51 protein-coding genes and 2 riboswitches (2 of these 53 only partly in view) are annotated in these 57153 nt (G+C 72.9%); of the genes, 17 read left to right on the forward strand and 34 right to left on the reverse strand.

Features of this window, described 5'->3' with window-relative positions:
• Positions 1–235 carry the start of a putative quinol monooxygenase gene (locus D5H75_RS35510; RefSeq protein ID WP_147425389.1) on the reverse strand. 1325 nt of this gene lie to the left of the window's left edge, so 235 of the gene's 1560 nt are visible here — the first part of the coding sequence; it begins with the start codon at positions 233–235; the stop codon falls past the left edge of the window.
• Between the two features lie 300 nt (positions 236–535).
• Between D5H75_RS35510 and D5H75_RS35515 the strand changes: the two genes are divergently transcribed.
• The 3 genes from D5H75_RS35515 (at position 536) to D5H75_RS35525 (ending at position 3002) form a co-directional block, all read left to right on the forward strand.
• Positions 536–1063, forward strand: a complete 528-nt coding sequence (locus D5H75_RS35515; protein WP_242454705.1) for a sigma-70 family RNA polymerase sigma factor — start codon at positions 536–538, stop codon at positions 1061–1063.
• Between the two features lie 329 nt (positions 1064–1392).
• On the forward strand, positions 1393–2043 hold the full coding sequence (locus D5H75_RS35520; RefSeq protein ID WP_147425390.1) for a DUF5667 domain-containing protein: 651 nt from the start codon (positions 1393–1395) through the stop codon (positions 2041–2043).
• An 83-nt stretch (positions 2044–2126) separates the two neighbouring features.
• On the forward strand, positions 2127–3002 hold the full coding sequence (locus D5H75_RS35525) for an HAD family hydrolase (protein ID WP_119930987.1): 876 nt from the start codon (positions 2127–2129) through the stop codon (positions 3000–3002).
• Positions 3003–3004: 2 nt separating this feature from the next.
• Here the strand turns inward: D5H75_RS35525 and D5H75_RS35530 are convergent, their stop codons facing one another.
• The 9 genes from D5H75_RS35530 to D5H75_RS35570 all read right to left on the reverse strand — a co-directional run bounded on the left by D5H75_RS35530 (position 3005) and on the right by D5H75_RS35570 (position 11463).
• Positions 3005–4183 (reverse strand): alpha/beta fold hydrolase, encoded by a 1179-nt coding sequence (locus D5H75_RS35530; protein WP_202638818.1) that lies wholly within the window; start codon positions 4181–4183, stop codon positions 3005–3007.
• Positions 4184–4399: 216 nt separating this feature from the next.
• Entirely contained in the window at positions 4400–4657 is a 258-nt protein-coding gene (locus tag D5H75_RS35535) for a hypothetical protein (RefSeq protein ID WP_119930988.1), read from the reverse strand.
• A 241-nt stretch (positions 4658–4898) separates the two neighbouring features.
• Entirely contained in the window at positions 4899–5834 is a 936-nt protein-coding gene (locus D5H75_RS35540) for a lysophospholipid acyltransferase family protein (protein ID WP_119930989.1), read from the reverse strand.
• Positions 5831–6811 (reverse strand): NAD-dependent epimerase/dehydratase family protein, encoded by a 981-nt coding sequence (locus D5H75_RS35545; RefSeq protein WP_422674078.1) that lies wholly within the window; start codon positions 6809–6811, stop codon positions 5831–5833. The genes D5H75_RS35540 and D5H75_RS35545 overlap by 4 nt, the downstream gene beginning before the upstream one ends.
• Before the next feature lie 76 nt (positions 6812–6887).
• On the reverse strand, positions 6888–6986 hold the full coding sequence (locus tag D5H75_RS35550) for a 30S ribosomal protein bS22 (protein ID WP_018654693.1): 99 nt from the start codon (positions 6984–6986) through the stop codon (positions 6888–6890).
• 197 nt (positions 6987–7183) lie between these two features.
• A complete protein-coding gene (locus D5H75_RS35555; RefSeq protein WP_012887307.1) occupies positions 7184–7387 on the reverse strand; it encodes a helix-turn-helix domain-containing protein in 204 nt (67 codons plus the stop codon).
• A gap of 265 nt (positions 7388–7652) precedes the next feature.
• Positions 7653–8447 (reverse strand): phosphatase, encoded by a 795-nt coding sequence (locus tag D5H75_RS35560; protein WP_119930991.1) that lies wholly within the window; start codon positions 8445–8447, stop codon positions 7653–7655.
• 70 nt (positions 8448–8517) lie between these two features.
• Positions 8518–9687, reverse strand: coding sequence for an acetoin utilization protein AcuC (locus D5H75_RS35565; protein WP_119930992.1), 1170 nt, complete (start codon positions 9685–9687; stop codon positions 8518–8520).
• 165 nt (positions 9688–9852) lie between these two features.
• Positions 9853–11463 (reverse strand): alpha/beta hydrolase, encoded by a 1611-nt coding sequence (locus D5H75_RS35570; RefSeq protein WP_202638819.1) that lies wholly within the window; start codon positions 11461–11463, stop codon positions 9853–9855.
• A 244-nt stretch (positions 11464–11707) separates the two neighbouring features.
• On the opposite strand from D5H75_RS35570, the gene D5H75_RS35575 reads away from it, so the two are divergent.
• Positions 11708–12658 carry a proline dehydrogenase family protein gene (locus D5H75_RS35575; protein WP_119930994.1) on the forward strand — a complete coding sequence of 317 codons (951 nt, stop codon included), beginning with the start codon at positions 11708–11710 and terminating at the stop codon, positions 12656–12658.
• Between the two features lie 275 nt (positions 12659–12933).
• Positions 12934–13728, forward strand: coding sequence for a pyrroline-5-carboxylate reductase (proC, locus tag D5H75_RS35580; RefSeq protein WP_119930995.1), 795 nt, complete (start codon positions 12934–12936; stop codon positions 13726–13728).
• A gap of 132 nt (positions 13729–13860) precedes the next feature.
• Here the strand turns inward: proC and D5H75_RS35585 are convergent, their stop codons facing one another.
• Both D5H75_RS35585 and D5H75_RS35590 read right to left on the reverse strand, forming a co-directional pair.
• Complete coding sequence (locus D5H75_RS35585) at positions 13861–14451, reverse strand: TetR/AcrR family transcriptional regulator (RefSeq protein WP_119930996.1); 591 nt, start codon at positions 14449–14451, stop codon at positions 13861–13863.
• Positions 14448–15266 (reverse strand): sugar phosphate isomerase/epimerase family protein, encoded by an 819-nt coding sequence (locus tag D5H75_RS35590; protein WP_119930997.1) that lies wholly within the window; start codon positions 15264–15266, stop codon positions 14448–14450. The genes D5H75_RS35585 and D5H75_RS35590 overlap by 4 nt, the downstream gene beginning before the upstream one ends.
• A gap of 80 nt (positions 15267–15346) precedes the next feature.
• Between D5H75_RS35590 and D5H75_RS35595 the strand changes: the two genes are divergently transcribed.
• The 4 genes from D5H75_RS35595 to disA all read left to right on the forward strand — a co-directional run bounded on the left by D5H75_RS35595 (position 15347) and on the right by disA (position 21289).
• A complete protein-coding gene (locus tag D5H75_RS35595; protein WP_119930998.1) occupies positions 15347–16045 on the forward strand; it encodes a class I SAM-dependent methyltransferase in 699 nt (232 codons plus the stop codon).
• A 402-nt stretch (positions 16046–16447) separates the two neighbouring features.
• Positions 16448–18076: a TlrC/CarA/OleB/SrmB family ABC-F type ribosomal protection protein gene (locus tag D5H75_RS35600; RefSeq protein WP_119930999.1), complete on the forward strand. Its 1629-nt coding sequence runs from the start codon at positions 16448–16450 to the stop codon at positions 18074–18076.
• A 274-nt stretch (positions 18077–18350) separates the two neighbouring features.
• Positions 18351–19736, forward strand: a complete 1386-nt coding sequence (radA, locus tag D5H75_RS35605) for a DNA repair protein RadA (protein ID WP_119931000.1) — start codon at positions 18351–18353, stop codon at positions 19734–19736.
• Positions 19737–20200: 464 nt separating this feature from the next.
• Positions 20201–21289 (forward strand): DNA integrity scanning diadenylate cyclase DisA, encoded by a 1089-nt coding sequence (gene disA, locus D5H75_RS35610; protein ID WP_202638820.1) that lies wholly within the window; start codon positions 20201–20203, stop codon positions 21287–21289.
• 193 nt (positions 21290–21482) lie between these two features.
• Here the strand turns inward: disA and D5H75_RS42265 are convergent, their stop codons facing one another.
• On the reverse strand, positions 21483–22148 hold the full coding sequence (locus D5H75_RS42265) for a hypothetical protein (protein ID WP_202638821.1): 666 nt from the start codon (positions 22146–22148) through the stop codon (positions 21483–21485).
• Between the two features lie 65 nt (positions 22149–22213).
• Between D5H75_RS42265 and D5H75_RS35625 the strand changes: the two genes are divergently transcribed.
• Entirely contained in the window at positions 22214–23116 is a 903-nt protein-coding gene (locus D5H75_RS35625) for an HhH-GPD family protein (RefSeq protein ID WP_119931004.1), read from the forward strand.
• Here the strand turns inward: D5H75_RS35625 and D5H75_RS35630 are convergent.
• The gene (locus tag D5H75_RS35630) at positions 23086–24183 is read right to left on the reverse strand and encodes an alkene reductase (RefSeq protein WP_119931005.1); all 1098 of its coding nucleotides are present in this window, start codon (positions 24181–24183) and stop codon (positions 23086–23088) included. The genes D5H75_RS35625 and D5H75_RS35630 overlap by 31 nt on opposite strands.
• Before the next feature lie 84 nt (positions 24184–24267).
• Between D5H75_RS35630 and D5H75_RS35635 the strand changes: the two genes are divergently transcribed.
• Complete coding sequence (locus tag D5H75_RS35635; protein ID WP_119931006.1) at positions 24268–24897, forward strand: TetR/AcrR family transcriptional regulator; 630 nt, start codon at positions 24268–24270, stop codon at positions 24895–24897.
• Positions 24898–25245: 348 nt separating this feature from the next.
• On the opposite strand, the gene D5H75_RS35640 is transcribed toward D5H75_RS35635, so the two are convergent.
• From D5H75_RS35640 to D5H75_RS35670, 6 genes are all read right to left on the reverse strand, one after another.
• Positions 25246–25869, reverse strand: a complete 624-nt coding sequence (locus D5H75_RS35640; RefSeq protein WP_242454706.1) for a DUF5987 family protein — start codon at positions 25867–25869, stop codon at positions 25246–25248.
• Positions 25870–26549: 680 nt separating this feature from the next.
• Positions 26550–27629 carry a sugar phosphate isomerase/epimerase family protein gene (locus D5H75_RS35645; protein ID WP_119931007.1) on the reverse strand — a complete coding sequence of 360 codons (1080 nt, stop codon included), beginning with the start codon at positions 27627–27629 and terminating at the stop codon, positions 26550–26552.
• 1010 nt (positions 27630–28639) lie between these two features.
• Positions 28640–31147: an ATP-dependent Clp protease ATP-binding subunit gene (locus tag D5H75_RS35650; RefSeq protein ID WP_119931008.1), complete on the reverse strand. Its 2508-nt coding sequence runs from the start codon at positions 31145–31147 to the stop codon at positions 28640–28642.
• 456 nt (positions 31148–31603) lie between these two features.
• Entirely contained in the window at positions 31604–31945 is a 342-nt protein-coding gene (locus D5H75_RS35655) for a histone-like nucleoid-structuring protein Lsr2 (RefSeq protein WP_119931009.1), read from the reverse strand.
• A gap of 1402 nt (positions 31946–33347) precedes the next feature.
• Positions 33348–35411 (reverse strand): RDD family protein, encoded by a 2064-nt coding sequence (locus D5H75_RS44395; RefSeq protein ID WP_119931010.1) that lies wholly within the window; start codon positions 35409–35411, stop codon positions 33348–33350.
• Between the two features lie 168 nt (positions 35412–35579).
• Positions 35580–36113 carry an amino-acid N-acetyltransferase gene (locus D5H75_RS35670; protein ID WP_119931011.1) on the reverse strand — a complete coding sequence of 178 codons (534 nt, stop codon included), beginning with the start codon at positions 36111–36113 and terminating at the stop codon, positions 35580–35582.
• 325 nt (positions 36114–36438) lie between these two features.
• Positions 36439–36602: riboswitch (cyclic di-AMP (ydaO/yuaA leader) on the forward strand.
• A gap of 5 nt (positions 36603–36607) precedes the next feature.
• Between D5H75_RS35670 and D5H75_RS35675 the strand changes: the two genes are divergently transcribed.
• Complete coding sequence (locus tag D5H75_RS35675) at positions 36608–37651, forward strand: C40 family peptidase (protein ID WP_242454707.1); 1044 nt, start codon at positions 36608–36610, stop codon at positions 37649–37651.
• A 100-nt stretch (positions 37652–37751) separates the two neighbouring features.
• Positions 37752–38060 (forward strand): LuxR C-terminal-related transcriptional regulator, encoded by a 309-nt coding sequence (locus D5H75_RS35680; RefSeq protein WP_242454708.1) that lies wholly within the window; start codon positions 37752–37754, stop codon positions 38058–38060.
• A gap of 65 nt (positions 38061–38125) precedes the next feature.
• Here the strand turns inward: D5H75_RS35680 and D5H75_RS42270 are convergent, their stop codons facing one another.
• Positions 38126–38302, reverse strand: a complete 177-nt coding sequence (locus tag D5H75_RS42270; protein ID WP_202638822.1) for a hypothetical protein — start codon at positions 38300–38302, stop codon at positions 38126–38128.
• Between the two features lie 340 nt (positions 38303–38642).
• On the opposite strand from D5H75_RS42270, the gene D5H75_RS42275 reads away from it, so the two are divergent.
• Complete coding sequence (locus tag D5H75_RS42275; RefSeq protein WP_202638823.1) at positions 38643–40250, forward strand: hypothetical protein; 1608 nt, start codon at positions 38643–38645, stop codon at positions 40248–40250.
• A 209-nt stretch (positions 40251–40459) separates the two neighbouring features.
• On the opposite strand, the gene lysX is transcribed toward D5H75_RS42275, so the two are convergent.
• The 7 genes from lysX to D5H75_RS35720 form a co-directional block, all read right to left on the reverse strand.
• Positions 40460–41959, reverse strand: a complete 1500-nt coding sequence (lysX, locus tag D5H75_RS35690; protein ID WP_119931013.1) for a bifunctional lysylphosphatidylglycerol synthetase/lysine--tRNA ligase LysX — start codon at positions 41957–41959, stop codon at positions 40460–40462.
• A gap of 94 nt (positions 41960–42053) precedes the next feature.
• Complete coding sequence (locus D5H75_RS35695) at positions 42054–42836, reverse strand: type III pantothenate kinase (protein WP_119931014.1); 783 nt, start codon at positions 42834–42836, stop codon at positions 42054–42056.
• Positions 42836–45298, reverse strand: a complete 2463-nt coding sequence (locus D5H75_RS35700) for an L-aspartate oxidase (protein WP_119931015.1) — start codon at positions 45296–45298, stop codon at positions 42836–42838. The genes D5H75_RS35695 and D5H75_RS35700 overlap by 1 nt, the downstream gene beginning before the upstream one ends.
• A complete protein-coding gene (panD, locus tag D5H75_RS35705; RefSeq protein WP_119931016.1) occupies positions 45295–45738 on the reverse strand; it encodes an aspartate 1-decarboxylase in 444 nt (147 codons plus the stop codon). Before panD ends, D5H75_RS35700 begins: the two co-directional genes overlap by 4 nt.
• A 77-nt stretch (positions 45739–45815) precedes the next feature.
• Entirely contained in the window at positions 45816–46688 is an 873-nt protein-coding gene (gene panC / locus D5H75_RS35710) for a pantoate--beta-alanine ligase (RefSeq protein ID WP_119931017.1), read from the reverse strand.
• A 105-nt stretch (positions 46689–46793) separates the two neighbouring features.
• Complete coding sequence (locus D5H75_RS35715) at positions 46794–47705, reverse strand: Rossmann-like and DUF2520 domain-containing protein (protein ID WP_119931018.1); 912 nt, start codon at positions 47703–47705, stop codon at positions 46794–46796.
• A 270-nt stretch (positions 47706–47975) separates the two neighbouring features.
• Positions 47976–48209, reverse strand: a complete 234-nt coding sequence (locus D5H75_RS35720; protein ID WP_119931019.1) for a chaplin family protein — start codon at positions 48207–48209, stop codon at positions 47976–47978.
• A 235-nt stretch (positions 48210–48444) separates the two neighbouring features.
• Between D5H75_RS35720 and D5H75_RS35725 the strand changes: the two genes are divergently transcribed.
• Positions 48445–49422 (forward strand): SAM-dependent methyltransferase, encoded by a 978-nt coding sequence (locus D5H75_RS35725; protein ID WP_242454709.1) that lies wholly within the window; start codon positions 48445–48447, stop codon positions 49420–49422.
• Positions 49423–49443: 21 nt separating this feature from the next.
• Here D5H75_RS35725 and D5H75_RS35730 read toward each other — a convergent pair whose 3' ends face one another.
• Positions 49444–50607 (reverse strand): NADH-quinone oxidoreductase subunit D, encoded by a 1164-nt coding sequence (locus D5H75_RS35730; RefSeq protein ID WP_119931021.1) that lies wholly within the window; start codon positions 50605–50607, stop codon positions 49444–49446.
• Between the two features lie 226 nt (positions 50608–50833).
• On the opposite strand from D5H75_RS35730, the gene D5H75_RS35735 reads away from it, so the two are divergent.
• On the forward strand, positions 50834–51355 hold the full coding sequence (locus tag D5H75_RS35735; protein ID WP_119931022.1) for a DUF4240 domain-containing protein: 522 nt from the start codon (positions 50834–50836) through the stop codon (positions 51353–51355).
• Positions 51356–51544: 189 nt separating this feature from the next.
• Here the strand turns inward: D5H75_RS35735 and D5H75_RS35740 are convergent, their stop codons facing one another.
• A complete protein-coding gene (locus D5H75_RS35740; RefSeq protein ID WP_242454710.1) occupies positions 51545–52849 on the reverse strand; it encodes an aminotransferase class V-fold PLP-dependent enzyme in 1305 nt (434 codons plus the stop codon).
• Positions 52850–52903: 54 nt separating this feature from the next.
• A riboswitch (SAM riboswitch) is annotated at positions 52904–53019 on the reverse strand.
• A 32-nt stretch (positions 53020–53051) separates the two neighbouring features.
• Between D5H75_RS35740 and D5H75_RS35745 the strand changes: the two genes are divergently transcribed.
• The gene (locus tag D5H75_RS35745; RefSeq protein ID WP_119931023.1) at positions 53052–54260 is read left to right on the forward strand and encodes a cytochrome P450; all 1209 of its coding nucleotides are present in this window, start codon (positions 53052–53054) and stop codon (positions 54258–54260) included.
• A gap of 118 nt (positions 54261–54378) precedes the next feature.
• Here D5H75_RS35745 and D5H75_RS35750 read toward each other — a convergent pair whose 3' ends face one another.
• From D5H75_RS35750 to folK, 4 genes are all read right to left on the reverse strand, one after another.
• Complete coding sequence (locus tag D5H75_RS35750; RefSeq protein ID WP_147425391.1) at positions 54379–54969, reverse strand: hypothetical protein; 591 nt, start codon at positions 54967–54969, stop codon at positions 54379–54381.
• 634 nt (positions 54970–55603) lie between these two features.
• Entirely contained in the window at positions 55604–56224 is a 621-nt protein-coding gene (locus tag D5H75_RS35755; protein WP_119931025.1) for a pentapeptide repeat-containing protein, read from the reverse strand.
• Between the two features lie 56 nt (positions 56225–56280).
• Positions 56281–56766 (reverse strand): DUF3180 domain-containing protein, encoded by a 486-nt coding sequence (locus D5H75_RS35760; RefSeq protein ID WP_119931026.1) that lies wholly within the window; start codon positions 56764–56766, stop codon positions 56281–56283.
• A 51-nt stretch (positions 56767–56817) separates the two neighbouring features.
• On the reverse strand, positions 56818–57153 hold the 3' portion of the coding sequence (folK, locus tag D5H75_RS35765; protein ID WP_119931027.1) for a 2-amino-4-hydroxy-6-hydroxymethyldihydropteridine diphosphokinase. 177 nt of this gene lie beyond the right edge of the window; only the last 336 of its 513 coding nucleotides appear in the window; its start codon lies beyond the right edge, outside the window; its stop codon occupies positions 56818–56820.

Genomic DNA, 57153 nt, shown 5'->3' on the forward strand with positions numbered 1-57153 from the left:
AGACGGGGGCCAGGTAGCCGGCCGCGATCTGGAAGATCCGGAACGTGAGGACCCCGAAGCCGGTGAGATGCCCGATCGCGACCGCGCCGAGCCCCAGGCACAGGGCGGCGCTTGTCACGGTCCAGGCCATCAGCCACCCGCGGCGCTCGCCGCCGATACGGCTGACCAGCACCCCGGTGCCGATGGCGGCGACCAGAGCGCCGGCGAATGCGATGACAGCGACGACGACAACCATGGTGCCCTCCATGCTGCCGGACATCCGTACCGAATCGGTAGTCGGCGCGGCCCGGCTTTGCCCCCCGGACCTCACAAACCACGTCTATTACGGCGAAGTGGATTGTGAAATTACCGGTCGCTTCTTAGGCTGTTCGCGCACGCCGACCCCTTCCCCCAGGGATACCGGATGCCATCACCGGGGCCGCCGACCGGAATCTCCGCCGCTGTCCAACCACCCTCTTCCACCCTCGACGACCTGCGTGAACGCTCCGCGCAGAGCCCCCCGCGGGACGACCCCTCAGGCGACCTGAGGTGTCTCGTGCTGGCCGCGAAGGCGGGGGACGCCGAGGCCTTCGGCGCGCTCTACGACCGGTATGTGGATCTCGTCTACCGTTACGTGTACTTCCGGGTGGGCGCGCACGCACTCGCCGAGGATCTCACCAGTGAGACCTTCCTGCGTGCTCTGCGTCGAATGCCGGATTTCACCTGGCAGGGCAAGGATTTCGGCGCGTGGCTGGTGACGATCGCCCGGAACCTGGTCGCCGACCACTTCAAGTCCGGCCGCTACCGGCTGGAGGTCTCCACCGCCGAGGTCTTCGACACGATCCTGGACGAGGCCGACACCCCGGAGAACGCCGTCCTGTCCGCGATGACCAACCGGGACGTCCTCAAGGCCGTCCGGGGGCTCAACCCCGAGCAGCAGGAGTGCGTGGTCCTGCGCTTCGTCCACGGCCTCTCCCTCGCCGAGACCGCCCTGATCATGGGCAAGAACACCGGCGCCATCAAGGCCCTCCAGTTCCGCGCGGTCAAGGCGCTCGGCCGTCTCCTCCCGGCCGACCCCCGCTGATCCCCGCCGATCCGCGCCGATCCCCGTTGGTCCCCGCCGATCCCCGTTGGTCCGTGCCGATGCCCGCGCTTCCGCCGCGCCTTCCTCGCGCTTCCCCAGCGCCCTCCCAGCGCTCTCCCAGCGCTCCCCTGCGCGTCCCGGCGAGGGGGCGGGCCGCCGTACTCCGGAGGAGCGGGACGGGAGTCGTACAAGATGAGCGGGGGGCCGTTTTGGGGACGGGGTGTCGTAACCCCGGGCGGGCTCGATCGTTCTTGCTGATGGACACCGAACAAGGAGCGCCCATGAGGAGGTGGCGGCGGGACCGCCGGGCGGGGGCGTTGCCCGAGCGTGTGACCAGGCCTCTCGCGCGGCTGGCGGCGGCGCTCCGGGCGTCCCGGCACGGTCCCCGGCCGGAGTTCCGCGACCAGTTGCGCCGGGAGCTCCTCGTGGCCGCGGCGGCTCCGGAGGAGACCCCCTCGGCCCGGCCCGCGTGTGCGCGGCCGCGGCGGAGGCGGCGGACCTGGCGGCCACGAGTGCGGCACGCGGGCCTGATCTCGGCTGTGGGGGCCGTGCTCATCGCGTTCGTCCAGCTCACGGCGTCGGCGCTGCCGGGCGACACGCTGTACGGCGTGAAGCGGGCGGCCGAGGCGACGTGGCTGGACCTCAGCGGGGACGAGTTCCGGCGGGCGGAGCGCACGATCGACGCGGCGAGCACCCGGGCCAGGGAGGCGGAGGAACTGGCCCGCTCCCAGGCCGACGAGCAGCTCATCTCGCGCGCCCTCGACGACATGGAGCAGCAGACCAAGGCGGCGGTCGAGCTGCTGACCAAGGCCGAGTCCGGCGGGGACGGCGACTCGGCCAAGGTCCTCGACGAGTTCACCACCCACCAGCGGCGGCGGGTGGCCCCGCTCGTCCCGCGCCTGCGCGGCGACTCCCGCGAGCGCGCGGCCGGCTACCTGAAGATGATCGAGGGCGTCCGCGCCTCGGCGGGCGGCGGATGACCCTCGCCGCGGCCCCGATCCCCTGCGGCGGTACGGCGGGCACGGGGCGGAGGGCGGTCCGCGGCGACGGTTAAGCTCGTGGCATGAGACGGCTTTTCCGACGGCATGACGACGCGGCCCGGCTCGCCGGAGAGGCCTCGGCCGCCGCCGCCGTCATCCCGCCGATCGCCGAACCCGACCCGTCCGCCGCCGCGTTCTTCGACGTGGACAACACGATGATGCGCGGCGCGTCGATCTACCACTTCGCCCGCGGCCTGTCGGCCCGTGGCCTGTTCACCACCAAGGACCTGGTCAGGTTCGCGATCGGGCAGGCGGCGTTCCGCATCCGCGGGTCAGAGAATCCAGAGCACATCCAGATCGCCCGCGACTCCGCGCTGGGCTTCGTGGCCGGGCAGAAGGTCACCGACATCGTCGCCCTCGGCGAGGAGATCTTCGACGAGTCCATGGCCGACCGGATCTGGCCCGGCACGCGCGCCCTCGCGCAGGCCCACCTCGACGCCGGCCAGCGCGTCTGGCTGGTCACCGCGACCCCGGTGGAGCTGGCCAGGGTGATCGCGCAGCGCCTCGGCCTCACCGGCGCCCTGGGCACCGTCGCCGAGAGCGTGGACGGCGTCTACACCGGCCGCCTCGTGGGCGACATGCTGCACGGCCCCGCCAAGGCCGAGGCCATCCGCGCCCTGGCCCGCCGCGAGGGGCTGGACCTCGCCCGCTGCTCGGCCTACGGCGACTCCGAGAACGACCTGCACATGCTGCGGCTGGTCGGCCACCCGCACGCGATCAACCCCGACGCGGCCCTGCGCGAGGAGGCCAAGGAGAACAACTGGCCGATCCGCGACTTCCGCACCGGGCGCAAGGCCACGATGATCGGCCTGCCCGTCGCGGCCGGCGCGGGCGCGCTCGTGGGCGGCGTGGCGGCGGGCATCGCGCTGCGCCGCCACTACCGCTACCGTCCCGGCTGACCTCAGGCGCTCAGCGCCTCGCCGCCCACCGCCCCGGCCCGGGCCCCGGTCTCAGTCCCGGCCCCGGTCTCAGTCCCAGCCCCGGTCTCAGTCCCGGCCCCGGCCCCGGTCCCGGTCCTGGTCTCGCCCGGGGCCTGGCTGCCGGGGCCGGTGTTCGCGGCGGCCCGCTCGCGGACCCGGGCCATCAGGTCCCGCAGCACGCCGTTGACCAGCTCGGGCCGTTCGAGCCCGATCATGTGACCGGCGCGCGGGATCACGTGCAGGCGGGCGTTCGGCAGCGCCTCGGCGATCACGCGGCTGTGCCGGGGCGGGGTGAGCCGGTCGCGCTCGCCCACCACGATCGCCGTCTCCACCGTGTCGAACGCCTTCAGCGCGGCCCGCTTGTCGTGCGCCATCAGCGCGTGGAAGAACCCCACCATGACCTCGACGGGCGTGGTGGACACCATCTCGTTGACGAACCGCACGTGCCGCCGGTCCGCGCCGGGCCCGAACGAGGTGTACCGGGTCACCGGCAGGCTCGTACGGCTGCGCACGCGCGGCGTCCGCTCCACCAGCCGCGCCCGGGCCCGCATGAGCTCGAACATCCGCGGCGTCATCGCGGACACGCCCCGCCCGAGCACCCCGGGGAACCCGAACGTCGATCCCGCCAGTTCCCCGCACGATGTGCCCAGCAGCGCCACCCCGGCGACGCGCTCCCCGAACAGCTCCGGCCGGCTCGCCGCGAGCCCCATGATCGTCATGCCGCCCATGGAGTGCCCCACGAGGATGATGCGCTTCCCCTCGGGCACCGTCTCCTCGATCACCGCCGCCAGGTCGTCCCCCAGCCGCTCGATCGAGCAGTCCTCATAGGCCCCGGGCGCCGACCCCCCGTGCCCCCGATGGTCGTACAGCACCAGCTCGGCCTCGCCGCGCAGCGCCTCCCGCTGGAAATGCCAGCTATGCCGGTTGAGCACCCACCCGTGCGCGAAGACGATCGCCAGATCCGACTCGGGAGCGCCGTCCACGTCCACGGCGAGCTGCACGCCGTCGTCCGTGGTCACCGTGACCGGGCGTCCCGAGAGCCCGCCCAGCCGCGACTCCCCATCGGCGGCCCCGGCCCTCCGCGCCCGCCGCCGCGCCACCCCCAGCGCCACCCCGGCGGCCACCCCGGCCAGCGCCACGTGCCCGCGCCTCACCCGCATCGTCGCCCACCTCCCGAACCAGAACTTTCTTCCACGAAAGATAACCGGTTTGCCCCCATTTTGTTAGACGCGGCGACTAATAACTTCCGCACGTGAATCCCCCCGCCGTGAACCCCCTCGCCGTGATCCCGCGATCCGCCCCCGGGCGGGGCGGGATCGCGAGATCGCGGCGGCGGCGAGGGGCGCCTGCCGTACGGAAGGACGGCGACGACCCGGTCAGGACCGGGCGTCGAGCCAGTCCTCGAAGGCGGGACCGGGGAGCAGGGCGTGGGGGCCGGGGAGGAGGCCCCCGGCGGCGGCGAACTCGGCGCCGGGAAGGCCGGCGCCGTCGGTCGGGACCACCTTGATCCCGCGACGGGCCCCGGCGAGCCGGGCCGCCCCGGCCAGTGTCTCCTCGCGCGGACCGGCCACCTCGGGGATCGGCGTCCCGGGCACGGGCTTGGCGGGAGCGCCGGGGGCGAGGGCGAAGTCCACCAGCGCCTCCGCCGCCGCGCGGGCGGCGACGAGCCGGCTGGGCCAGTCCGGGACGTACGCGACCCCGGCCCCCGCCTGCCAGTCCAGGAAGCGGCCGACGAACTCGTGGAACTGCGCGGCGCGCGGGATGCGGACGGGGAGTCGTACGGACCGAGGGCCGCTGACGCCGTACGGCGACGGGGACCGCCGTCGCCGGAGACCGCGCGGATGGGCGGGTGGGGGGCGCGACGCCGCGGGACGGTCAGATGGGGAGGAAGGGGAAGGCGGGGCCGCGGCGGAGGCGGAGCTCGTTGAGGCGGTGCTGGATGTTCTCGCGGACCTGGTCGGTCAGGTTGAAGACGAGCATCGGGTCGTCGGCCGCGGACGGGTCCAGGTCGTCGGTGCGGATGGGCTCCCCGAACTCGATCAGCCACTTGGACGGGAGCGGGATCAGGCCCAGGGGGCCGAGCCATGGGAAGAGCGGCGTGATCGGGAAGTACGGGAAGCCCAGGAGACGGGCCAGCAGCCGCAGGTCGCCGATCTTGGGGTAGATCTCCTCGGCCCCGACGATCGCGCACGGGATGATCGGGACCCCGGCGCGGATGGCGGAGGCGACGAAGCCGCCGCGGCCGAACCGCTGGAGCCGGTAGCGCTCGGAGAAGGGCTTGCCCACGCCCTTGAAGCCCTCGGGGAAGACGCCCACGAGCTCACCCTTGCGCAGGAGGCGGTCGGCGTCCTCGGGGCATGCCAGCGTGTGGCCTGTCTTGCGGGCCAGGTGGCCGATGACCGGGAGCTGGTAGACCAGGTCGGCGCCGAGCAGCCGCACCGGCCGGCGCGCCGGGTGGTCGTCGTGCAGCGCGACCTGGAGCATCATGCCGTCCACCGGCAGCGTGCCGGAGTGGTTGGCCACGACCAGGGCGCCGCCCTCGGCCGGCACGTTCGGCATGCCGAGGGTGTCCACGCGGAACCAGTGGCGGTAGAGCGGCCGGATCAGCTCCAGCAGCACCTTGTCGTTGAGCTCGGGGTCGTAGCCGAACTCGTCCACCTCGTACTCGCCGGAGATCCGCCGCCGCAGGAACGCCAGCACCTCGGCGATCCGGCGGTCGAGGACGTCGTCGTCCCGCGGGGGCTCGGCGCGGTGGTCGCCCCGCCTGGCCGCGTCGATCGGGATGACCCGGGCGTCCGCCGTCTCGCTCATCGTCCGGCCCCCAGCAGTCCGGCGAGCCGATCGACCAGCCCCAGCGCCACGTTCCCGGTCATCCCCCGATTCCGGATGAAGTCGTCGAACGCGGCGGCGGTGCTGTACTTGGGCCGCCAGCCCAGCTCGGCCGACAGCGCCGAGGTGTCGACCGCCCGCCCGTAGCTGAGCAGCCGCAACTGCTCGGACGAGAAGTCGGCCAGGCCGGCCCGCCGCGCCGCCTCGCCCAGCAGGTTGAACGCCGGGGTCGGCAGGGGTACGGCGGCCCGCCCCGCCCTCCGGACGCACTGCGACAACAGCAGCACGCCGTCTCCGGCCACGTTGAACGTGCCGGGGTGCTCCTCCACCGCCATCCGCCGGAGCACCTCGACGGCGTCGTCCTCGTGCACGAACTGCAGGCGCGGGTCGAACCCGAGGACGGTCGGCAGCACGGGCTGGGTGAAGTACCGCGTGAGCGGCGAGTCGACCCCGGGCCCGATGAAGTTGGCGAACCGCAGCAACGACACGTCGACGTCGGCGCGGCGCCGCGCGAAGCCCCGGACGTACCCCTCGACCTCGAAGGCGTCCTTGGCGTAGCCGTGCGCCGGCACCTCGTGCGGCTCGATGGTCTCGGTGAACACGGCCGGGTCTCGCGGCGTGCAGCCGTAGACCGCGGTCGTGGACCGCACCACCACCTTGCGCACCGTCGCCGACCGCTGGCAGGCGGCCAGCAGTTGCATGGCGCCGATGACGTTGTGTTCCTTCATGTCCACCCGGCCGCCGCTCTTGCGGGGAGCGCTGACCAGGCTCATGTGGACGACCGTGTCGATGTCGGCCGAGGAGATGACCTGGGCGATGTCGGGACTTCGCAGGTCGACCCGGACGAACTCGGTACGGCCGAGAGGAACACCGTCGTCGGTGGCGACCGAAGGCGGCGCCACCGTGTCGACTCCGATGACCCGGTCGATCTCCGGGTCGGCCGCGAGAACTCCGGCCACCCGGGCCCCGATATGGCGTGAGACACCAGTAACGAGGACGGTGCGGGTCATCGGGGGCCTCGCAGGGGGTTGACGGTTACTTCTTGTTACGCCGCTGGATGCGCGTCTTCTTCAGAAGCTTGCGGTGCTTCTTCTTGGCCATACGCTTGCGGCGCTTCTTGATCACAGAGCCCATGGGACCCCCAGGTGAGGTAGGAATGCGGAACCGGCGTGCGTGCGCACACCGGGTCAACAGCCTACCGGCGTTCCTGGGGAGGACGTTCCCGGGGCCCGTCCACCCCTACCCAACCACGCCCGCGTTACGCGGAAACCTCGCGTTCCATCCCGGGATCTCGCGCGCCGGCTGGTAAGACCCTGTTGGAACGTTCTCGACTACCCCGCTTCGATGTACGCGTCCCTCAGGTAGTCGTGGACGGCTTGCTCGGGGACGCGGAACGAGCGGCCCACGCGGATGGCGGGCAGCTCGCCGGAGTGGACGAGCCGGTAGACCGTCATCTTGGACACCCGCATGACGGTGGCGACCTCGGCCACCGTCAGGAACTTCACCTCGCTGAGAGGTCTTTCGCCTGCACCCATCGGACGCCTCTTCCGCACGTGTATCCGGGTTATCCCCACAGGTGACATCGCTCACGCACGTGTACTGCTGTCAGCGTAAATCGCGACCGGGTTGGCGCAAACCCCCCATTTCACCAGCCCCGCTTACTCCGTGCCACCGGAACAGTAGAAATAGCAGGTCAGACGCTCTATAGAGAGGCTGTAAGAATCTCGTGGAACGGGCCAAACCTCGGAGAACAAGTTGGTCTGACTCAACTCCGTATAGTCTCCGGGGTCCCTTGCGCCCCTATTCGACCGGCAGCCCCATGCGGCCGAGCAGATAAGCCGTCAGCGGCGCGTAGTGCACCGGATACACGTTGTCGTCCAGCGGGACGGTCACCGTGACCTTGCCCTCCGCCTCGCCGACGAACAGCGCCGGGTCGTTGCAGTCGGCGAAGCCCACCACGGTCTCCACGCCCGCCTCGCCCGCCGCGCCGGCCCAGCCGTGGTCGGCCAGCACCAGGTCCGGGAGCTCGTCCAGGGACTCCAGCAGACCCCGCATCGGGCCGGGCTCGTGGGTGTGCAGGAACCCCGCCCCGTCGGACACCATCCCCACCCCGCCGAGGTACCGCAGGTGCAGCACCCGACCGAGCGCCATGCGGTACCGCGACCCCTCGGCCGGGGTCAGCAGCCGGGCGCCGTGCCGTACGGCGGCGCGCGCGATCGCCAGGTGGATCGTGAGCAGGCCCGTCGGGTGCCCGGTCGCGACCACGATCCGCGCCCCGCGGCGTACGGCGTCGCCCAGGCGGTCGGCCATCGCGTCCAGGGCGTCGATCGTCAGGTCGGGGTCGATGGTGTCGGCGCCCTCGCGGTGGGCCGGGTCGGCGATCACCCCGCAGCGCTTGGCCATCAGGTCGAGGATCTGCGGATAGGTCCACTCACCGGAGAAGGTCAGGCCGAACGTGTAGCGCGGGTCGCGGTTGGCCAGGGATCGGAAGTTGTCGAGGTTGTTCTCGCGTGTGGTGGCGATGTCCCCGGCGACGCGCGTGCGGACCAGATGCTCCCGCAGCTCGTCCCGGCTCGGAACCCGTGACCCCTCCATGGACCTCTCCCCTTGTCGTCGCGACCGGCGTTGCCCGGCCTCCGGCGTGCGATCCTTCCGGCGTACGGCCTCAGCCCAGGACGCCAGGGTCCAGCCCGTGCCCAGGGAACACCGCGTGCCGGGTGGCCATGATCGCCCGGTCCACCGGGTCCGCCGGGTCGTAGCCGTCGTCGAAGTCCCGGTGGTCCGCCTCCCGGCCGTCGGTCATCGTCAGCGGGGCCGTCTCACCGGTGCGCTCCTTGACGTACGCCCGCCACGGCTCCGGGGTGCGCGTGCCCGGGTCCAGCGGGTGCCCCGACGCCTCGGCGATCAGGTGGGTCCAGGCGCGCGGGACGACCTGCACCAGTTCGTACCCGCCGCCGCCGGTCGCCACCCAGCGCCCTCCGGCGGTCTCGTGGGCCAGTTCGTGCAGCGCGCGGTAGGCGGCGCGCTGCCCGTCCACGCTGAGCATCAGGTGGGCGAGCGGGTCGAGCGCGTGGCTGTCGCAGCCGTGCTGCGTGACCAGCACCTCGGGCCGGAACTCCCGCAGCAGCGGCGGCACGATCGCGTGGAAGGCGCGCAGCCAGCCCGCGTCGCCGGTGCCCGCGGGGAGCGCGACGTTGACCGCGCTGAAGTCCGCGCCGGTCTCGGTCGGCAGGCCGGTGCCGGGGAAGAGCGTGCGCGGGTGCTCGTGCAGGCTGATCGTGAGCACCCGGGGGTCGTCGTAGAAGATCGCCTGCACGCCGTCGCCGTGGTGGACGTCCACGTCCACGTACGCGACGCGCCCGGCGCCGTTCTCCAGCAGCCAGGCGATCGCGATGGCCGGGTCGTTGTAGACGCAGAACCCGCTCGCGGTCCCGGGCATCGCGTGGTGCAGCCCGCCCGCGACGTTCACCGCGTGCTCGGCGTCCCCGCCCCACACCAGCCGCGCCGCCTCCAGGGTCGCCCCCGCCACCAGCGCCGAGGCCTCGTGCATGCCGGAGAAGACCGGATTGTCGGCGGTCCCCAGCCCCCACGAGAGATCGCCCTCACCGGTCTCGGAGACCCGCTTGACCGCCTCGATGTAGTCCCGGTGGTGGACGGTCGCCAGCCGCTCGTCGCCGGCCGCCGCGCACCCGCCCAGCGTCACCCGGTCGAGCACCCCCAGCTCCCGGCTGAGCGCCATGGTGAGCTCCACCCGCACCGGAGCCAGCGGATGCCCCCGCCCGAAGTCATAAGACGTCAGCGCCTCATCCCAGACCACCCGCACCGCCCGGCTCATATCCCGACGCTACCGCACCCCCCGCCGCCGCCCCCCGCGGCTCCCGCCCACCCCCGGAACGCGCGATCGCGGCGCTCCCTGGGGAACGCCGCGATCGGAAGGGGCCGGATCGGCCCGCGGGGACCGGATCAGGCTCCGGGGGCCGGATCAGCCTCTGGGACGGGGTCAGCCCCGGGGACCGAGGGCCATGGGGTCGTGGGTCTCGGGGGCCAGGCGGGGCTGGTCACCGCTCGCCGGGGTGGGCAGGGGCGGCTCGGGACGGGGGTCGCACAGCACGTCGGGGCCGGGCTTGCTCGCGGGGAGCGCGCCGGTGCCCAGGTACTCCCGGAAGAGCGCGGTGGCGCAGGTGTTGCGGCCGGTGACGCCGTGGTCGCCGGCGCCGTTCTCCACCACCAGGCGCGAGTTGGGCAGGATGCCGTGCACGACCTCCGCCCCCCGGTACGGCGTGGCCGCGTCCTTCGTCGCCTGGACGATCAGGATCGGCGGGAGGCCGCGGTCGGCGATCCTGACGGGGTCGCCCCCGCGCACGGGCCAGAAGGCGCACTGGGCGTTGAACCAGGCGTTGCCCCAGCTCAGGAACGGCGACTTACGGTGGGAGGCCCACATGTCGCGGTGCCAGACGCTCCAGCTCCGGGGCCAGCGGGCGTCGGTGCACTCGACGGCGGAGTACACCGCGAGGCTGTTGTCGTTGTCGCGCGCGTCGCCGTACGACTCGTAGGCGGTGACCAGCTTGTCCGGCTTGCCGGTCGTGTAGTACTCCGACAGGCCCGCGGCCAGCGTCGGCCAGAAGCGGCTCTGGTATCCGCCCTGCAGGAAGGTGTCCTCCAGCTCGGCCGGGCCGACCAGCCCGCCCGCGGGGGCCTTCTCCACCCGCTCGTGCACGGCGTAGTACGCCTTCTCGACCTCGGCGGCCGTGGCGCCCAGCTTGTAGACGGCGTCGCCCTTGGCCATCCACGCCCACATGTCCTTGGAGCGGGCCTCGAAGGCGTGGTTCTGGTCGATGTTGGCCTGGTACCAGACGCGCTCGGGGTTCACGACGCTGTCCAGCACCAGCCGGCGCACGTTCTTGGGGAACATCGTCGCGTACACCGCGCCGAGGTAGGTGCCGTAGGAGTACCCGACGTAGCTGAGCTGCCGCCGGCCGAGCGCCGCGCGGATGGAGTCCATGTCCCGCGCCAGGTCGCGCGTGGTCATGTGCGGCAGCAGCCAGCCGAACTTCTCCTGGCACGCCCTGGCGTACCCCTGGGCCTTCTTCACCCAGGCCCTCTCGGCCTTCCAGTCCGCCGGGACGTACGGCGGCCGCACGGGGTTCTGGTAGGTCGGGTCGCAGGACAGCGCGGGCTCGCTGGCGCCGACGCCGCGCGTGTCGAACCCGATCACGTCGTAGTACTTGGCGACGTCGCCGAGGCGGGCGGGCATGGAGGCGGGGTTGGCGTAGCCGAGGCCGCTCGCGCCGGGCCCGCCGGGGTTGGCGAGCAGGATGCCCTGGTACTTGTCGCCGGTCTCGGTGGCCTTGTGGCGCGAGATCGCGATCTTGATCTTCCTGCCGTGGGGGCGGGAGTAGTCGAGGGGCACCTCGACGCTCGCGCACTCGACTGGGGACGGGAGACTGGCGCACTTGCCCCACACCGGGGCCTGGGGCTGGTAGCCCTCAGCGCGCTCCTCCACCGGCTGACGGTAGACCGGCGGGGTGGGGTCGGCGCTGACGGGCCCGGCCGCCAGCACTCCGCTCATGCCGACGCCGGCGGTGGCCAGCGCTACGACGAGCCTTCTCAATTCGCTCTCCTCATTCGGCCGGGTGGGGCCTCGCGGCATCCCCGTCGTTACCTGCACAAGCCCGACAATGCTGCGATCGGTCGGAATCCTCGCCGAAGATCCCGCCGCTGGCGAGGGATAACTTCGCCGAGATGCGGAATCGGAATGAATGGGTTGGTTTGGGGGACCTTCGGGAAGCACCTCCCGGCGCCGGCGGGAAACCGTCCGGAAAGCGCCGGGAATACCTCCGGGAAAGGGGCCGCCGATGCTCCGCCGCACGTTGCTCGCCGCGTCCCGCAGCCCGCGCCTCGAACGCGCGGCCAGGACCGCCCCCGTCGCCCGCTCCGTGGTCCGCCGCTACGTCGCCGGGGACCGCGCGGGCGACGCCCTGCGCGTGACCCGTGAACTGTGCTCGGCGGGCCTGCGCGTCACGATCGACAACCTCGGCGAGGACGTCACCGAGCGCGCCCACGCCGAGCGCACCGCGCACGAGTACGTCGCCCTGCTGCGCCGGATCGCCGAGGACGGCCTCGCGCCCTGGGCCGAGGTCTCGGTCAAGCTCAGCGCCCTGGGCCAGAAGCTCGGCGGGAACGGCGCCGCGCCCTCGCCCGACGGCGAGAAGATCGCCCTCGACAACGCGGCCCGGATCTGCGCGGCGGCCGAGGCGGCGGGCACCACGGTCACCCTGGACATGGAGGACCACGAGACGGTGGACTCCACCCTCGGCATCCTCGCCCAGCTTCGCGTGGACCACCCTCGCACCGGCGCCGTCATCCAGTCCTACCTGCGCCGTTCCGAGGGCGACTGCCTGGCCCTGGCCGGCCCCGGCTCCCGCGTCCGCCTGTGCAAGGGCGCCTACGACGCCCCCGCCTCGGCCGCCTTCACCCGCCGCCGCGACATCGACCTGTCGTACGCCCGCTGCCTGCGCGTCCTCATGAACGGCCGCGGCCACCCGATGGTCGCCACCCACGACCCCCGGCTGATCGACCTGGCCGTCGCCCTCGCCGCGCTGGGCGGCCGCGACCCCGGCACGTACGAACTCCAGATGCTGTACGGCGTCCGCCCGCGCGCCCAGGCCCGGCTGGCCGCCGAGGGCCAGCGGGTCCGCGTCTACGTGCCCTACGGCGACGACTGGTACGGATACCTGGTCCGCCGCCTGGCCGAACGCCCCGCCAACCTGGCCTTCTTCCTCCGCTCCCTCCTCGGCCGCGGCTGACCCGCCCGCCCCCGCGCCCGCCAGCCGGCCGTCCAGCCGTCCAGCCGCCGCGAAGCCGTACGGCGGGCCGGCGCGAGCCGTAGGGCCCGGGCGGGCGCGAGCCGTACGGCGGGCCGAAGGGGGCGTCGCGGGGGCTCGCGGGGCGTCTCGTGGGCGGGGGTTGCGGGAAGGTGCGAAGGGCGGCACCCCGGGCGGGGACGAGGCGGGTCGCCCGGGCCGGAGGCGGGCCCGCCGGTAGGGTGGGGACATCCTCCTCTACACGAAGGCGCTTCGGCATGATCGCGATTCTGGGAACCGGGAAGATGGGCGAGGCCCTGCTCTCCGGGCTGCTGCGGGCCGGGTTCAAGGCCGGCGAGGTCATGGTCACGGCGCGGCGGGCCGAGCGGGCCGAGGCCCTGCGTGAGCGCTACGGCGTCGAGGTCGTCTCCAACGCCGAGGCCGCCAAGACCGCCCAGACCCTGATCCTCGCGGTGAAGCCGCAGGACATGGCCACGCTGCTGGCCGAGATCGCCCCCTACGTCCCCGCCGACAGGCTCGTCATCTCGGCCGCCGCGGGCATCACGACGGCGTTCGTGGAGTCGCGGCTGGGCGAGGCGGTGCCGGTGGTCCGCGTCATGTCCAACACGCCCGTGCTGGTGGACGAGGCCATGAGCGTGATCTCCGCGGGGGCCCACGCGGGCGAGGAGCACCTCCGGCTGACCGAGGACCTCCTCTCCCCCGTCGGCAAGGTCCTGCGCATCCCCGAGTCCCAGCAGGACGCGGCGACGGCCCTGTCCGGCAGCGGCCCCGCGTACTTCTTCTACCTGGTCGAGGCCATGGTGGACGCCGGCATCCTGCTCGGCATGCCCCGCGCCGCCGCCCTGGAGATGGTCACCCAGGCCATCGTCGGCGCCGCGATCATGCTCCGCGACTCCGGCGAGCACCCGGTCATCCTCCGCGAGGCGGTCACCAGCCCCGGCGGCACCACCATCTCCGCCATCGCCGAACTGGAGCGCCACAAGGTCCGCGCCGCCTTCCTCGCCGCCATCGAGGCCGCCCGCGACCGCGGCCGCGAGCTCGCCGGCGGCTGACCCTCCCCCCAAGGGCCCGCCGTACGGCTCACGCGAGCGACACGCGAACGAGACACGGGCGGCGCCCGGATGGGACGCGGGCGGTGAGCGGGGCCTGACGCGGCGGGACTCCCGGGGCGGGGCGCGCGGGCGTCAGGGGCCGTCGATGTAGCGCTGGATGACCGGCCCCAGGAGGTCGATCAGCTCCTCGTCGCTGATCGAGGCCAGGGGTTCCACGCGCAGCACGTGGCGGAAGATCAGGGCGCCGATCATCTGGCTGGCGGCGGCCTCGACGCGGAGCGGGGGGACGCCGAGGCTGCCGGCGACGCGGTGGAGGATGGCCGACGAGATGAACTCCCGCATCATGTCGGCGGCGCGCTCGTGGGTCATCGCGCTGCGGAGCATGGCGATGACGGGGGCCCGGCTCTCCGGGTCGGCCCACGCTCTCATGATCTCGCGCAGGATGCGCCGGCCGACCTCCTCGCGAGGGCCCTCCAGGATCTGCGGGAGGATCTTCGAGGGGTCCGCGGGGAAGCGCATCGTGGCGATGAACAGGCGCTCTTTGGTGTCGAAGTAGTGGTGGACGAGGGCCGGGTCCACGCCGGCCTCGCGGGCGATGCCGCGGACCGTCGCTCCTTCGTACCCCTTCTCCGCGAAGAGCGTGCGGGCCGCGGCGAGGATCTGCTCCCGCGTCTCCGACTGGCCCGGCCGCCTGCCGAGCCGGCGGGGGGCGCCGGCGCTCATGCGCGGCCGGCGGCCGCCGCGAAGTGCAGCTTCGTGAACGCCAGGCCCTCCGCCAGGTCGTCGATTCGCTCGCTGCGGCTCGCGGCCCGCCGCGTGTTGATCTCCAGCACGATCAGCCCGCCGTACCCGGAGGTGGCCAGGCGCTCCAGCATCTGGGCGCAGGGCTGGTTGCCCCGGCCGGGCACGAGGTGCTCGTCCTTGTTGGTCACGCCCACGCCGTCGGCCAGGTGGATGTGGGACAGCCGGTCGCCCAGCTTGTCCGCCATCTCCAGCGCGTCGGAGCCGGACAGCGCGGTGTGCGACAGGTCCAGGGTCACGTCGGGGAAGTCGAAGTCCACCGGGTCCCAGTGCGGGGCGTACGGCACCACCTCGGCGCCCCGGGCGCGCAGCGGGAACATGTTCTCGACGGCGAAGATCACATCGGTCTCGTCGCGCATGCGGGCGAGACCCTCCTCGAACTCGCGGGCGTAGTCGCGCTGCCACCGGAACGGCGGGTGCACGACGACGACCTCGGCTCCGAGGCGTTCGGCGGCGTGCTGGGCCTTCTTCAGCTTCCCCCACGGGTCACGGCCCCACACGCGCTGGGTCACGAGCAGGCAGGGGGCGTGGACGGCGAGAATCGGCAGCTCATGGTGGTCCGACAGCCTCTTGAGGACGTCGATGTCCTGGCTCACCGGGTCGGTCCCGACCATGATCTCGACCCCGTCGTAGCCCAGGCGGGACGCCAGCTCGAACGCGTCGGGCGTCCTCTCGGGGTACACCGAGGCGGTCGAGAGCGCGATCTTCGCGTTGGGCACGCGGATGACGTCGGTCACGCCTGTCAGCCTAAGCGGAATTGTCGCGTAATCGAGACCCGACCCCGGGATGCCGCGCAGATCACAACTACGGTGGGGCCATGAGCCGCATCGCCAAGGGGGCGATACCCAGCCCGAACATCTGGCGCACCCCCGAGTTGTACGAGGTGGAGAACCGCGCCGTGGACCCCGCGGGGCTCCTGGAGTCGGCGATGGCCGAGATCCGGCCCTGGACCGGCGCGAACGTCCTCGACATCGGCTGCGGCACCGGCTACCACCTGCCCCGCTTCGCCGCCGACGCCGCCCGCGTGGTCGGCGTGGAGCCGCACGGGGGCCTCGCCGAGCTGGCCGTACGGCGGTGCGCGGGCATCCCGAACGTCAGCGTGCGCACGGGGACCGCGCAGGAGCTGCCGGTGCCGGACGCGTCGGTGGACGTGGCGCACGCGCGGTGGGCGTACTTCTTCGGGCCGGGGGCCGAGCCGGGGCTGGCCGAGCTGGACCGGGTGATGCGGCGGGGCGGCGCCGCGTTCGTGATCGACATCGACGCGACGCGCGGCCCCTACGGGCGGTGGTTCCGGCGCTGGCTCACCTCCTACGACCCCGAGGAGGTCGAGGAGTTCTGGACCCGGCGGGGGTGGCGGCGGAAGGCGCTGACCATCCGGTGGGAGTTCGAGCGCCGCGAGGACCTGGAGGCGGTGCTGCGCATCGAGTTCACGAAGGCGTCGGCCGAGGGATTCCTCGCGGAGGTGCCGGGCACGGGTTTCGACTACGCCGCGAACCTGTGGTGGCGCACCTATTGAGAGCGCCCCCGGCCACATTTCCCGGAAATAGGTCTGGACAGATCCGGCGTTAGGGACGTACTCTTACGGTCATGCGTTACTTCCTGTGATTCCCGCTCCGGACGCGCGGCGTCGAGCCTGAGGCTCCGCCCCGTGCGCGTCCCCCCGCCGGCCGGAATCCGTTTCCCGCACGCATCCCGAACCCGCCCCTGTACGGCCATGTCGTCGTATCGGGGCTCGCCGGGCGTGTTCGCCGTACGAGCGATCCCCCGCCTTCCCGTCGCACCCGCCGAATTCCCGACATTTCCATGTCTTCGGTGGCATGCGCTGATTTCGGGCTGCCCGCGATTCGGATTCCGGCCGCGCGGTTCTGACCACCGACGGATTCGATCGGCCTCGGAGCCGGGAACAGGAGGCGCCCTTATGTTCACGCGTGCCAAACACCCGTCATTCGCCTCACAACTCGCGTTGTTCGACGTGACCAAGCGGTACGGCGACCGCCTCGTGCTCGACCGCGTCTCCTTCAGCGTCCGCCCCGGCGAGAAGGCCGGCGTGATCGGGGACAACGGCTCGGGCAAGTCCACCCTGCTCCGGCTGCTGGCCGGGGTGGAACGGCCGGACAACGGCGCGCTCGTCGTCGAGGCCCCCGGCGGGATCGGGTACCTCCCGCAGACCCTCGGGCTGCCCGGCCACGCCACCGTCCAGGACGCCATCGACCTCGCGCTCGCCGACCTCCGCGACCTGGAGGCCCGGATGCGCGAGGCCGAGGCCGCCCTCGGCACGGCCGGCGAGGCGGGACTCGCCGCGTACGGCGAGCTCGTGGACCGCTACGAGGCGCGGGGCGGCTACGAGGCCGACACGCGCGTCGAGATCGCGCTGCACGGCCTCGGCCAGCCCGGCCTGGACCGCGACCGGCCGCTCGGCACCCTGTCGGGCGGGCAGCGGTCCCGGCTCGCGCTGGCCGCGACCCTGGCCTCCGCGCCGGAGCTGATGCTCCTCGACGAGCCCACGAACGACCTCGACGACGAGGCCGTCGCGTGGCTGGAGGACCACCTGCGCCGGCACCGGGGGACGGTCATCGCGATCACCCACGACCGCGTGTTCCTCGACCGGGTCACCTCCTCGATCCTGGAGGTGGACCAGCGGACCGTGCGCCGGTACGGCGACGGCTACGCCGGCTACCTCGCGGCCAAGGCCGCCGAACGCGCCCGCCAGGCGCGGGAGCACGAGGAGTGGAGGATCGAGGTCGCCAGGAACCGCGAACTGGTCGAGGCCAACGCCGTACGGCTGCACGCCATCCCGCGCAAGCTGCCCAAGGCGGGCATGGGCGTGGGCCAGTTCCGCCCGCGGAACCGGGACCACGGCGCGATGGGCCGCATCCGCCAGGCCAAGGACCGGGTGCGCCATCTCACGGAGAACCCCGTGGCGCCGCCGCCCGAGCCGCTGCGGTTCTCCGCGCGCGTCAGCGCGGGCGAGCCGGCCGTGGTGGAGCTGTCCGACGTCGTGGTGGAAGGCCGCCTGCGCGTCGAGGCGCTGCGCGTCGAACCCGGCTCGCGCGTGCTCGTCACCGGCCCGAACGGCGCCGGCAAGAGCACGCTCCTGCGGGTCCTGGCCGGCGAGCTGCGCCCCGCCCGGGGCACGGTCCGCCGACCGGCGCGGGTGGGCCTCCTCCGCCAGGACGACGGCCACGAGACCACGCCGAGGACCCTCCTAGGCGCCTTCGCGGCCGGCCGGCCGGGCCCGCCGGAGGAGCACGCCGGGGAGCTCCTGTCCCTCGGCCTGTTCCGCGAGCCCGACCTGCGCGTCCCGGTGACGGCCCTGTCCGCGGGGCAGCGCCGCCGCCTCGACCTGGCCCGCCTGGTCACGTCCGAGACGGACCTGCTCCTCCTCGACGAGCCGACGAACCACCTCTCGCCGGCCCTCGTCGAGGAACTGGAACAGGCCCTCGCCTCCTACGAAGGGACGATCGTGCTGGTCACCCACGACCGCCGCCTCCGCGCGGCCTTCGACGGCGTCCGCGTCCACCTCGCGGAGGGCCGCCTGACCGCCTGACCCGCGGCCCCCGCTCCCGACGGCCCGCCTCCCGCCCGCGCAAAGGCGAGGGAGGCGGGCCGCGGGGCTTTCCCCGGCTTCCGGTCCGCTTCGCTCCGTTCGCTTCGCTTTTCGTCCGCGTCGCCTTCCGCCCGCGTCGAGTCGGCGCGGGCCAAACGCCGTACGGCGGGGCCGTGGCCGTACGGCGGGCCTGCGCAGGCTCAGGCCGTACGGCATGCGGGGGCGGGGTGGCGGGACGGGGCGGTTGTCGGTGGCGGGGCCTAACGTTGGCGGCATGGCCAAGAGCGGGAAGACGGCGGCGTCCTATCGGTGTGCCGAGTGCGGGTGGCAGACCGCCAAGTGGGTGGGGCGCTGCGGGGAGTGCCAGGCGTGGGGGACGGTCGAGGAGGCCGGGGCCAGGTCGGCGCCCAAGGCGGTGGCGGCGGGGCCGGTGTCCGCGCCGGCGCTGCCCATCGGGGAGATCAGCGTGGAGGCCGCCGCGACGCGCCCGAGCGGGATGGACGAGCTCGACCGGGTGCTGGGCGGCGGGCTCGTGCCGGGCGCCGTGCTGCTGCTGGCCGGGGAGCCGGGCGTCGGCAAGTCCACGCTGCTGCTGGAGATGGCGGCGATAAGGGCCGACCAGGTGCCCGTGCTCTACGTCACCGGCGAGGAGTCCACCGCGCAGGTGCGGCTGCGCGCGGAGCGGGTGGGCGCGCTGGCCCCCAAGCTGTTCCTCGCGGCCGAGACGGACCTGGCCGCCGTTCTCGGGCACGTCGAGACCGTCGCGCCCGACCTGCTGATCGTCGACTCCGTGCAGACCATCGCGTCCGGCGAGGCCACCGGCTCGCCGGGCGGGGTGACACAGGTGCGCGAGGTCAGCGCCAACCTGATCCGGGTGGCCAAGGAGCGCGGGATGACGACCGTGCTCGTCGGCCACGTCACCAAGGACGGCTCGATCGCCGGCCCGCGCGTGCTCGAACACCTCGTGGACGTCGTGCTGCACTTCGAGGGCGAGCGCCACTCCCGGCTGCGCATGATCCGCGCGGTGAAGAACCGCTACGGCCCCACCGACGAGGTCGGCTGCTTCGACCTGTCCGACTCCGGGCTCGCCTCACTGCCCGACCCCAGCGGCCTGTTCCTGACCCACCGCGCCGAGCCCGTCTCCGGCACCTGCGTGACCGTGACCCTGGAGGGCCGCCGCCCGCTGATCGCCGAGGTGCAGGCGCTCGTGCTCGACGTGCCCAAGGAGGTCCCGCCCCGCCGCACCACCTCCGGGCTGGACACCTCCCGGGTGCCGCTGGTGCTCGCCGCGCTCCAGAAGCACGGCAACGTCCCCGTGGGCGGCAAGGACATCTACGCCGGGACGGTCGGCGGGGTCCGGCTCACCGAGCCGTCGGTGGACCTGGCCGTGGCCCTCGCGGTCACCGGGTCCCGCGCGGGGGTCCCGCTCGCGCCGGGCACGATCGCGATGGGCGAGGTCGGCCTGGCCGGGGAGATCCGCCGCGTCCAGGGCGTGCGCCGCCGCCTGTCGGAGGCCGCCCGCCTGGGCTTCCGCCACGCCATCGTCCCCACCCACAGCGTCCCCGCCGACTCCCTCGCCCCCGGCTCCGGCATCCCCGAAGGCATGACGGTCAGCGAGGTCGGCGACCTCCGCTCCGCCATCGCCGCCGCCTTCGGCTGACGCCCCCTCCGCTCCGCCGTACGCCCTGGGACGGGCCGGTACGGCGCGAGGCGGGCCGCACACGCGAGCCGTCCGTACGCGGCAGCGGGGCGGGGCGCGGGGCCGTCCGTGCGCGCGGCGGGGCGGGGCCGTGGGGCGCGGGCCGTACGGCGGCGCGGGGGTCGCCGTGCCGTACGGCGTGAGGGCCTCGCGCGGGGCCGCGCGGCGTCTCGGCGGGGTGGATTTTCATGATCAGGTAATGACGCCTGTCACGTCGGGTGGGATTTCACGCGGCGCTCTGGGAGAATTCTGCGGGTCTTCGGATAAGCGAACACACGTGGGTATGGGAAAAGCCCAACCTCCATGACTTTTACGACATCGGTCCGGAAGCCGCCGACGTCAGTCGCGCGATCTCCCGCATCGGCAGAGCCCGGGGCGGGGAATCCGCACTACACTGAGCGCCGATAGGAGACAGCGGGGGTCACGTGGCAGCAATCGAGAAGGGTCCCGACGAGCGCCGCAGAGCAACCCTTGCCGCGGTCGCGCCGGGCACGGCGTTGCGCGACGGCCTTGAGCGGATCCTGCGGGGCCGCACCGGCGGTCTCATCGTCCTCGGATACGACGACACGGTGGCCTCCCTCTGCTCGGGCGGCTTCGAGCTCGACGTGGAGTTCTCCGCGACCCGACTGCGCGAGCTGGCCAAGATGGACGGCGCGATCGTGCTCGACAGCGGATACCGCCGTGTCGTGCGCGCGGCCGTGCACCTGGTGCCCGATCCCTCGATCCCGACCGACGAGTCCGGCACGCGTCACCGCACGGCCGAGCGCGTGGCCAAGCAGACCGGCCACCCGGTGATCTCCGTCAGCCAGTCGATGCGCATCATCGCGCTGTACTTCAACGGCACGCGGTACGTCCTGGAGGACTCGGCGGCCATCCTCTCGCGGGCCAACCAGGCGCTCGCGACCCTGGAGCGGTACAAACTCCGCCTCGACGAGGTGTCGGGCACGCTGTCGGCGCTGGAGATCGAGGACCTGGTGACGGTCCGCGACGTGTCGGCGGTCATCCAGCGCCTGGAGATGGTGCGCCGGATCTCCGGCGAGATCGAGGGCTACGTCGTGGAGCTGGGCACCGACGGCCGCCTCCTGTCGCTCCAGCTCGACGAGCTCGTGTCCGGCGTGGACGTCGACCGCGAGCTCCTGGTCCGCGACTACCTCCCGAGCGACCTGCCCAAGCGCCCCCGCACGGTCCCCGAGGCCCTGCAGGCCCTGGACGAACTGTCGGCCAGCGAACTCCTGGACCTGACCCGCGTGGCCCAGGTCCTCGGCTTCTACGGCGGCGACGCCCTGGACGGCCCCGTGAGCCCCCGCGGCTACCGCCTCCTGGCCAAGGTCCCCCGCCTTCCCAGCCAGGTCGTCGACCGCCTGGTGGAGCACTTCGGCGGCCTCCAGAAACTCCTGGCCGCCAGCATCGACGACCTCCAGGCGGTGGGCGGCGTAGGGGAGGCCCGGGCCCGCAGCGTCCGAGAGGGCCTCTCCCGCCTGGCCGAGTCCAGCATCCTGGAGCGCTACGTATAACCCGGCCGGCGACGCCGACCGCACGCCACAGGTCGGCCCGGAGCCCGGTCTTCGAGGGCGGGGACCCACCGCCGGGAACGGGGAGCCAGGCGGGCCGGGGCTGCCTCATCCCGAGGCGGACCGCCCGAAGGGGTCCGCGTGGACACCGGTGATTCGGACGTCCGGCGCCGCGCCTGCCGTACGGCCGGTGACGCTAGCGGAGGAAGAAGACGTGGCGGTGGGGCTTGGAGGCGTTGAGGGTGAGGGTGGCGACGTAGGTGCCGGGGCGGGCCGCGGCCCGGGGAGAGCGGCAGCCGGGGGTGGAGCGGCGGCGGTCCCAGGTGAGGGTGCGGATCACGGCGGAGCCGCGGCGGAGGGTGAAGGACGCGGAGTCGGGGCGCACGCAGTCGGTGGAGGACCAGATGAGGTCATGGCCGGAGGTGATGCGGAGGGTGAGGGCGCGGGCCGGGAGCTCGCAGGTGCCCGAGGCCATGCTGACCATGGAGACGGTGAAGCGGGGCGACTGGCCGGGCGCGTAGATGGTGCGGTCACCGGCCAGGACCAGCGCCACGTCGCGCGGGTCGCAGACGCCCGGGCGGGCGCCGGCGGGGCGCGTGGGCCGCGAGGCGGGGACCGGCGGCGTCGCCGTGACGGTCACGGTCGCGGTGGCCGTGGGCAGGAGGTTCACCGGGTCGAACCGCGGCCCGTCCGGCGTGGGCTTGATCGGGTCGGCGCGGCCGTCGCCGCCGGAGGATCCGCCGCACGCCCACGCGAACACGGCGATGACGACGAGCAGGCCGACGAGCACGCCCATCCGGCGGCGCCGGTAGATCTCGGGCCCCTCCACCCGGCCGTCGCCACGGAACGTGTCCGGATCCATACCAACAGTATGGTCCAGCAGGCACGCCGGACCCGGCCCGACCCGCCGCTGTCTATCGTAGGAAGGTGCCCCGCAACCCCTACGCCGATCCCATCCTGGCCTGGTATGCCACGAATGCCCGGGATCTCCCCTGGCGCCGCCCGGACGCGTCGCCCTGGGGCGTGCTCGTCAGCGAGATCATGCTCCAGCAGACGCCCGTCGTCCGCGTCCTCCCGATCTGGGAGGAGTGGATGACCCGCTGGCCCACCCCCGCCGCGCTCGCCGCCGAACCCCCCGGCGAGGCCGTACGCCACTGGGGACGCCTCGGGTACCCCCGCCGCGCGCTCCGCCTGCACGCCGCCGCCCGCGCCATCGTCGAACGCCACGGCGGCGAGGTCCCGGCCGAGTACGCCGACCTGCGCGCGCTCCCCGGCATCGGCGACTACACCGCCGCCGCCGTGGCCAGCTTCGCGTACGGCAGGCGCCACGCGGTCCTGGACACCAACGTGCGCCGGGTCCTGGCCCGCGCGGCGACCGGCGCCGAGTACCCCCCGAACTCGCTCACCGTCGCCGAGCGCAAGCTCGCCGAGTCCCTGGTCCCCCTCGACCCGGCGGTCGCCCCGAAGTGGGCCGTCGCGGTCATGGAGCTGGGCGCCCTGGTCTGCACCGCCCGCTCCCCGCGCTGCGCCGACTGCCCGATCAGCGCCCGGTGCGCCTGGCGCCTGGCGGGCCGCCCGCCCCACGACGGCCCCGCGCGCCGCGGCCAGCGCTACGCCGGCACCGACCGCCAGTGCCGGGGACGCCTGCTGGCCGTGCTCCGCGAGGCCGCCGGCCCGGTCCCCAAGTCCGCGCTGGACGAGGTCTGGGCGGACGCCGTACAACGCGAACGCGCTCTGGACGGACTGGTGGCCGACGGCCTCGTCGAGCCGCTCCCCGACGGGGCCTACGCCCTCCCGGGTCACACGGTCGCGGACGCGAGCACCGGATAGTCGAGGTAACCGGCCTCGCCGCCGACGTACCACAGGCCGCCGCGCAGCGGGTTGAGCGGCGCCCCGGTCCGCAGTCGGTGGACCAGGTCGGGGTTGGCGATGAACGCGCGCCCGAGGGACACCAGGTCGGCGCCGGCCGCGAGGGCGCGCTCGGCCTCGGAGCGGCCGCCGTCGGCGGGCAGGTGGTCCTGCGGGAGCAGCGGGTTCATGATCAGGACGCCCGGCCAGGCGGCGCGCATCTCGTGGGTCAGCGGCCGGTCCACGTCCGCGAAGGCGATGTGGAGGTACGCCAGCGGCGGGCGGGCGGCCAGCGCCGGGACGAGCGCGCGGTAGATCGCCTCGGTGTCGCCCTCCTCGATCGCGTTGGCGGTGAACCCGGGCGACACCCGCACGCCGACCCGCTCCGGCCCGACGGCGGCCACGACGGCGTCGACCACCTCCAGCGTGAACCGGATCCGGTTCTCGACCGGTCCGCCGTAGGCGTCGGTGCGGCGGTTGCTGGACTTGGCGAGGAACTGGTGCAGCAGGTAGCCGTTGGCCGAGTGCACCTCCACCCCGTCGAACCCGGCCTCGATCGCGTTGCGCGCGGCGGCGGCGAAGTCGGCGATCGTGTCCCGGATGTCGTCGAGCGTCATCTCCCGGGGGACGACCGGGTCCTGCTTGCCGAACGGCGTGTGGATGGGCTCGTCCAGCGGCACGGGCGAGGGCGCCAGCGGGACGAACCCGCTGGTGTCGGGGTGGCCGATCCGCCCGCCGTGCTGGAGCTGCAGGAACATCCGGCCGCCGGCCGCGTGCACCGCGTCGGTCACCCGCCGCCATCCCGCGATGTGCTCGGGCCGGTGGATGGCCGTGATGTTCGGGTACGTCTGACCGACCACACTCGGCGTGGCCGCCTCGGCGATGATCAGTCCGGCCTCGGCCCGCAGGGCGTAGTACTCGGCCATCATCGGGGTCGGCACTCCGTCGGCGGCGGCGCGGGTGCGCGTCAGCGGCGGCATGACCAGACGGTTGGGCAGTTCCAGCGACCCCAGGCGGACGGTGTCGAACAGCGAACGAGAGGCGGGCATGATTCCTCCAATCAACAAACGGGACACGACGTTCCGTTAGACTGAAAGGGATCGTAACACCACACGCCGACCGAATGGAACACCATGTACCGTTTAGAGGAGCCGACTCGGCCGGGAGAGGTGCGCCCCGGGGGCCGTACGGCGCGCGTGCGCTCGGCGGTGCTCACGGCCGTGGTGGACGAACTGCTCGACCACGGCTACGCCTCCTTCGCCATGGACCGCGTGTCGGCCCGGGCCGGCGTCGGCCGCACCACGCTCTACCGCCGGTGGGGCAGCCCGTCGGCGCTGGTCAGGGACCTGCTCCAGTCGATCGCCGAGCAGACCATGCCCATCCCCGACACCGGCTCCGTCGAGGAGGACCTGCGGATCATCACCCAGGCCCTCCTGGAGGCCCACCTCGACCAGCGCCTCCAGGCCACCATCCAGGGCATCATCGCCGCCGCCGGCTGCGCCCCCGAGATCGACGAGGCGCTGCGCACCTTCTTCCAGTCCCGCGCCACCGAGGCCGCGGTCGTCATCACCCGGGCCGTCGAACGCGGCGAACTGCCCCCGGGCACGGACGGGGTGGACATCTTCCGCATGCTCGCGGCCCCGCTCTGCTTCCGCCTGCTGGTCAGCCGCGAACCCGTGGACCAGGCCGTCGCCGACCGCACCGCCGCCGTCATCCTCCACGCCGCCCGCACGGGCCTCTTCACCACCCCCGACGCCCAGTAGCCGCCCCACGGAACCCGCCGACAGGCCGGTCACAGCGGCACGGCGAAACGCGGCGACCCGGCAGCGCGCGACGGCACGGCAGGACGCGACGGCACGGCAGGACGCGACGGCAGGGCAAGCACGGCGGCACGACAGGCACGGCGGCACGACAGGACGCGACGGTACGGCAGGACGCGGCGGCGGTATGGCAGGACGCGGCGGCGGTATGGCAGGACGCGGCGGCGCGGAAGGAGCGGCGAACAGGAGCGGGCGGAACAAGGCACGCGGCAAGGCAGCGGAGGCGGGGGCGACGCGGCGCCGAACAGCGGGCCGGAGGTGTGGATGAGACGGGGACGCGCGCGGCCCGCCTCAGGCGCTCAGTTCGTCGGGGATGTCGGAGGTGGCGGGACGGTGGGTGCCCTGGGCGGGGCGGGCCAGGGCCCGGCGGGCGGCGAAGTCGCGGTAACGCCAGAGCCCCGGGCGCTGGTTGGCGAGGTCCACGGCGAGGCAGGCGAGCACGCCGAGGCCGATCCAGACGAGGCGGTCCTCGTTGTCGGAGGCGCACAGCCGTTCCAGGAGCGCGGCCCGGTGCCGGAACGGCAGGCCGACCAGCGGCGGGAGCAGCGGGTTGAGCACGATCGCGCGGGCCGCGGCGTAGGAGATCGCGTGCCCGTTGAGCACGATCGCCAGCCCCGGCAGCATCGGCTCCAGCCCGAAGTCCGGATGCCGCAGCAGGCGTACGGCGCCGGCGTGCACCGCTCCGGGTCCGCGCGCCGCCCCCGCCACCGCCCGGTCGTCGCGGAACCGCTTCTCCCCCGGAACCATCGTGTCCGCGTAGGCCTCCAGCGTCGCCACCGTCCGCCCCCCGAGCGCCGCCGCCGCGTCCCCGTCGGGCACCCGCCCCAGGTCGACGTAAGGTGCGGTCACCACGGCCCCACTGATCGCCTGCAGCAGCTCCCCACGGTCGAACAGCTCATCATTGCTCACAGACACAACAACAACCTCCCCAACGGCCCCCGCCCCTACCCACCCCGCACCCCCAAGAAACCCCCAAACCCTCCCACCACCCCCAATCTCACCCCCTACGGCCGCCGCCACCCCCGACACCAGATCCCCCGAGCCCCGGCCGTCATCTTGCAATCCCGCCCCACGCCGACTTCACCCAAGACCTCGGGCGGGGCCCGGATCGGAGCGGGATTGCAAGATCACGGTCAGGGGGCGCCCTCCTCGCAGGCAGCGTCCTGGCCGGACGCGGAAGCGGGATCAGTTGGGGGCCCGTGAGACGGCGCGTGGGGGACGGTCCCGAGGTGTTCTGGTCGGCGTTGGCGCCAGGGAGCCCGGCGAGCCGGGGCTGCTTCATTCCGAGGCGGACTGCCCGAAGGGGATCACGCGGACACCAGTGATTCGGCCGTCCAGCCCGGCGCCAGCCGTACGACAGGGAGACTCCCCGCGAAGGGGCGTCCCCGTGAAGGGGACGCCCACGGCGAAGGGGACGCCCACGGCGAAGGGGAGACGCCCACGGCGAAGGGGAGACGCCCACGGCAAGGGGGCCATGCCAAGGGGGGCGCTCGCGCGAAAGTGAGTTCACGCCAAGGGGTTCACGGCCGCCGGACGTTCGGGGTGCTCTGGGGCCTGTGCTCCCGGGGGGCGGGGCGGAGACGCGGGTGTGCGGCTTACGCGGCTTGGGCTAGGCCGAGGGTCGTGAGGTGGGATCGGGTCCAGGTGAGTTCGGCGGCCAGGGCGGTCACCAGGCCGGCGGGGGTCTTGGGGCGCTGGCGGGCGGGGAGGACGCTCCAGTCGGTGGTCTGGACTTCCACGTGAGGGGTGGCGGCTGTGTCGCCCGCGAAGACGGCCTTGAGGGTGTCCTCCAGGACCGGGCGCGTGGTGGTGAAGGGGGCGACCGGCTCGGCGTGGACGGGGATGTGGGTGTGGGCGCGCCAGCGGGGACCGTCCGGGGAGTCGCCGGTGCGGCCGGGGAGTTCCTCGATCGCGGCCAGGGTGGCCGGGTCCGAGGGCTCGTCCGCCTGGAGCGCGCAGGACGCCTGGAGCTTGACCAGCGGCAGGCCGGAGGCGGTGAGACGGCGCAGCGCGGCGGCGGGCTCCTCGAAGCCGACCGCGAGGTGACAGGCGTCGAGGCAGACGCCGACGTGGGAGGGGTCGAACTCGCTGAGGTACCCCAGCGCCTGCTGGGTGGTCTCGATCACGCAGTCGGGGCGGGGCTCGAACCCGACCCTGATCGTGCGGCCGGTGACCGACGCAAGCGAACGCAGCTCGCGGCCGAGGCGGTCCAGCCGGCGGGAGGCGATCTCGCGCAGCGCCGGGGGCCAGTCGCGGCGCCAGCCGAGCGGCAGGGTGGAGATGCTGCCGCTCTCGACGTCGTCGGGCAGCAGGTAGGCGAGGATCTTGGCCAGGTCCAGGGTGTACCGGTACCGCTCGGGCTTGGCCCAGTCCAGGTCGTACGGCCCCTCCGAGGCACTGCGCAGCCGCGAGGCGTCCACGCTGACGACCTCGAGCCCGCGCTCGGCCAGCGCGCGGCGCAGCCGTACCAGCTCGATGCGGTCGGTCACGAGCTGGTCGGCGACCGCCGGCGCGAGGTAGAGGCCGATGCCCAGCCGCGCCACGCCCAGCTTCCGGCGCACCGGTACGGCGTAGCGCGTCAGGTGCGCGATCAGGTTCTCCAGGTCCTCCGCCCGGTGGACGGTCGCGCTGTAGGAGAGATGGACCAGAGTCCCGTCGTTGTGGTGCAAGCGCATGCTCGACCTCTCTGTCGTACGTGCGTCGTGCCCGCCTGACCCCACCGTGCCCAGGGGGCCCGCAGGACAGCATGCCGGGACGACCCCGCCGCGGGCGTCCGCCAGGAAGGTGATTCGCGAGTACTCCGCGTGCCGTACGCCGGCGGTCGCCGTACGCCCCCGGCGGACCCCCGTCACCCTAGGCGGCCCGCCTAGTGGTCCACTTGCGATCCTCTAGCCACGCAGGCACCCCGGCAAGCACCGGGCCCGGCGCGCCGCCGCCCCTTCCACGCCTTGCTGACACCCTGTGATCAAAGCTTTTGATGACACCGTGTGACCAAAACTGCATGATCACGGCGAAGGGAGCGCCTCCGTGGAGAGCACCCCTTAGGGAACGACCGCCTGGAGAGCCGCCCCCTGGAAAGCCACCCCGCGCGGAGAGCCACCCCCTGTATAGCCGCCCCCTGGAGAGCCGCCCCTTGGAAAGCCGTCCCTTGGAAAGCCGTCCCTTGGAAAGCCGTCCCTTGGAAAGCCGTCCCTTGGAAAGCCGTCCCCTGGAGAGCCGTCCCTTGGAGAGCCGTCCTCTGGGAGCCGTCCTTTGGAGGACGCCCTGACGTCCCTTTCGTACGGCTGGCGCCCGGTTCGGGTCCGGAGCCTGTGGTGTCCGCGTGGACCCCTGACGGGCAGTCCGCCTCGGGGCGGAGCGGCCCCGGCCCGCCTGGCTCCCCGTTCCCCGAACGCGGAGGCGCCGCCAACGTTTCCCCCGGGCTCGGCGGGCCCCGGAACTTCCCGAGCACGCCGACCCCGCGACCGGTTCCCGGGCGCGCCGACCCCCGCGACCGGTTCCCGAGCACGCCGACCCCGCGACCGGTTCCCGGGCGCGTGGCCGGCCCCGGGGACGGCGCCCCTCCGGTGCGGATGGTTCCGGGGACGCGAAGAGGCGGCACCCCTGGTGGGATGCCGCCTCTGTCGCTGTGGTCGGGACCGTCACGCGATCTCGGGGATCGCGGTCCGGCCCACCGGCCGGGACGTCAGTCCTGGCGGTTGGCCGTGCCCTCGACGGGCGGGGCGTCCGGGACCGTGGCGAACTTCTCCTCCCCGCGGAAGGTGAACTTCGCGGTCTCGCCCGAACCCTCGACGCCGACGATCACGATCTGACCCGGGCGCAGCTCGCCGTACAGGATCTTCTCGGACAGGATGTCCTCGATCTCCCGCTGGATGGTCCGGCGGAGCGGACGCGCGCCGAGGACCGGGTCGTAACCGCGCTCGGCGAGCAACTGCTTGGCCTCGGGACGGAGCTCGATGCCCATGTCCCGGTCCTTGAGGCGCTCGTCGACCTTGGCGATCATCAGGTCCACGATCTCGACGATCTGCTGCTGGGTGAGCTGGTGGAACACCACGGTGTCGTCGACACGGTTCAGGAACTCGGGGCGGAAGTGCTGCTTCAGCTCCTCGTTGACCTTGACCTTCATGCGGTCGTAGTCGCCCTGCGTGTCGTCGGCCCGGGCGAAGCCCACCGACAGGCCCTTGCTGATGTCGCGCGTGCCCAGGTTGGTGGTCATGATGATGACGGTGTTCTTGAAGTCCACGACCCGGCCCTGCGCGTCGGTCAGGCGACCGTCCTCCAGGATCTGGAGCAGGGAGTTGAAGATGTCGGGGTGGGCCTTCTCGATCTCGTCGAACAGGACCACGGAGAACGGCTTGCGCCGCACCTTCTCGGTGAGCTGGCCGCCCTCCTCGTACCCGACGTAGCCGGGCGGGGAGCCGAACAGCCGCGAGACGGTGTGCTTCTCCATGAACTCGGACATGTCCAGCTGGATCAGCGCGTCCTCGTCGCCGAAGAGGAACTCCGCGAGCGCCTTGGACAGCTCGGTCTTACCGACGCCCGAGGGGCCGGCGAAGATGAACGAGCCACCGGGGCGGCGCGGGTCCTTCAGACCGGCGCGGGTGCGGCGGATCGAGCGGGACAAGCCCTTGATCGCGTCATCCTGGCCGATGACGCGCTTGTGGAGCTCGTCCTCCATGCGGAGCAGCCGCTGGGACTCCTCCTCGGTGAGCTTGAAGACCGGGATGCCGGTGGCCGTGGCGAGGACCTCGGCGATGAGCTCCTCGGTGACCTCGGCGACGACGTCCATGTCGCCGGCCTTCCACTCCTTCTCCCGCTGCGCCTTCTTGGCGAGAAGCTGCTTCTCGTTGTCGCGCAGCGCGGCGGCCTTCTCGAAGTCCTGCGCGTCGATCGCGGACTCCTTCTCCCGCCGGACGTTGGCGATGCGCTCGTCGTACTCGCGCAGGTCCGGCGGCGCGGTCATGCGGCGGATGCGCATGCGCGAGCCGGCCTCGTCGATGAGGTCGATCGCCTTGTCGGGCAGGAACCGGTCGCTGATGTAGCGGTCGGCGAGCTGCGCCGCGGCCACGAGGGCGCCGTCGGTGATGGACACGCGGTGGTGCGCCTCGTAGCGGTCGCGCAGACCCTTGAGGATCTCGATCGTGTGCGACAGCGACGGCTCGGCCACCTGGATCGGCTGGAAGCGGCGCTCCAGCGCGGCGTCCTTCTCCAGGTGCTTGCGGTACTCGTCGAGGGTCGTGGCGCCGATCGTCTGGAGCTCGCCACGCGCCAGCATGGGCTTCAGGATCGAGGCGGCGTCGATCGCGCCCTCGGCGGCGCCCGCGCCGACCAGCGTGTGCAGCTCGTCGATGAACAGGATGATGTCGCCGCGCGTGCGGATCTCCTTGAGCACCTTCTTCAGGCGCTCCTCGAAGTCACCGCGGTAGCGGGAACCGGCGACCAGCGCGCCCAGGTCGAGCGTGTAGAGCTGCTTGTCCTTGAGCGTCTCGGGGACCTCGCCCTTGACGATCTTCTGGGCCAGGCCCTCGACGACGGCGGTCTTGCCGACGCCGGGCTCGCCCACGAGGACGGGGTTGTTCTTGGTGCGGCGGGACAGCACCTGCATGACCCGCTCGATCTCCTTGTCGCGCCCGATGACCGGGTCGAGCTTGCCCTCACGAGCGGCCTGCGTGAGGTTGCGCCCGAACTGGTCGAGCACGAGGGAGGTGGAGGGAGCGGCCTCCTGCGCGCCCCCGGCGGCCTGGGGCTCCTTGCCCTGGTAGCCGTGGAGCAACTGGATGACCTGCTGGCGCACGCGGTTGAGGTCCGCGCCCAGCTTCACGAGCACCTGCGCCGCGACGCCCTCGCCCTCACGGATCAGCCCCAGCAGGATGTGCTCGGTGCCGATGTAGTTGTGGCCGAGTTGCAGCGCCTCCCGCAGGGAAAGCTCAAGCACCTTCTTGGCCCGCGGGGTGAAGGGGATGTGACCCGACGGCGCCGACTGGCCCTGGCCGATGATCTCCTCGACCTGCTGCCGGACACCTTCAAGGCTGATGCCGAGACTCTCCAGAGCCTTGGCGGCCACGCCCTCGCCCTCGTGGATGAGACCAAGGAGGATGTGCTCTGTCCCAATGTAATTGTGGTTGAGCATCCGGGCCTCTTCCTGGGCCAGGACGACAACCCGCCGCGCACGGTCGGTGAATCTCTCGAACATCTTGTCGCTCCTCACAGAGCGGTCGGGCGAGGACCGGAAGGTCCGGCCTCGTCGTTCCGCATGCTAGCCCCGACCCGCGGGAAAGAGCCTCCAACGCCGACATACCTCATGGTTGAAGACGTTCCCCACCCGCAGGGCGTTCACCCTCCATCCAACTACCGGCAGGCCCCAAGATGTTCCAGGTACGCCGCAAGCGAACGCTTCGCCCGGGTCGATCGTCCCAGAGACAACACCAGCCCCTGGGGTAAAGGGGTACGATCCGCGCGCGCCGCCGGCGTGCGTCCCGGGTTTCGGGCGCCTGCCGTGCGGGCCGGCGCCGCGCGCTGCCGTACGGAGTCCGCCCCGGGGACGTATCGGCCCCGCGCGGCTCCTGCGCGACTCCTATGCGAAAGGGACGGCGCGCTGCACGTCCGTCCCTTTCGCCCGGCCCGCTTCCATCCGGGAATACGGGGGAAATCAGTGGGCGAGCTCGTACTGCTCCACGATCTGCGCAGAAATGCGCCCGCGCTCGCTGACCTGCATGCCCTGCTCGCGGGCCCAAGCGCGGATCTTGGCGCTGTGCTCACGGCCACTCCCGGCGCGGCTGCCGCGGGCGCCGCGGACGGCGCGACGAGCGCCCGCGGACCTGCGGCCTTGATCGACGAACGGCTGGAGGCGCTCGCGGAGTTCGATGCCGTGCTTCTCGCAGACGTCAACCTCGTAACCGGTGCCGTCGAGAGCGAACTGAATCGTCTCCACGCCCTTGACGTCGTCGTCGTGAAGGTCGCAGAAGAGTAGCTGCACCACCTTCTTGGCCATGTAACTCAAACCTTTCGCCAGAGCTATGCTCGTTTGATAGCCAAAGATATACCGGTGGTGCACGTTTGACAATTCGCGCCGGAGAGTCTTTGAACCGGCGGAGTTACGGCACGGGAATCAGGAGGAGCTTTGATCTCCGCCGGAAGCGGGCCGGTTAGCGGGGGCTTTGCCACCCCGATCACGGCCCTTACCGAAAGCCTCGGAGCGCACGAGCTTGACCACGCCGTAGCCGAAGGCGGCCGCCACGACCAGCGGCGGAATGAGCGCCGACAAAACGTCCATCGAAAATCACCGCCTCCCTCCGGCCCCATGGGGCGTTTCCCCTGGGTCTATGTCAATTGTTACATACGCAGCACGGCCCGTCACACCGGGCAGGGCTCCGCGGACCCCGGTACCGACCCTAGCGGGTGAGGGCGGCTCGTGCGCGCACTATCAGGATCTTCGCGACATTTGCCCACCCGCAGGCATTAATGATCAACGTCAGCGGTTCTTACCGGAGCTTGTAGGCCAAAGCCGCCACGAGCCCCCATATGGGGACCGGTAGACAGCCCTACCCGATGGATTTGGGGCGCGTGATACCGACGGTAACCTCTGTGCTATACCACAGTCGCCAAGCCCTACTCTAAGGCCCCCCGGGCTTCTGCGCGCACCCGATATTCCCCGTCCGGCGAGCGGGGATCGGCCCCCGTCTCCGGCCGCGCCGCGTTCCCTTCCCGGACCGCCCGACTTCCCGGCCGGGGGCGGGTTCCCCGGCCGCTCTCATTTCCAGTCTGTACGGCTTGCGCCCGAAAGCTGTGCGGTCCGTAGGGTGGAATTCCCGCTTGCGCGGCCTCGCCGGAGGCCGTAGGCGGGCCCGGCGCCGGCTGAACGGCCCCCGGCGCTCTCGGAAAGCCCGGCCCCCTCCCGGAAAGCCGGAGGCCCGCGGAAAGCGCGGAATACCCACACCCTAACGCCCCGGCGGAACGCGCCCCCGGGGGCGCCCTCTCCCGAGGATGAACCCGAAGCGGGCCCGCACGCGACTCCGTCTCGGATCCCGAGACGGCCCTGTAAGCGTCCCTGAGCGACTGTGAGCGGCTGTGAGCGGCCGGAGGCGGCTGTGAGCGCCTGTGAGTGGCCCGAAGACCCGAGACGAAGGGCCGGAGGCGCGAGGCGCGAGGCGCGAGGCGCGAGGCGAAGTCGCGAGGCGCGAGGCGAAGTCGCGAGGCGCGAGGCGCGAGGCGCGAGGCGAAGTCGCGAGGCGCGAGGCGCGAGGCGCGAGGCGAAGTCGCGAGGCGAAGTCGCGAGGCGAGAGGCCGAAGTCGCGAGGTGCCCGGGAAAAGGCGAGAGGCGCCCCGGAAAAGGCGAGAGGCCGCACGGCGACGCCGCGCGGCCCCTGAACGGCCCCTGAGGGCCGGTGGACGGATCAGGCCTTGACGACCACCGTTCCGCCCAGGCGGTCGCCGAGCGAGCGGTGCAGCGGGCTGTCGGCCAGCAGCATGATCGCGTTGGTCAGGAAGACGATGCCGACGATCAGTGATGAGAAGAGCGAGCCGAGGAGCCCGAAGCCGGACAGCGCCAGGACGATGATCGCCCCGGGGTAGACGATCGCGCGCTTCAGCACGGCCGCGGTGTCGAGCATCCGGCCCGCCTGGGGCGCGAGCCTGATCTTCATCACCTTCTTGCCGAGCGTCTGCCCGCCCTTCCTGTGCAGCATGAAGTCGTAGCCGATGCAGAACGCCCCGGCGATCAGGTACGTCAGGAACGTCGGCAGCCACAGGCTCCCCGTCACCTCGACCTGGTAGTTCCGGCCCGTCACCTCGAAGTCGGGACCGAACATGAGCCCGAAGACGATCGAGAGCACGAGGATGAGGACGCCGAAGATGGCGCCGTCCACGAGCCGCGCCACGAGCCGCTGCCACCACTCCGCGACCGGGGCCGGGGCGCCCGGCGGGATCGGGGCCCCGCCGTACGCGGGCTGGCCGAACGGGGCTCCGTACCCCTGCTGGCCGTACCCCGGCTGACCGTAACCGGGCTGCTGGCCGTACCCGGGCTGACCAGGCTGGCCGTAGGGCTGCTGGCCGTACGGGGCGGCCGGCTGGCCCGGCGCGCCGTACGGCGCCTGCTGGTCGTAGCCGCCGGGCTGCTGGCCGTACGGCTGGGCGGGGGCGTAGGCCGGCTGGCCGGGCGTGGAGTCGTAACCCTGCTGGCCGTAGGCGGGCTGGCCCGGGGTGGAGTCGTAGCCCTGCGACCCGTAGGCGGGCTGGCCCGGGGTCGAGTCGTAGCCCTGCTGGGCGTACCCGGCCTGCCCGGGCTGGCCCGGCTGCTGGGCGAAGGGCGAGGTGCTCTGCGGCTGGTAGCCCTGGCCCTGCTGGCCCTGCGGGGCGTACTGGCCGTGCGGGTCCGTGCCCTGCGGCTGGTAGCCCTGGCCGTACGGCGACTGCCCGTCCCCGCCCTGCGCGCCGTACGCCGAGCCGTACTGGCCCTGGGAGTCCGAGCCCTGCGGCTGGTAGCCCTGCGCCTGCTGGCCGTACCCGTAGCCGCCCTGCTGCGGCTGGCCGTACGCCTGGCCGTACTCCGGCTGGGCGGGGGCCTGCGCCGCCGGGGCTCCCTGGCCGTACTGGCCGCCCTGGTCGGCCTGGTCCTGGCCGTAGCCGTAGCCCTGCTGCGGCTGGCCGTACGCCGGCATGGACGGCTGCGAGGGCTGCCCCTGCCCGTACGGGTCCTGGCCGTAGCCCTGCTGCGCCTGGCCGTACCCCGGCTGCTCGTGCCCCGGCCGACCGTACGGCTGCGCCGCGGGCGGCTGGTAGGACGGCTGGGAGTCGTAGCCGCCGCCGGAGTCGAACGTGCGCGTCTTCTCGTACGACGGCCCGTCGTGGCCCGGCGACTCGTACGGCCGCTGGTCCTGGCCGCCCTGCTGGTCGTAGGGGGACCCGCCGGGGCCCTGGGCCTGGCCGTACTGGGCCTGGCCGTAGCCCTGCCCCTGGTCGTAGCCCTGGGGCTGCCCGTAGCCCTGGCCGTGGCCGGCGCCCTGGCCGGCGCCCTGGTCGCCGCCCTGGCCGTACGCCTGCGGCCCGCCGTACTGCTGCTGGCCCTGCCCGTACTGCTGACCCTGGCCGTACTGCTGGCCCTGCCCGTACTGCTGGTTCTGGCCGTACGGCTCGGCCTGGCCGTAACCCTGGCCGTAGGCGGCCTGGCCCTGCCCGCCGTACTCCTGCGAGCCGTACTGCGGGGCCTGCGGCTGCGAGTCCGCCTGTCCGTAGGACGGGGCGGCGTACTGGTCCTGGCCGTGGGCGGGCTGTCCTGGCTGGGACACGCCGTACTCCGCGGCCGTTCGATAGTCGATCCGCTGCGTGCGCTCGGCGGACTGCTCCTCGCGCGGCGCGGCGGACTCCTCGGGACGTTGCTGACCGTACTCCGGGGAGTGCTCGCGATCCTGCGGACGCTGCTCGCCAGGATCACCGGGGTACGGCGACTGTCCGGTGCTCACCGTGTCACCTCGATGTCACATCGATGGGAATGCGCATGTGGCGTTCTGGTCCGCCGCACGCTGGACCTGCCCAAAGTAGCGAGGTTGGGGGCTTGAGCGCCATTTTCCCCGCTTTTGACCGCTCCTTTGCGTGGGAGTCGCCACCCTCTCGATCATTGACGACGCGCTTTACGGAGTGGGGGTCAGATGCAGCAACATCCTCGTGTTCCCCAGGGTGTTCGGCTTTACCCGGTCCAGCTCCAGGAACTCCGCGACGCCCTCGTCGTACGAACTGAGCAGCTCAGCGTAGACCTCCGGGGAGACCGGCGTGCCCTGGATGGGCTTGAACCCGTGCCGGCCGAAGAAGTCCACCTCGAAGGTGAGGCAGAACACCCGCCGTACGGCCAGCTCGCGCGCGGTGCGGATGAGGGCGGCCACGATGCGGTGGCCGACGCCCATGCCCCGGCAGGCCGGGTCCACCGCGACCGTGCGGATCTCGGCGAGGTCCTCCCACATCACGTGCAGCGCGCCGCAGCCCACGACCTCGCCCGCGTGCTCGGCGACCCAGAACTCCTGGACGTCCTCGTACAGGGCGACGGTGGTCTTCTGCAGGAGCCGGGGACCGTCGCCCGCGTGCAGGTCCACCAGGCGCCGGATCGCGCGCACATCGGGCGTGCGGGCACGGCGGACCTGGACGTCGAACTCGGGCGGGGCCTGCTCCATGAGCGCTCAGCGTAGGACGCGGGCGGGTGCCGGGCGAATATCGGTCCGCCTCTAACCCGGAGCCGCTTTCCGTCGTCACGGCGCGCTCTCACTCGGCCACGTACCGCTTCCGGCCGACCAATGTGCGCCATTTCACATTTTCGTGGCCGAGATCTGCCTGCTCGCAGGCGGGTAAACGCAGCGCAAAGCAGGTTTTGCCCACTGCGGAACGTGATCAAAACGTGATCTCTCGGTTGCTCCGCCTCAACTGATTTGGCGGTTCCGGTTGGCACGAACCCCCGGTGGCACTATCGTCCTGCTCTGATGTCGGCCCGGCACCCGAGCGCGGGCCGCACCGCCGAATCCCTGCTCGCATCCAGCGCGCGGGGAACCGGGGACCCAAACTTCCCCTGGGGTGAATCCGTGGCCTGGCGCGTCTCGCGCCCGCGGTAGGGCTGCTCCGGCCCGAACCCGTCAGCTAACCCGGTAGGCGGCCTTGGGAGAGGAGTTTCTTGGTGGAGGGTCCGCACCCGTCCGCCGGCGATCTCGCCGGCACCCGCACGCGTGCTGAGAGAAGAAGATTCACCCGGTCACCCCGGCGCCTGACGCTGGTCGCCGCCACCGTGATGGCGCTCGGCCTGTGCGTGCCGCTGAACACGGCCGCCGCGGACCCCGAGCCCAGCATGAGCGAGCTCAAGGCCGAGGTGGAGAAACTCCACAACCAGATCGAGTCGTACACCGAGCAGTACAACGGCCTGCGGGTGCGGCTGGAGCAGGCCAAGCGCGCGGCGCGCGTCGCCCAGCAGAACTACACGCGGGCCGAGAAGGAGCTGCAGGCGCGGCGCCAGAAGGTGGCCGACCTCGCCTACAGCAGCTACATGAACAGCGGGGTCGACCCGGCCGTGCCGTTCGTGACCTCCTCCGACCCGCGCAGCTACCTCGACTCGGCCGCCACGCTCCACACGCTCCGGGAGAGCCGGAGCGAGGAACTGGCCGAGGTCAACCGGGCCAAGCAGACCGCCGAGCGGGCGCGCGCCAGCGCCGAGGAGCGGGCGCGGTCCGTCGAGAAGCTCGTGGCCGACATCGAGGCCAAGAAGTCCAAGATCACGAAGCTGGTCGCCAAGTCCGAGAGCAAGCTCTTCGACAAGGCGATCGCGAAGGCCAAGAGCGGCAAGGGCGGCAAGGTCGACATCCCGATCTTCGGCAACAGCAAGGCCGCCATCGCCACCCGGTACGCCCTCACCCAGCAGGGCAAGCCCTACGTCTGGGGCGCCGAGGGGCCGAACTCCTACGACTGCTCCGGCCTGGTCATGTGGGCATATGAAAAGGTGGGCATCAGCCTGCCGCACTACACCGGCGACCAGTGGACCGCGGGGCCGCACGTCTCCCGCTCCGAGATGCGCGCCGGGGACCTGGTGTTCTTCTACAACGACCTGCACCACGTGGGCATCTACCTGGGCAACGGGATGATGGTCCACGCTCCGCAGACCGGGGACGTCGTCAAGGTCGCCCCGATCGCGGGCCGTCCGTTCGCGGGCGCGGTCCGTATCGCCGACTGAAAAACACCCTCCCCGATCTGTTGCGGGCACGCCTTGACGCGTATGACCTTCGGCTTTACCGTCGCTCTGGAATGCCCGAATCCGAGTACGGCTTCCCTCGATGCGACGAACGGAAGGCCTCGGGATGACCCATCCTGAATTCGTTGCGCTCGATAACGACGTTTCGCGTTCCCATGCCCTTTCCCTGGTCCCGCGGCCATATCCGACGCTTGAGGAAGCCGGCCTCGCGGACGAGGACCTGCGTCTCCTGGCCGCGCTCGCGACCGGCGCGACCACCGAGACGGCCGCGCGCCGCCTGGAGGTGAGCGCCCGCACCGTCCGCCGCCGGCTCCGCAGCATCTGCGACCGCCTGGGAGTGGCCTCCCCCATCGAAGCCGTGGTCTGGGCCGCCCGCCGCAGCCTCATCTGACCGGCGAGCACGCGAGAGCCGTACGGCATGAGCTGCCCGTACGGCTCTCGCTGCGTTTCGGAGGGTCAGCGGCGGGTCCAGCGGCCGCGCCAGCCGGTGCCGAGGCCAGCCAGGTGGAGGGCCACGAAGAGCAGGCCCAGCATCATGAGGGTGGTGGCGTTGAAGGCGTCGCCGACGTTGGCGTCGATCAGGTCAAGGAGCAGCGCCAGGCCGAAGACCACGGCGGCGATGATCGCGAACATAATGACCTCCTGCGTTCTATGAGCAGCCAGGTCCCCCGAAGCCCGGGCGGCGGTTCCGCCGGTCCCTTCGGCGCGCCGGACCGGAACCTGAGTACGAACGCTTGGTGACCGGGTGCGGCGTTTTCAAACCCATTACCTTTCCCACCTGCGCGAATACACTTCCGCGCCGTGCCGGAATACTTCACGTGACTCACACCGCTCACATGACGCGCGCGATAATCGGCCGGGAACCCCGCCGCGAGGCTTCGTGCCCGGCGCGGGAAAGGGGCCCGCGGTGGCGGGGGTGGGGTGGATCGCGTAGAGTGCGGCGCCTGTTTCTTGATCAGGTGGAAGGCTGCCCGTGCTCGCCGACTCGCTCCTGGTACGGCGGCGCCCGTACGTCATGTTCTGGTGGTGGACCGCGGTCGCGCTCGCCGTCTGGAGCCCGGTCAGGTTCGCCATGGACGACCTCGTCGCGTCGGCGACCGGGCGGGAACGACTCTGGTGGGCCGGGTGCGTCAGGGAAGACGGCCGGGCCGCGGGCTGGCGGCACACCGCCGAGGGGATCGCCGGGGGCCTGGGCGCGGGGCTGCTGCTCATCGCGCCCGTCCTGCTGGTGATCCTCATCGTGGCGGTGCGGCGGCACGGTGAGGACCGGCCCGAGGCGCACGTGCGGGCGGCCCGCGCCGCCGTCCTCGTGCTCGCGGCGGCCGAGGCGCTTCTCCTGGTGAGGGAACGCGTCGCGCCTTCCGCGCTGGACCCGGCCTGTGTGGAGCGGTTCGCCCCGCCCGATCTCGGGTCCGCCGGGATCGCGTTCACCTGGCTCGTCTCGGCCCCGGCGGCGGTCCTGATCGCGGCGGGGGCGGCCACGCTCGCCCGGCCGGCGCGCGCGCTGACGGCGACGGCGGCGGCGCTCGTGCTGCCCCTGGCGGGCGTGACGGTGGTGGAGTGGCTGCCCGAACTGCGTCACGTGCTTACCGGCCCGGAGCTGACGGCCGAGGGGACGCCCCGCTACGTCCTGGTCGGCTCCTCCGGGCCACGCCGGAACTGGAGCGACAGCGGCAGCGAGCTCCACGTGCTCGACCTGGCGACCGGGAAGCCGGTCGGCCAGGTCGACCTTCCGGGCGAGGAGTACGGCGAGTACACCTCGGCCGCCCGCGCCCGCGAGCCCGGGGAGTACATCGCCGCGGCCACCGTCTCCGTCGGCGGGAACGACGACGAGGGCGGCAGCGAGGCCTCGGAGGTCTTCCGGATCACGCTGGACGCGCGGGGCCGGCCCCGGGTCGGCGAGAAGGTCTCCCCAGCGCTGGCCGGGGCGGTGACCTCCCTCGACGTCTCCCCCTCCGGCCGCGTCGGCTACGCCCGGGTGGCCACGAACGCCGTCGGCACGTCCTTCCCCTTCCTCGGCGTCGTGGGCCGCTCACCCGACTGGCCGTCCCAGGGGGCGCACAAGGTCCAGTGGGCGGGCGACAGGACGCTGCTGTCGCTCTCAGAAGGGCAGTGGGAGGGCCCCGTGGTGAACGGCGGGCTCAAGCCGGAGAGGGGGTGGGTCCCGGCCCTCGACGTGGAGCGTCGCGAGATCACGCGGCACCCGCTGGGCGCCCCGCCCGAGGCGGGCCTGCTGGCCCGGCTGCCCGGCGGCCGCACGATCGTCGCGGACGCCCGGGACGGGCGGCCCAGACTCGTCGTCCACGACGGGCCGACCGCGATCGGCACGCTGTTCGTACCCGCCAGGGGCCGCATCCTGTCGATGGCCCTCGACCGCGCCGGAACGCACCTGCTGGTCGGCCAGGACAACCAGTCCGATCCCAACAAGCACCCCACCGAGTGGGACCACGAGCTGCACCGCGTGGACCTGCGCCCGCTCGCGGGCGTCCCCACCCCGCCCCAGAGCTCGTTTCGCGACCTGAACCCGCCGCGCCGGCTGGTCTGGCACGGCATGCACCCGGTCGCCACGATCGCCTGGTGACCTTCCGGCACGCCCGGCGACCTTCCCGTACGGCCGGCGGCCTCCGATACGGCCGTGGCCTTCCGGTACGGCCGTGGCCTTCCGGTACGGCCGTGGCCTTCCGGTACGGCCGTGGCCTTCCGGTACGGCCGTGGCCTTCCGGTATGGGCCGTGCGGAACGCGGCGGCCCCGCCGTACCCGGTGAAGGGGGCGCGGCGGGGCCCATGGGCTCAGGAGGTGGGCTTGACCAGCGGGAAGAGGATGGTCTCGCGGATGTTCTTGCCGGTGAACGCCATGATCATCCGGTCGATGCCCACGCCGACGCCGCCCGTGGGGGGCATGGCGTACTCCAGGGCCTGGAGGAAGTCCTCGTCGAGCTGCATGGCCTCGGGGTCGCCCCCGGCGGCCAGCAGGGACTGCTCGGTGAGGCGGCGGCGCTGCTCGACCGGGTCCACCAGCTCGGAGTAGCCGGTGCCGAGCTCGGTGCCGAAGCCGATGAGGTCCCACTTCTCGGTCAGGCGCGGGTCCTCGCGGTGCTGGCGGACCAGCGGCGAGGTCTCGACCGGGTAGTCGCGCACGAACGTCGGCTGGACGAGCGTGTGCTCGACCAGGGCCTCGAAGAGCTCCTGGACCAGCTTGCCCTGGCCCCACTTGGGGTCCCAGTGCACCTCGCGGGCGTCGGCGAGCTTGCGGACGTCCTCGATGGGCGTGCCCGGGTCGATCTCCTCGCCGAGCGCCTCGGAGACGGCTCCGTACAGCGTGATCTGGGGCCACTCCTCGGCGCCGAGGTCCACCTCCTGGCCCTTGTACTCGACCACGGTGGTGCCCAGGGCCGCCTGGACCGCGTGCTGGTACATCCGCTGGGTCAGCTTGGCGACGCCGTTGTAGTCGGAGTAGGCCTCGTAGAACTCCAGCATCGTGAACTCGGGGTTGTGCGTGGCGTCCGCGCCCTCGTTCCGGAAGTTCCGGTTGATCTCGTAGACCTTCTCGATGCCGCCGACGAGCAGCCGCTTGAGGTAGAGCTCGATCGCGATGCGGAGGTAGAGCTCCATGTCGTAGGCGTTGATGTGGGTCTTGAACGGCCGCGCGCTCGCCCCGCCGTGGATCGGCTGGAGCATCGGCGTCTCGACCTCCAGGAACCCGCGGTCGTTGAAGAACTCCCGCACGGCGCGCACGGTGTCGCTGCGCAGCCGCGCCATCCGCCGCGCCTCGTCGTTGATGATGAGGTCGACGTAGCGCCGGCGCACCCGCGCCTCGGGGTCGGTCAGGCCGGCGTGCTTCTCCGGCAGCGGCCGCAGGCACTTGGACGTGATCGCCCAGCTCTCGACCATGATCGACAGTTCGCCGCGGCGGGAGGTGACGACCTCGCCCTCGACGCCGATGTGGTCGCCGAGGTCCACGTCGCGCTTCCAGGCCGCGAGGGAGTCCTCGCCGACCTTGTCGAGCGACACCATCACCTGGATGTCGCCGGACCCGTCCCGGATGGTGGCGAAGCACAGCTTCCCGCCGATCCGTGACAGCATGACGCGCCCGGTGACCCCGACCCGCTCCCCGGTGGAGGCTCCCGCCTCCAGCCCGGCGAATTTCTCCCGGACCTCGGCGATGGCGTGCGTCCGCGGGAACGTCACCGGGTAGGGGTCGATCCCCTCGGCGCGCAGCCGGTCGAGCTTCTCCCTCCGGACGAGCATCTGCTCCGGAAGGTCCAGGTCACGGGTCACGTCTTCACTCACGCACCCAAGGTTACCGACAGTCGGCCCGCGCCCCCGCTGGACACAAGATCAATCGGATGTTGCACCTTGGTATCGGCGCGACGCGGCCGGGTCCTCAGGTGGTGTTGCGCTCGTAGATCAGGCGCAGGCCGATCAGCGTGAGCCAGGGCTCGTGCAGGTCGATGCTCCTGGACTCGGCCACCACGAGGGGGGCGGCGCTGCCGGTGGCCACCACCGTCACGTCGTCGGGGTTGTCGGCCAGCTCGGCGGCCATGCGCTCCACTATGCCGTCCACCTGCCCGGCGAAGCCGTAGATGATGCCGGACTGGAGGGCCTGGACGGTGTTCTTGGCGATGACCGTGCGGGGGCGCAGCAGCTCGACCTTGTGGAGCTGGGCGCCGGCCGAGGCCAGGGCGTCCACGCTGATCTCGATGCCGGGCGCGATCGCCGAGCCGACGTACTCGCCTCTGGCCGACACCGCGTCGAAGGTCGTGGCGGTGCCGAAGTCGACGATGATGCAGGGGCCGCCGTAGAGCTGGATGGAGGCCAGGGCGTTGACGATGCGGTCGCTGCCCACCTCCTTGGGGTTGTCCATGCGGACCGGCACGCCCGTGCGCACGCCCGGCTCGACGATGACCGCGGTGACGTCGCCGTAGTAGCGGCGGCACATCTCGCGCATCTCGTTGAGGACGGACGGGACCGTGCTGCACAGCGCGATGCCGCTGATGTCGGCGTCCTTCAGCAGCGGGCTCTGGCTGAGCAGGCCCTGCAGCACGACCGCGATCTCGTCGGCGGTGCGGCGGGCGTCGGTGGCCACCCGCCAGTGCTCGATGACCTCCTCGTCCTCGAAGAGGCCCAGGACGGTGTGGGTGTTCCCGACGTCGATCGTCAGCAGCATCAGGCGGCTCCGGGGCGAAGGTCCAGGGCGATGTCGAGAGCGGGCGCGGAGTGGGTGAGCGCGCCCACGGCCAGGTAGTCCACGCCGGTGGCCGCCACCTCGGCCGCCGACTCCAGCGACAGGCCGCCGCTGGCCTCCGTACGGGCACGGCCGTCGATCAGGGCGACCGCCTCGCGCATGTCCTCCACCGGGAAGTTGTCCAGCAGGATCTCCTCCGCACCTTCGGCCAGGACCGGCGGGATCTGGTCGATCCGGTCCACCTCCACCTCGATGGGCAGCCCCGGGTTGGCCTGCCGTACCAGCCGGAAGGCCTCGGCCACGCCGCCCGCCGCCACCACGTGATTGTCCTTGATCAAGGCCGCGTCGAACAGCCCCATGCGGTGGTTGACGCCGCCGCCGCAGCGGACGGCGTACTTCTCCAGCGCCCGCAGTCCCGGCAGCGTCTTGCGGGTGTCGCGGATGCGCGCGTTCGTCCCGGCCACGGCGTCCACCCAGCGCCGGGTCAGCGTGGCGATCCCGGACAGGTGCGTGAGCAGGTTCAGCGCGGTCCGCTCGGCCGTGAGCAGGTCGCGGGTGCGCCCGGTGACGGTCATCAGCACGTCGCCGCGGCGCACCCGGTCCCCGTCCTTGACCAGGGCCTCGGCGCGGCTGCCGCCCACGCGGTCGAAGACGGCGGCGGCCACCGCGAGCCCGGCGACCACGCCGTCGGCGCGGGCGACCACGTCGGCGGTCGCGGTCTGGCCGGCCGGGATGGTCGCGGCGGAGGTGACGTCCTCGCCGTCGGCCAGGTCCTCGCGCAGCGCCGCCTCGATGACCGCGGACACGTCGTCGTGCGGGATGTACGTCATGGTCAGGCCGTTCTCCGTCAGGGCCACGTCGAGGTGGCCGAGCCACTTGCCGTCGTCGCGCGCCGGATGGTCCTCGCGCCAGTGCGAGCCGCGGGTCTCCTCGCGCTCCCCCGCCGCCGCGACCAGCACGGTCGCGACGGTCACCAGGTTGGTGGTCTCCCACGCCTCGGTGCACGGCGTGATCGCGGCCGGCGTCCACCGCGCGTCCGTGACCGCCTTCCCCGCCTCGGCGAGGCTGGCCCGGCTGCGCAGCACGCCCGCGCACCGGCTCATGAAGGCCTGCACGCGCGGCCGTACCCTCGGGTCGATCAAACCGGAGGGCCGCCGGTCGGGGACGGGATCGCCGGGGGGCTCGCGGCGGGCGGCCAGGTCGGCGGCGATGCGCTCGGCGAAGACCAGGCCCTCCAGCAGGGAGTTCGAGGCCAGCCGGTTCGCGCCGTGCACGCCGGTGCAGGCCACCTCCCCGCAGGCGTACAGCCCCGGGACGGTGGTGCGGCCGTGCAGGTCCGTCCGCACGCCGCCGCTGGCGTAGTGGGCGGCGGGCATGACCGGGATCGGCTCGGCCACCGGATCGATGCCGTGCTCGCGGCAGGACGCGAGGATGGTCGGGAACCGGACCCGCCACTTCTCCTCGCCGAAGTGCCGCGCGTCCAGGAACACCGCGCCGGTCGCGTCGATCCGCTCCATGATCGCCTTGGCCACGATGTCCCGCGGGGCGAGGTCGCCCAGCTCGTGCCGGTCCGGCATGAAACGCTCGCCGTCGGCGTCGATGAGGAACGCGCCCTCGCCGCGCACCGCCTCGGAGATGAGCGGCTGCTGCCCGGTGGAGTCCGGGCCGAGCCAGAGCACCGTGGGGTGGAACTGCACGAACTCCAGGTCGCGCACCACCGCCCCGGCGCGGAGCGCGAGCGCGACGCCGTCGCCGGTGGAGACCAGCGGGTTCGTGGTCGCCGAGTAGATCTGGCCCATGCCCCCGCTGGCCAGCACCACGGCGTCCGCGCGCACCGCGCCCACGCCGTCGCGGGCGCCCTCGCCCATGACGTGCAGCGTGACGCCGCAGGCGCGGCCCTCGGCGTCCCGCAGCAGGTCGAGCACGAGCGCGTGTTCGATGATCTCGATCCGGGGCTCGGCCAGCACCGCGGAGACCAGCGCGCGCTGGACCTCCGCGCCCGTGGCGTCGCCGCCCGCGTGCACGATGCGGTCCCGCCGGTGCCCGCCCTCGCGGGTCAGCGCCAGCTCCCCGTCCGGGCGGCGGTCGAACCGCGCCCCGGTCTCGATCAGGCGGCGTACGGCCGCCGGGCCCTCGTCCACGAGCACGCGCACGGCGGCGCCGTCGCAGAGGCCGACCCCCGCGATCATCGTGTCGTTGTGGTGCTCCTCGGGCGTGTCGGCCGGGTCGAGCACGGCCGCGATGCCGCCCTGGGCCCATCGCGTGGACCCGGCCGACAGGACGTCCTTGGTCACGACGAGGACGCGGCGCTCCGGCGCGAGCTCGGCGTGCCGGAGCGCGACGGTGAGCCCGGCGATCCCGGAGCCGACCACCACGACGTCCGCCCGCGCGGTCCAGCCGGGATCGGGGGCGGTCAACCGGCGCGGGATCGGCTGGGGACTCACCGCACGGCCGCCGCGGGGGTCACGCCGGACGCGGTGACCGCGCCGGAGACCTGGTCGCTGCCGGGCACGGGCTCGGCCGGGTCGTTGCCGAGCCGCACGATCCGGTTCGACCGGTCCACGTGGACGATGCGCGGCTCGAACTCGCGGGCCTCGCGCTCGTCCATCGCCGCGTAGCTGATGATGATCACCAGGTCGCCGGTGTGGACGAGCCTGGCGGCGGCCCCGTTGATGCCGATGACCCCGGTCCCGCGCTCGCCGGCGATCACGTAGGTCTCCAGGCGGGCGCCGTTGTCGATGTCGACGATGTGGACCAGCTCGCCGGGGAGCAGGTCGGCCGCGTCCAGCAGGTCCTGGTCGATGGTGACCGAGCCTACGTAGTGCAGGTCGGCCTGGGTGACGGTCGCGCGATGGATCTTGGACTTGAGCATCGTGCGCTGCATGGGTGTTCCTCCTCGAGGGGTCGCGCCGCGTCCGCGTGCACGCCTCGGATTCGACTGTATCGGCAGTCCCGAGTGCGCTATCCGCGGGCTGTCCGGGGCAGGAAGGTCACTGACATGTTGTCGATCAGACGCGTGGTTCCGACCTTGCCCGCCACCGCGAGCACGGCCTCCCCGGCGTAATCTTCGCCGATCTCCGCGAAAGTCGCGGGATCGACCAGCGCGAGATAGTCCAGCCGCAGCGGGGGCCGCGCCTCCGCCGCCTCCTCCAGCACCCGCCGCGCCGCCCGCCGTACGGCCGAGGGGCCCTGCGCGGCGGTCGCGCGCCCCTCGGCGAGCGCCCGGGACAGGTAGAGGCCGGTCCGCCGGTCCTCGGGGCCGAGGTAGCGGTTCCGGCTGGACAGGGCCAGGCCGTCCGGCTCCCGCATGGTCGGGGCGCCCACGACGCGCACGGGCACGTCGAGGTCGGCGACCATCCGGCGGATCATGGCGAGCTGCTGCGCGTCCTTCTGCCCGAAGATCGCGACCTGTGGTCGTACGAGGTTGAACAGCTTGAGGACGACGGTGAGCACGCCGTCGAAGTGCCCGGGGCGAAACTCCCCTTCGAGCACGTCGCCCATGGGACCCGCCGAGACCGTGACCTGGCGGTTCCCGGTGTACATCTCCTCGGGCGACGGGGCGAACACCAGCCGCACGCCCTCCTCCGCGCACGCGCGCACGTCCGCGTCGAACGTCCGGGGGTATCGCGAGAAGTCCTCGTCCGGGCCGAACTGCAGGGGGTTGACGAAGACGCTGACGACCACGTCGTCGGCGTACTGGTGCGCCAGCCGGATCAGCGACCGGTGCCCCTCGTGCAGCGCCCCCATCGTGGGCACCAGCGCGACCGTGCCGAGGGCGGCACGCTCCTCCGCGAGCCGCTCCCGGGTCTCCGCGATCCTCACCGCTTCGCTCACGGCCGCGCCCCCCTGGTTCCGCGCGCCGCGGGCATCCGCCCCACGCCCCGAATCCGCCGCTCCATAGCTCCAGTCCTCTCCTGGGTACCGGGACCAGGGCCAAGCCTACAAACCGGGTGACGGAGGAGGTTCCTGGGAGGCGAACACATCGAGCAGGCGCTCGGCGTCGCCGGGCTTGAGCACGCCGGCGGCCAGGGCGCGGTCGGCGGTGAGGCGGGCCAGCGCGACATAGGCGGCGGCGGTCTCGGGCGACACCTCGGACAGCGCGGCGATGTGCCTGCGCACCGTGCCGGCGTCGCCCCGGGCGACGGGGCCGGTCAGCCCGTGGATGCCCAGGCGCAGCGCGTTGTCCAGGGCGGCCCCGGCGAGCGGGCCGAGCATGCGCCCCGGGTGCTCCACGCCGATGCTCCCCAGCAGGTCGGCTGACTCGGACACCAGCGTGACCAGGTGGTTCGCGGCGTTGGCGAGGGCGGCGTGGTAGAGCGTGCGGTGCTCGTCGGCGATCCAGGCGGGCTCGCCGCCCATCTCGATCACCAGCGCCTCGGCGACCAGCCGCAGCGGCTCGGGCGCGGTCACGCCGAAGGAGATCCCGCCGAGCCGGGCCAGGTCGTCGTCGCGGCCGGTGAACGTCATGACCGGGTGCACGGCCAGCGGCAGCGCCCCGGCGCGGGTCGCGTCGTCGAGCACGCCCAGGCCGTACGCGCCGCTCGTGTGCATCAGGAGCTTGCCGGCCAGGCCGGTCTCGGTCGCGGCGAGCCCGGCGGCGAGGCCGGGGAGCGTGTCGTCGGGAACGGTGAGCAGGACCAGCTCGGCGCGTTCGACGACCTCGCGGGGTTCGAGCAGCGGGACGCCGCCCAGGCGCTCGGCGGCGCGGCGGCGGGAGGCGTCGGACACCCCGCTGGCGGCGACGACGTGGTGGCCTGCCCGGGCGAGCGCGGCGCCCAGGACGGAGCCGACGCGGCCGGCTCCGACGACGCCGACGGTGAGCCGGGCGGGACGGTCGATTGCGCCTTCCATGTGCTTCAGCCTAGGGGGATCGCGCCGGGCGGGGGCCCGGGGGCTTGATCATTACCGCGCTTTTCCCGGGCCATGAGATAGCCCCCGGAGGGCCCCGGGTATCCCCGAGAACGTACGAGGCGGCCCCGCGGACGGGCGCGGGGCCGCGACGATCTCACACCTTCGTGAACGAAATCACCGGCGACAGTGACTGGCGCGAAGGGTGGTCGGAAGGGTTATCGGGTGCCGGGGCCGTGTGAGGGCTCCGGCGCCCGCCCTCCGGCGGGTCCGTCAGTGACGGTCGTCGTCGGTGTCCACGTGGGCGCCGCCCTTGCAGCCGGCCGTGGCCTGGCCGAAGACCGCGACGCTGTTGCCGCAGACGTTGACCGGCACGTTGACGGCGTCGTTCAGGATCTGGTTGCCGCCGAGCAGGCTGTTGGTGCCGCTGGTGATGTCGGCGTTGGCGGGGGCGGCCAGGATCATCAGACCGCCCGCGGCCAGCGCGAGGGTGAGCTTCTTGAGCATGTGCTACGTGCTCCTCTCGTCGATCTCGCGGCATCGAACGCCGCGAAGGGGGATGTGCTGGGGGGACGGCATGCCGTCCGGCGGCCAGCCGAGGCCGACACGGACGGACTCCCCGCCGATGCGACGCCACGCTAGCACAAGGGGTAGTCAAATAATCACTATAAGCAACTAGTGTTTCCCGCCCCGCCGTCTCCTACTCCTCATCGCCAGGTCAAGCCGGGGTAGCGTGGCGAGCGTGAGGCTTGGCTGGCGCGACGCGATGGACACCGCGCTCTACGGTGAACACGGTTTCTACCGCCGCGGGGAGCGCCCGGCGCACCACTTCCGCACCTCGGTGCACGCCTCGGACGTCTTCGCCGAGGCCCTGCTGTCGCTCCTGGCCGAGGTGGACGCCGCGCTCGGGCATCCCGACCCGTTCGACCTGGTGGACATGGGCGCGGGCGGCGGAGAGCTCGTCTCCCGGCTGCTCTCCCTGGCCCCCGCCGAGCTGGCCGTACGGCTGCGCCCGCACGGGGTGGACCTCTCCCCCCGCCCGGCGGACCTGCCCGGCCGCGTCGAGTGGTCGGACACCCCGCCGGACAAGATCACCGGCCTGGTGGTCGCGAACGAGTGGCTCGACAACGTGCCCCTCGACGTGGCCGAGCTGACCCCGGACGGTCCCCGCCTGCTCCTGGTGGACCCGGCCACCGGCGAGGAGAGCCTCGGCGGCCCGGTGACCGGCGAGGACGCGGCGTGGCTGGAACGGTGGTGGCCGCTGCGCCGCCCGGGCGACCGCGCCGAGGTGGGCCGCCCCCGGGACGAGGCGTGGGCGTCGGTGGTGTCCCGGCTGGCGGCGGGCACGGCCGTCGCGATCGACTACGCGCACACGTCCCCGGCCGACCGTCCCTGCCACGGCACGCTCACGGCCTACCGCGACGGGCGTCCCGCGGCCCCGGTGCCCGACGGCTCCTGCGACATCACCGCCCACGTGGCCCTCGACGCCTGCGCCGCCGCCGGGGAGGCCGCCGGAGCAGCCGAGACGACGCTGACGACCCAGCGGGCGGCCCTGATGTCCCTGGGCGTCACGGGGCGCCGCCCGCCGCTCGACCTGGCGCGCACCGACCCCCGCGCCTACCTCACGCGGCTGAGCCGGGCCGGTCAGGAGGCCGAGCTCATCGACCCCCACGGCCTCGGCGGCTTCGGCTGGCTCGCCCAGTCCGTCCCGCCGCGCTGACCCCGCGCGCGCCGGCCGGCGTCACTTGTCGATGTCGCCGACCACGAAGAACATCGAGCCGAGGATGGCGATCATGTCGGCGACCAGGTGGCCGGGCAGGAGTTCGCGCAGGACCTGGATGTTGTTGTACGACGCGGAGCGCAGCTTCAGCCGCCAGGGGGTCTTGTCGCCGCGCGAGACCAGGTAGTAGCCGTTGACGCCGAGGGGGTTCTCGGTCCAGGCGTAGGTGTGGCCCTCAGGGACCTTGAGGACCTTGGGGAGGCGCTGGTTGATGGGCCCCGGCGGGAGGTCGCGCAGCCGTTCCACGCAGGCGTCGGCCAGGTCCAGCGACACGCGCACCTGGTCGAGGAGGCATTCGAACCGCGCCAGGCAGTCGCCCTCCTGCCGGGTCACCACCGGCACGTCCAGCTCGCCGTACGCCAGGTACGGCTCGTCGCGGCGCAGGTCGAAGTCCACCCCCGAGGCGCGCGCGATGGGGCCGCTCACGCCGTACTGCATGATCGCCTCGCGGCCCAGCACGCCGACGCCGCGCGTGCGGGCCCGGAAGATCTCGTTGCCGAAGATCAGGTCCTCGATGTACGGCAGGCGGGCGCGGACGTCGGCGACCGCGGCGGACGTGCGGTCGAGCCAGCCCGCCGGGAGCTCCTCCTTGAGGCCGCCCACGCGGTTGAACATGTAGTGCATGCGGCCGCCGGAGATCTCCTCCATGACGTGCTGGAGGGTCTCGCGCTCGCGGAAGGCGTAGAAGATGGGCGTGATCGCGCCGACCTCCAGGGGGTACGACCCGAGGAACATCAGGTGGTTGAGCACGCGGTTCAGCTCGGCGAGGAGGGTCCGCGCCCACACGGCCCGGACCGGCGTCTCCATGCCGAGCATGCGCTCGACCGCGATCACGACGCCCAGCTCGTTCGCGAACGCCGAGAGCCAGTCGTGCCGGTTCGCCAGCACGAGGATCTGCCGGTAGTCACGGACCTCGAACAGCTTCTCCGCGCCCCGGTGCATGTAGCCCACGATCGGCTCGCACGCCCGGATGCGCTCCCCGTCCAGGGTGAGCCGCAACCGCAGCACGCCGTGCGTCGAGGGATGCTGCGGCCCGATGTTGAGCGTCATGTCCTCGGTGGCCAGCTCCTTGTCCACGGCCACCTGCGAGGCCCCGGCCCCGACCCCGACGATCCGCTCAGTCATGCCCCCATAGTCCCACGCACCCCCGCCCCGGCCACCCCCTCCGCCATCCCCGCGTCCGCCCGGGCCGGCCCGGGATCCATGGCGTACGGCGGACGCCATGGCGGTCACGTCCCCGTCACCGCTCCACGGCCCGGCTCGTGATCTCCCGCCCGGAACTGTCGGTGCGCCCTGGTTGCCTGAGGGCGTCGGGCGAGAGCGGGCGGCGACGCCGAGGACGGAGGGACGAATGGACGATCACGCGCGGCTCTGGGCGTTGATCGAGGCGGCGTGGGAGCCCCTGGGGTCTGAGGTCGCCCGCGCGCGGCGGGAGTTGGCCCATCGGACGCCGACCCCGGACGAGAGGCTGCACGGGGTGCCGCCCCTGTCCTTGGTCGAAGGGGCCCTGGACGGGTTCCTGGACAACCTGGCCGGGATGACCCGGGACCTGCCGGCCGGGGAGCTGGCCGACCTCGACCGGTCGGTCGAACGCCTCCTCCACGACATCGACCGCGCCGAGGTCCACGCGGCCACGGACGGCTCCGACGACGGCTTCCTGTACGCGCGCGGGTTCATCGTCGCGCTGGGCCGGGAGTTCTACCGGGCGGTGGACGCCGATCCGCGGATGGCGGTGCTGGACGCGGAGTGCGAGGAGATGGCCTACTTCTTCGCCCGGCTGCACGCCGAGCGCTTCGGCGGCTACCCCGTCACCGGCTCGGGCATCTCCCGCGAGTCCGGCTCCAACCGGCGAGGCCGGCCGCCCTCCGCCTGACCTGCGGCGTCGGCGGAACGGGTACGGCGGGCCGGGCCGATCGGCGCGCGGCGGGAAACGCGGAACCCGGCTCCTCTGGGGAGGAGCCGGGTTCGCCGCCTGGGCCGAGCCCCTCGGCCGGGGGGCGGCCGCCTTGCGGCGCGCGCCGGGGTACCGGGCGGGGTGGTACCCCGGGTCGGGGGGAGGGGGTCAGGCGGGGGTGGTGGTGGCGATCTGGTGGAGGGCCAGCAGGAGGCGGTCGATGTGCTCCTCCTGGGTGCCGACGCCGAAGCTGGCGCGGATGGCGGTGGCGGTGCCCGCCGTGCCGCAGCCGGAGCCGCCGGGCTCGGTGGCCGGGTCGGTGTCGGGGGCGCCGAGGAGGTGGCGCACGAAGGGGTGAGCGCAGAACTTGCCGTCGCGGACGCCGATGGCGTGGTCGGAGGAGAGCTTCTCGGCGACCTCGCGGGCGGTCCAGCCGTCCACGACGAAGGAGACGATGCCGACGCGGGGCTGCTCGTCCCACAGGGTCAGCTCGCGCACGCCCGGGATCTCGGCCAGGCCGGTGCGGAGGCGGGCGAGCAGGCGCTCCTCCTCGGCGATGAGCGAGTCCCAGCCCGTGGCGGTGAGGGCGTCGCAGGCGGCGGCCAGGGCCAGCGCGCCCAGGACGTTCGGGGTGCCGGCCTCGTGGCGCTGCTCGGGGTCCTCGTGCCACTCGACGTCGGAGGTCACGTTGCGGCTCGCGCCCCCGCCGTACAGGTACGGCTCGGCGGCCGACAGCCAGTCGGGCCGGCCGATGAGGACGCCCGCGCCGAAGGGGGCGTAGAGCTTGTGGCCGGAGAAGGCGACGTAGTCGAGGTCGAGCGCGGCGATCTCCAGCGGCCGGTGCGGCGCGAGCTGGGCGGCGTCCACGACGATGCGCGCGCCGGCCTCGTGGGCGACCCGGGCCAGCTCGGCGATGGGCCACAGCTCGCCGGTGACGTTGGAGGCGGCGGTGACCGCGAGCAGCCGGGAGCCGACGGGCCCGGTGGACAGGGCCTGGCGGGCGGCGGCGACGGCCTCGGCCGGGGACCGCGGGGCGGCCAGCCGTACGACGCGGTGGCCGCGCTGCCAGGGCAGCAGGGCCGCGTGGTGCTCGGTCTCGAAGACCACGACGGTCGTGTACGGCGGGAGCGCGCCGCTGAGCAGGTTCATCGCGTCGGTGGTGTTGCGGGTGAAGATGACCGCGTCGTCCTCGCGGGCCCCCGCGAACGCCCGCACGCTGTGCCGCGCCTGCTCGTAGCGCTGCGTGGTGAGCTGGGAGGCGTACCCCGCGCCGCGGTGCACGCTGCTGTAGGCCGGGAGCGCCGCGTCGATCGCGTCGCGCACCGGCCGCAGACAGGGGGCGCTGGCCGCGTAGTCGAGGTTCGCGTACGGCACCAGCTCGCCCGACGACACCGGGACCGTCAGGTCGGCGCCGAGCACGGACAGGGCGGCGGCGGAACGGGTGCGCTGAGCGGGAACGGTGGTGGTGGTCACGCCGATTACCTCCTCGGGATCATCGGACCCCGACGATCGGCGTCGGTACGGCGGAGCCCGCGCTTGCCCTGGACACCTCGTCCAGAACCAGGTCTTCACCCGGGGCACCCCGCCGCGGACGCGAGGGTTGCCGGCCAGCTAGCCGGGGCTTGTCGCTGGCGCTCATGACCTACGGCGGGACTATAACCAGATCCCGCTTAACATGGCAAACGTGCGCTTTGACCCGTGGTCTCCGGAATTCGTCGCCCAGCCGTACTCCGCCTACGCCGACCTGCGGCGGAGCGGGCCGGTCCACTACTACGAGCCCTCCAACCAGTGGCTCGTCCCCCGGCACGCCGACGTGAACGCCCTGCTGCGCGACCGCCGCCTCGGCCGGTCGTACCTCCACGTCGCGACGCACGAGGAGATGGGCCGCACGGCGCCGCCGGACTGGCAGGAGCCGTTCTGGCTGCTGCAGCACACCAGCATGCTCGACGTCGAGCCGCCCGTGCACACGCGCCTGCGCCGCCTGGTCTCCAAGGCGTTCACGCCCCGCATGGTGGAGGCGCTCCGGCCGCAGGTGCGCCGCATCGCCCAGGACCTGGTGGACGCGTTCGTGGAGAAGGGCGGCGGCGACCTGGTGTCGGAGGTGGCCGAGCCGCTCCCGGTCACGGTGATCGCCGCGATGCTGGGCGTTCCCGAGTCCGACCGGCACCTGCTGCGCCCCTGGTCCGCCGACATCTGCGGGATGTACGAGCTGAACCCGTCGGAGGAGGCCCAGCACAAGGCCGTGCGCGCGTCGCGCGAGTTCGCCGACTACCTGCGCGAGCTGGCGCGCGCCCGCCGTGCCGACCCGGGCGACGACCTGATCAGCGCGCTCGCGCAGGTCGCGGAGGAGGGCGACCGGCTCACCGAGGACGAGCTGATCGGCACCTGCGTCGTGCTCCTCAACGCCGGGCACGAGGCCACGGTGAACGTCACGGGCAACGGCTGGTGGTCGCTCTTCCGCAACCCCGCCGAGCTGGCCCGCCTGCGCGCCGACCACTCGCTCCTGCCGACGGCGATCGAGGAGCTGATGCGCTGGGACACCCCGCTGCAGATGTTCGAGCGGTGGGTGCTGGAGGACATCGAGATCCACGGGGTGGAGATCCCGCGCGGGTCGGAGCTGGCGCTGCTGTTCGGCTCGGCCAACCGCGACCCCGACGCCTTCGAGGACCCCGACCGGCTCGACGTCGGCCGCGCCGACAACCCGCACATCTCCTTCGGCGCGGGCATCCACTTCTGCCTCGGCGCGCCGCTGGCCCGCGTGGAGCTGCTGGAGTCCTTCGGCGCCCTCCTGCGCACGGCCCCGGAGATGGAGCTGGCCGAGGAGCCCCGCTGGAAGCCCGGCTACGTGATCCGCGGGCTGGAGTCCCTCCAGGTCCGCGTCTGAGCCGTCCCGCGTTCGCCGACGCCATGACGGCCCGCCGCCGGGACATGTCCGCATGAGTCCGGCGCGGAACCATCACCACGTCAGCGAAGCGAGCGGCGGCCCCCCTGGGGGCGGGCTCCTACGGGGCTCCGGTGAGGTGGAGGGTCTGGTCGAAGACGCCGGAGCCGGGGGTGGTCTCGCCCGTCACCCGCGTGGCGTCGATCCACAGGCCGCCGTAGCCGCACACGTCGGACTGGTCGGGGCCGTGGAGTTCGCCGCCCCCGCTGAGCTGGAGTTCGTCCACGGCGGGGTCGGGCCTGCCGGGGCGGTCCCGGTTGAAGACCTCGATCTCCACGTCCGGCGGATATCCCCACCCGGGCTGCGGCTCCACCAGCCCGAACCGGCAGTGGGAGGTGTGCCCGTTCAGCGTCACGGCCAGGTCGATCATGAAGGCCGGGTTCCGGCCGGGCAGCCGCAGCACGCCGTCGCGCTCGCCCCACGGGCCGGGGAACTCGCCGGGGCCCTGGTGGAACGCGCCGGACGCCCGCAGGCCGGTCACCGCGCTGATCGTGGTCTCGCCGTAGTGGTGGGGGCAGGCGCCGCCGGGCGTCCCCATGTCGGCGCGGAAGGAGTCCAGGACGACGGAGCCGTCCGCGGCGATCGACCCGCCGATCTCGGCGAAGTCGCAGAAGGGCGAGATCGACCCCCACCCGGGCACCTGGAGCAGCATGGACGCCGTCCCGGTGGCCCGGAACCTGCCGCTGTACGGAGCCCCCGTCGCCGAGTCCTTCCTGATGACGGCGGGAGAGTCGGCGAAGGAGCCGGCGGGCGCGCGGGCGGCGGAGCCCGGCGCGGCCGAAGCCGGGGCCGCGGCCGAAGCCGGGGCCGCGGCCGAAGCCGGGGCCGGGGCCGGGGCCGGAGCCGGGGCCGGGGCCGGAGCCGGGGCCGGAGCCGAAGCCGGAGCCGGGGCCGGAGCCGAAGTCTGGGCCGAAGCCGGGGCGCTCAGGGCGAGAGGGGCGAGGAGTGCGGCGGTGGCGGCGGCCAGCCGGGCTCTGGGGCGGGAGCGAGGCACGGTCCTTCCTCCTGACGTGCCCGCGGGACGCAGGGCGTGGCCTCCCGTTCTCCGTGGCCGGACCGGGATTCCGCCAGGCGTTGACCGCTGGTCCAATAACTCCCCATGATCGGAACATCCCGAGATCACCCGGTCAAGAGGCGTCCCGCGGACCGAGCACGCGCGAGCCGTACGGCCGGCGCGAAAGCGTGCGGCGGCGCGGCCCGACGCGACCCGCGGCCGGCGGGCGGGCGGGCGGCGCCGTACGGCCGGCGGCGGCGCGTGCGGCCGGGGCCGAGCGGGAGCGGGCTGGTCAGGCGGGGCGGACGTCCAGGCCCAAAGCCGTCGCGATGACCATGGTCTGGTTGACGTCGACGATGGCTCCGGCCAACTGGACGGTGTGCGGGTCCAGCGAGGTCAGGTCGCTGCCGCGCAGGTCGCAGCGGGTCAGGTCGGCCTTGGAGAGCCACGCGCCGGACAGGTCGGTGTCGCGCAGGACCGCGCCGTTGAGACGGGCGCCGGTCAGGTCGGCCTCGCGCATGCGCACACCCCTGAAGGAGGCGCCGTGCAGGTCCGCGCCGGGCAGGCCGGTCATCGACCAGTCGCCGCCCTCGGCCTTCATCAGGTCGTGGGAGCAGCCGTCGAACAGGCTGCCGATCATCTTGCAGCCCTCGAAGGTGGTGTCGAAGAGGTTGCACCGCACGAACGTGCAGTTCACGAACGCCGCGTCGGTGAAGACCGCCGCGTTGAAGCGCACACTGCGGAAGGTGCACTCGTGGAACGTCACCGCCCGGCCGGTGGCCTCGGTCATGTCCACGTCCACGAACAGGACGTTCGGGTGATCCTCGCCGCTCAGGTCGCGGCCGTCCCAGTCCGCGCCGCTGACGGTGGTGTCGGTGGGCGCGGCGGGCCGCCCGTGCTTGCGGTCAGCCATCGGAACACCGGAGTGCGCGCATGCCACCCGACGCTACCCGCGGCCTCCGACAATCCTCACGGGTGGTGCACCGGCGGGGGCTCGGGGGGCGGCTCGTCCCGGCCGGAGCCGTCCTTGGGCACGCGGCAGCAGTACTCCAGGAACAGCGCGGCCCCGACCAGGGCGACCGCGGCGATGAAGGACCCGCCCGCCACCAGGGCGTCGCGGGCGGGCGTCTCCTGGTCGAGCATCGGGAGCACGTGGAGGGCGAACCCGGCGAAGACGCCCGCCAGGACCGCCCCGGCGTAGGCCGAGGCCTTGGCGAGCGCGGCCAGGCGGGCCACGGTCAGCGGCTCGACCGGCTTCGTGCCCTCCTTGCGCTGGATGCGGCCCCGCGTGAGCCAGCCGGTGTAGGCCTCGCCGAGCGCGAGCAGCAACAGGGACGGCGCGGCCGTCCAGGGAAGCGTGGGCAGGTCGGAGTAGGCGCCGCGCAGCGGGACCCAGACGAGCAGGGCGCACACGACGACCACGGCGACGAGCAGGGCCGGGCGGGTCGGCTTCACACGTTTCCCTTCATGTTCTCCTTCAACGCTTACCCGCCGGAGTCATTCCCGTCACTCCGGCGTCTGCAGCACCCGGTCCGTACGGCGGACGCCCTGGTCCTCAAGACCCGGCAGCAGGTCGGCCACGCGGCCCCGCCCGGGGAGCTCGGCGTCGGGGTCCACGTCGAGCCACGGCCGCAGCACGAACGCCCGCTCGTGCGCGCGCGGATGCGGCAGCGTCAGCTCCGGGTCGTCCGACCGCTCGTCGCCCACGGTCACGATGTCCACGTCGAGCGTCCGCGGGCCCCAGCGCTCGCGGCGCACCCGCTGGAACGCGGCCTCCACGCCCTGCGCGCGCTCCAGCAGCGTGCGCGGGCCGAACGCGGTCTCGGCGACCACGACGACGTT

It is taken from the genome of Bailinhaonella thermotolerans, from assembly GCF_003594875.1.
Classification (GTDB): Bacteria; Actinomycetota; Actinomycetes; order Streptosporangiales; family Streptosporangiaceae; genus Bailinhaonella; species Bailinhaonella thermotolerans.

Excerpts from the sequence above, each read along its gene's own strand:
- D5H75_RS35525 (WP_119930987.1), top strand. The coding sequence starts at position 2,127 with ATGAGACGGCTTTTCCGACGGCATGACGACGCGGCCCGGCTCGCCGGA.
- D5H75_RS35530 (WP_202638818.1), bottom strand. The coding sequence starts at position 4,183 with ATGCGGGTGAGGCGCGGGCACGTGGCGCTGGCCGGGGTGGCCGCCGGG.
- D5H75_RS35540 (WP_119930989.1), bottom strand. The coding sequence starts at position 5,834 with ATGAGCGAGACGGCGGACGCCCGGGTCATCCCGATCGACGCGGCCAGG.
- D5H75_RS35550 (WP_018654693.1), bottom strand. The coding sequence starts at position 6,986 with ATGGGCTCTGTGATCAAGAAGCGCCGCAAGCGTATGGCCAAGAAGAAG.
- D5H75_RS35555 (WP_012887307.1), bottom strand. The coding sequence starts at position 7,387 with ATGGGTGCAGGCGAAAGACCTCTCAGCGAGGTGAAGTTCCTGACGGTG.
- D5H75_RS35560 (WP_119930991.1), bottom strand. The coding sequence starts at position 8,447 with ATGGAGGGGTCACGGGTTCCGAGCCGGGACGAGCTGCGGGAGCATCTG.
- D5H75_RS35565 (WP_119930992.1), bottom strand. The coding sequence starts at position 9,687 with ATGAGCCGGGCGGTGCGGGTGGTCTGGGATGAGGCGCTGACGTCTTAT.
- D5H75_RS35575 (WP_119930994.1), top strand. The coding sequence starts at position 11,708 with ATGCTCCGCCGCACGTTGCTCGCCGCGTCCCGCAGCCCGCGCCTCGAA.
- proC (WP_119930995.1), top strand. The coding sequence starts at position 12,934 with ATGATCGCGATTCTGGGAACCGGGAAGATGGGCGAGGCCCTGCTCTCC.
- D5H75_RS35585 (WP_119930996.1), bottom strand. The coding sequence starts at position 14,451 with ATGAGCGCCGGCGCCCCCCGCCGGCTCGGCAGGCGGCCGGGCCAGTCG.
- D5H75_RS35595 (WP_119930998.1), top strand. The coding sequence starts at position 15,347 with ATGAGCCGCATCGCCAAGGGGGCGATACCCAGCCCGAACATCTGGCGC.
- D5H75_RS35600 (WP_119930999.1), top strand. The coding sequence starts at position 16,448 with ATGTTCACGCGTGCCAAACACCCGTCATTCGCCTCACAACTCGCGTTG.
- radA (WP_119931000.1), top strand. The coding sequence starts at position 18,351 with ATGGCCAAGAGCGGGAAGACGGCGGCGTCCTATCGGTGTGCCGAGTGC.
- D5H75_RS42265 (WP_202638821.1), bottom strand. The coding sequence starts at position 22,148 with ATGGATCCGGACACGTTCCGTGGCGACGGCCGGGTGGAGGGGCCCGAG.
- D5H75_RS35630 (WP_119931005.1), bottom strand. The coding sequence starts at position 24,183 with ATGCCCGCCTCTCGTTCGCTGTTCGACACCGTCCGCCTGGGGTCGCTG.
- D5H75_RS35635 (WP_119931006.1), top strand. The coding sequence starts at position 24,268 with ATGTACCGTTTAGAGGAGCCGACTCGGCCGGGAGAGGTGCGCCCCGGG.
- D5H75_RS35645 (WP_119931007.1), bottom strand. The coding sequence starts at position 27,629 with ATGCGCTTGCACCACAACGACGGGACTCTGGTCCATCTCTCCTACAGC.
- D5H75_RS35650 (WP_119931008.1), bottom strand. The coding sequence starts at position 31,147 with ATGTTCGAGAGATTCACCGACCGTGCGCGGCGGGTTGTCGTCCTGGCC.
- D5H75_RS35655 (WP_119931009.1), bottom strand. The coding sequence starts at position 31,945 with ATGGCCAAGAAGGTGGTGCAGCTACTCTTCTGCGACCTTCACGACGAC.
- D5H75_RS35670 (WP_119931011.1), bottom strand. The coding sequence starts at position 36,113 with ATGGAGCAGGCCCCGCCCGAGTTCGACGTCCAGGTCCGCCGTGCCCGC.
- D5H75_RS35680 (WP_242454708.1), top strand. The coding sequence starts at position 37,752 with ATGCGACGAACGGAAGGCCTCGGGATGACCCATCCTGAATTCGTTGCG.
- D5H75_RS42270 (WP_202638822.1), bottom strand. The coding sequence starts at position 38,302 with ATGTTCGCGATCATCGCCGCCGTGGTCTTCGGCCTGGCGCTGCTCCTT.
- D5H75_RS35695 (WP_119931014.1), bottom strand. The coding sequence starts at position 42,836 with ATGCTGCTGACGATCGACGTCGGGAACACCCACACCGTCCTGGGCCTC.
- panD (WP_119931016.1), bottom strand. The coding sequence starts at position 45,738 with ATGCAGCGCACGATGCTCAAGTCCAAGATCCATCGCGCGACCGTCACC.
- D5H75_RS35715 (WP_119931018.1), bottom strand. The coding sequence starts at position 47,705 with ATGGAAGGCGCAATCGACCGTCCCGCCCGGCTCACCGTCGGCGTCGTC.
- D5H75_RS35720 (WP_119931019.1), bottom strand. The coding sequence starts at position 48,209 with ATGCTCAAGAAGCTCACCCTCGCGCTGGCCGCGGGCGGTCTGATGATC.
- D5H75_RS35730 (WP_119931021.1), bottom strand. The coding sequence starts at position 50,607 with ATGACTGAGCGGATCGTCGGGGTCGGGGCCGGGGCCTCGCAGGTGGCC.
- D5H75_RS35735 (WP_119931022.1), top strand. The coding sequence starts at position 50,834 with ATGGACGATCACGCGCGGCTCTGGGCGTTGATCGAGGCGGCGTGGGAG.
- D5H75_RS35745 (WP_119931023.1), top strand. The coding sequence starts at position 53,052 with ATGGCAAACGTGCGCTTTGACCCGTGGTCTCCGGAATTCGTCGCCCAG.
- D5H75_RS35750 (WP_147425391.1), bottom strand. The coding sequence starts at position 54,969 with ATGCTGCTCCAGGTGCCCGGGTGGGGGTCGATCTCGCCCTTCTGCGAC.
- D5H75_RS35755 (WP_119931025.1), bottom strand. The coding sequence starts at position 56,224 with ATGGCTGACCGCAAGCACGGGCGGCCCGCCGCGCCCACCGACACCACC.